General features: G+C 33.8%; 53 protein-coding genes and 1 tRNA gene (1 of these 54 running past the window's edge). 48 read left to right on the top strand and 6 right to left on the bottom strand.

From position 1 onward, the window contains the following. From ACWA1F_RS20230 to ACWA1F_RS20045, 38 genes are all read left to right on the top strand, one after another. Positions 1-785, top strand: the 3' end of a protein-coding gene (locus ACWA1F_RS20230; RefSeq protein ID WP_456896382.1) for an ABC transporter ATP-binding protein. Its footprint begins 970 nt before the window's first position; 785 of the gene's 1,755 nt are visible here — the last part of the coding sequence; its start codon lies beyond the left edge, outside the window; the stop codon is at positions 783-785. Between the two features lie 16 nt (positions 786-801). Continuing rightward, a complete protein-coding gene (locus ACWA1F_RS20225) occupies positions 802-2,373 on the top strand; it encodes a histidine kinase (protein WP_456896380.1) in 1,572 nt (523 codons plus the stop codon). Between the two features lie 86 nt (positions 2,374-2,459). After that, positions 2,460-5,057: a zinc-dependent metalloprotease gene (locus ACWA1F_RS20220; protein WP_456896378.1), complete on the top strand. Its 2,598-nt coding sequence runs from the start codon at positions 2,460-2,462 to the stop codon at positions 5,055-5,057. A 15-nt stretch (positions 5,058-5,072) separates the two neighbouring features. Beyond that, positions 5,073-8,414: a SusC/RagA family TonB-linked outer membrane protein gene (locus tag ACWA1F_RS20215; protein ID WP_456896376.1), complete on the top strand. Its 3,342-nt coding sequence runs from the start codon at positions 5,073-5,075 to the stop codon at positions 8,412-8,414. Positions 8,415-8,426: 12 nt separating this feature from the next. Further along, positions 8,427-9,746: a RagB/SusD family nutrient uptake outer membrane protein gene (locus ACWA1F_RS20210; protein WP_456896374.1), complete on the top strand. Its 1,320-nt coding sequence runs from the start codon at positions 8,427-8,429 to the stop codon at positions 9,744-9,746. Between the two features lie 143 nt (positions 9,747-9,889). Next, positions 9,890-10,654, top strand: coding sequence for a LytR/AlgR family response regulator transcription factor (locus ACWA1F_RS20205; RefSeq protein ID WP_456896372.1), 765 nt, complete (start codon positions 9,890-9,892; stop codon positions 10,652-10,654). 225 nt (positions 10,655-10,879) lie between these two features. After that, a complete protein-coding gene (locus ACWA1F_RS20200) occupies positions 10,880-11,464 on the top strand; it encodes an NUMOD4 domain-containing protein (RefSeq protein ID WP_306159970.1) in 585 nt (194 codons plus the stop codon). 644 nt (positions 11,465-12,108) lie between these two features. Continuing rightward, positions 12,109-13,497, top strand: coding sequence for a dihydrolipoyl dehydrogenase (gene lpdA, locus ACWA1F_RS20195; protein ID WP_194139878.1), 1,389 nt, complete (start codon positions 12,109-12,111; stop codon positions 13,495-13,497). A gap of 345 nt (positions 13,498-13,842) precedes the next feature. After that, positions 13,843-14,721, top strand: a complete 879-nt coding sequence (locus ACWA1F_RS20190) for an AraC family transcriptional regulator (RefSeq protein WP_456896369.1) — start codon at positions 13,843-13,845, stop codon at positions 14,719-14,721. A gap of 72 nt (positions 14,722-14,793) precedes the next feature. Beyond that, positions 14,794-15,636: an NmrA family NAD(P)-binding protein gene (locus tag ACWA1F_RS20185; protein ID WP_456896367.1), complete on the top strand. Its 843-nt coding sequence runs from the start codon at positions 14,794-14,796 to the stop codon at positions 15,634-15,636. Next, a complete protein-coding gene (locus tag ACWA1F_RS20180) occupies positions 15,633-16,016 on the top strand; it encodes a DUF5367 family protein (RefSeq protein ID WP_456896365.1) in 384 nt (127 codons plus the stop codon). The genes ACWA1F_RS20185 and ACWA1F_RS20180 overlap by 4 nt, the downstream gene beginning before the upstream one ends. An 85-nt stretch (positions 16,017-16,101) precedes the next feature. Beyond that, positions 16,102-16,851, top strand: a complete 750-nt coding sequence (locus ACWA1F_RS20175) for a YegJ family protein (RefSeq protein WP_456896363.1) — start codon at positions 16,102-16,104, stop codon at positions 16,849-16,851. A 140-nt stretch (positions 16,852-16,991) separates the two neighbouring features. Next, a complete protein-coding gene (locus ACWA1F_RS20170) occupies positions 16,992-17,483 on the top strand; it encodes a TPM domain-containing protein (RefSeq protein WP_456896361.1) in 492 nt (163 codons plus the stop codon). Positions 17,484-17,650: 167 nt separating this feature from the next. Further along, a complete protein-coding gene (locus ACWA1F_RS20165) occupies positions 17,651-18,334 on the top strand; it encodes a carbonic anhydrase (RefSeq protein WP_456896359.1) in 684 nt (227 codons plus the stop codon). Between the two features lie 128 nt (positions 18,335-18,462). After that, positions 18,463-19,116, top strand: coding sequence for a suppressor of fused domain protein (locus ACWA1F_RS20160; RefSeq protein ID WP_456896357.1), 654 nt, complete (start codon positions 18,463-18,465; stop codon positions 19,114-19,116). 12 nt (positions 19,117-19,128) lie between these two features. Further along, the gene (locus ACWA1F_RS20155; RefSeq protein WP_456896355.1) at positions 19,129-19,563 is read left to right on the top strand and encodes a GNAT family N-acetyltransferase; all 435 of its coding nucleotides are present in this window, start codon (positions 19,129-19,131) and stop codon (positions 19,561-19,563) included. Between the two features lie 19 nt (positions 19,564-19,582). Further along, positions 19,583-19,969: a DUF1801 domain-containing protein gene (locus ACWA1F_RS20150; protein WP_456896353.1), complete on the top strand. Its 387-nt coding sequence runs from the start codon at positions 19,583-19,585 to the stop codon at positions 19,967-19,969. A gap of 33 nt (positions 19,970-20,002) precedes the next feature. After that, positions 20,003-20,737 carry a DUF2625 domain-containing protein gene (locus ACWA1F_RS20145; RefSeq protein ID WP_456896351.1) on the top strand — a complete coding sequence of 245 codons (735 nt, stop codon included), beginning with the start codon at positions 20,003-20,005 and terminating at the stop codon, positions 20,735-20,737. A 104-nt stretch (positions 20,738-20,841) separates the two neighbouring features. Next, on the top strand, positions 20,842-21,228 hold the full coding sequence (locus ACWA1F_RS20140) for a YdeI/OmpD-associated family protein (RefSeq protein ID WP_456896349.1): 387 nt from the start codon (positions 20,842-20,844) through the stop codon (positions 21,226-21,228). A gap of 109 nt (positions 21,229-21,337) precedes the next feature. After that, positions 21,338-22,018 (top strand): DUF4919 domain-containing protein, encoded by a 681-nt coding sequence (locus ACWA1F_RS20135; protein ID WP_456896347.1) that lies wholly within the window; start codon positions 21,338-21,340, stop codon positions 22,016-22,018. A 138-nt stretch (positions 22,019-22,156) separates the two neighbouring features. Next, positions 22,157-22,699: a DUF2975 domain-containing protein gene (locus ACWA1F_RS20130; protein ID WP_456896345.1), complete on the top strand. Its 543-nt coding sequence runs from the start codon at positions 22,157-22,159 to the stop codon at positions 22,697-22,699. A gap of 10 nt (positions 22,700-22,709) precedes the next feature. Further along, on the top strand, positions 22,710-22,916 hold the full coding sequence (locus ACWA1F_RS20125) for a helix-turn-helix domain-containing protein (protein WP_057116634.1): 207 nt from the start codon (positions 22,710-22,712) through the stop codon (positions 22,914-22,916). A gap of 69 nt (positions 22,917-22,985) precedes the next feature. After that, positions 22,986-23,579, top strand: a complete 594-nt coding sequence (locus tag ACWA1F_RS20120) for an NAD(P)H-dependent oxidoreductase (protein ID WP_456896342.1) — start codon at positions 22,986-22,988, stop codon at positions 23,577-23,579. 168 nt (positions 23,580-23,747) lie between these two features. Then, the gene (locus tag ACWA1F_RS20115) at positions 23,748-24,233 is read left to right on the top strand and encodes an SRPBCC family protein (RefSeq protein ID WP_456896340.1); all 486 of its coding nucleotides are present in this window, start codon (positions 23,748-23,750) and stop codon (positions 24,231-24,233) included. A gap of 102 nt (positions 24,234-24,335) precedes the next feature. Further along, positions 24,336-25,232 (top strand): NmrA family NAD(P)-binding protein, encoded by an 897-nt coding sequence (locus ACWA1F_RS20110; RefSeq protein ID WP_456896338.1) that lies wholly within the window; start codon positions 24,336-24,338, stop codon positions 25,230-25,232. A 12-nt stretch (positions 25,233-25,244) separates the two neighbouring features. Continuing rightward, positions 25,245-26,159: a helix-turn-helix domain-containing protein gene (locus tag ACWA1F_RS20105; RefSeq protein ID WP_456896336.1), complete on the top strand. Its 915-nt coding sequence runs from the start codon at positions 25,245-25,247 to the stop codon at positions 26,157-26,159. A gap of 123 nt (positions 26,160-26,282) precedes the next feature. Then, on the top strand, positions 26,283-26,651 hold the full coding sequence (locus ACWA1F_RS20100) for a nuclear transport factor 2 family protein (protein WP_456896334.1): 369 nt from the start codon (positions 26,283-26,285) through the stop codon (positions 26,649-26,651). A 59-nt stretch (positions 26,652-26,710) separates the two neighbouring features. Continuing rightward, positions 26,711-27,760 (top strand): serine hydrolase domain-containing protein, encoded by a 1,050-nt coding sequence (locus tag ACWA1F_RS20095; RefSeq protein ID WP_456896332.1) that lies wholly within the window; start codon positions 26,711-26,713, stop codon positions 27,758-27,760. A gap of 2 nt (positions 27,761-27,762) precedes the next feature. After that, positions 27,763-28,185: a DUF1801 domain-containing protein gene (locus tag ACWA1F_RS20090; protein WP_456896330.1), complete on the top strand. Its 423-nt coding sequence runs from the start codon at positions 27,763-27,765 to the stop codon at positions 28,183-28,185. Between the two features lies 1 nt (position 28,186). Beyond that, positions 28,187-29,290, top strand: coding sequence for an MBL fold metallo-hydrolase (locus ACWA1F_RS20085; RefSeq protein WP_456896328.1), 1,104 nt, complete (start codon positions 28,187-28,189; stop codon positions 29,288-29,290). Positions 29,291-29,406: 116 nt separating this feature from the next. Then, a complete protein-coding gene (locus ACWA1F_RS20080; protein WP_456896326.1) occupies positions 29,407-30,531 on the top strand; it encodes a lactonase family protein in 1,125 nt (374 codons plus the stop codon). Between the two features lie 29 nt (positions 30,532-30,560). Beyond that, positions 30,561-31,088, top strand: coding sequence for a GNAT family N-acetyltransferase (locus ACWA1F_RS20075; protein WP_456896324.1), 528 nt, complete (start codon positions 30,561-30,563; stop codon positions 31,086-31,088). A gap of 102 nt (positions 31,089-31,190) precedes the next feature. Further along, entirely contained in the window at positions 31,191-31,772 is a 582-nt protein-coding gene (locus tag ACWA1F_RS20070) for an LOG family protein (RefSeq protein ID WP_456896322.1), read from the top strand. Between the two features lie 51 nt (positions 31,773-31,823). Then, complete coding sequence (locus ACWA1F_RS20065; RefSeq protein WP_456896320.1) at positions 31,824-32,507, top strand: porin family protein; 684 nt, start codon at positions 31,824-31,826, stop codon at positions 32,505-32,507. 104 nt (positions 32,508-32,611) lie between these two features. Then, positions 32,612-33,079, top strand: a complete 468-nt coding sequence (locus tag ACWA1F_RS20060; RefSeq protein WP_306160015.1) for an SRPBCC family protein — start codon at positions 32,612-32,614, stop codon at positions 33,077-33,079. Between the two features lie 622 nt (positions 33,080-33,701). Then, positions 33,702-34,070 carry an iron chaperone gene (locus ACWA1F_RS20055; RefSeq protein WP_456896317.1) on the top strand — a complete coding sequence of 123 codons (369 nt, stop codon included), beginning with the start codon at positions 33,702-33,704 and terminating at the stop codon, positions 34,068-34,070. 28 nt (positions 34,071-34,098) lie between these two features. After that, positions 34,099-34,992, top strand: a complete 894-nt coding sequence (locus tag ACWA1F_RS20050; protein ID WP_456896315.1) for a TlpA family protein disulfide reductase — start codon at positions 34,099-34,101, stop codon at positions 34,990-34,992. Positions 34,993-35,000: 8 nt separating this feature from the next. Continuing rightward, complete coding sequence (locus tag ACWA1F_RS20045; protein ID WP_456896313.1) at positions 35,001-35,684, top strand: 2'-5' RNA ligase family protein; 684 nt, start codon at positions 35,001-35,003, stop codon at positions 35,682-35,684. Positions 35,685-35,729: 45 nt separating this feature from the next. On the opposite strand, the gene ACWA1F_RS20040 is transcribed toward ACWA1F_RS20045, so the two are convergent. Both ACWA1F_RS20040 and ACWA1F_RS20035 read right to left on the bottom strand, forming a co-directional pair. Next, positions 35,730-36,089: a VOC family protein gene (locus tag ACWA1F_RS20040; protein ID WP_456896311.1), complete on the bottom strand. Its 360-nt coding sequence runs from the start codon at positions 36,087-36,089 to the stop codon at positions 35,730-35,732. A 175-nt stretch (positions 36,090-36,264) separates the two neighbouring features. Further along, entirely contained in the window at positions 36,265-38,412 is a 2,148-nt protein-coding gene (locus ACWA1F_RS20035; RefSeq protein ID WP_456896309.1) for a cation:proton antiporter, read from the bottom strand. Between the two features lie 296 nt (positions 38,413-38,708). Between ACWA1F_RS20035 and ACWA1F_RS20030 the strand changes: the two genes are divergently transcribed. The 8 genes from ACWA1F_RS20030 (at position 38,709) to ypfJ (ending at position 50,649) form a co-directional block, all read left to right on the top strand. Beyond that, on the top strand, positions 38,709-40,136 hold the full coding sequence (locus ACWA1F_RS20030) for an L-serine ammonia-lyase (protein WP_456896307.1): 1,428 nt from the start codon (positions 38,709-38,711) through the stop codon (positions 40,134-40,136). 110 nt (positions 40,137-40,246) lie between these two features. After that, positions 40,247-41,440, top strand: a complete 1,194-nt coding sequence (locus ACWA1F_RS20025) for an SH3 domain-containing protein (protein WP_456896305.1) — start codon at positions 40,247-40,249, stop codon at positions 41,438-41,440. A 51-nt stretch (positions 41,441-41,491) separates the two neighbouring features. Further along, positions 41,492-42,310 (top strand): 3-methyl-2-oxobutanoate hydroxymethyltransferase, encoded by an 819-nt coding sequence (panB, locus tag ACWA1F_RS20020; protein ID WP_306160031.1) that lies wholly within the window; start codon positions 41,492-41,494, stop codon positions 42,308-42,310. A 192-nt stretch (positions 42,311-42,502) separates the two neighbouring features. After that, a complete protein-coding gene (locus ACWA1F_RS20015; RefSeq protein ID WP_456896302.1) occupies positions 42,503-43,192 on the top strand; it encodes an RluA family pseudouridine synthase in 690 nt (229 codons plus the stop codon). Between the two features lie 75 nt (positions 43,193-43,267). After that, entirely contained in the window at positions 43,268-44,596 is a 1,329-nt protein-coding gene (locus ACWA1F_RS20010) for an aldehyde dehydrogenase (protein WP_306160035.1), read from the top strand. Positions 44,597-44,716: 120 nt separating this feature from the next. Continuing rightward, entirely contained in the window at positions 44,717-45,514 is a 798-nt protein-coding gene (locus ACWA1F_RS20005) for a DUF2189 domain-containing protein (protein ID WP_306160036.1), read from the top strand. 91 nt (positions 45,515-45,605) lie between these two features. Further along, on the top strand, positions 45,606-49,658 hold the full coding sequence (locus ACWA1F_RS20000) for a PAS domain S-box protein (protein ID WP_456896299.1): 4,053 nt from the start codon (positions 45,606-45,608) through the stop codon (positions 49,656-49,658). Between the two features lie 139 nt (positions 49,659-49,797). Beyond that, positions 49,798-50,649, top strand: coding sequence for a KPN_02809 family neutral zinc metallopeptidase (gene ypfJ, locus ACWA1F_RS19995; RefSeq protein WP_456896297.1), 852 nt, complete (start codon positions 49,798-49,800; stop codon positions 50,647-50,649). A gap of 285 nt (positions 50,650-50,934) precedes the next feature. On the opposite strand, the gene ACWA1F_RS19990 is transcribed toward ypfJ, so the two are convergent. The 4 genes from ACWA1F_RS19990 to ACWA1F_RS19975 all read right to left on the bottom strand — a co-directional run bounded on the left by ACWA1F_RS19990 (position 50,935) and on the right by ACWA1F_RS19975 (position 53,625). Next, positions 50,935-51,008, bottom strand: a tRNA-His gene (locus ACWA1F_RS19990). Positions 51,009-51,087: 79 nt separating this feature from the next. Beyond that, positions 51,088-51,804 carry a bacillithiol biosynthesis deacetylase BshB1 gene (gene bshB1, locus ACWA1F_RS19985; protein ID WP_306160042.1) on the bottom strand — a complete coding sequence of 239 codons (717 nt, stop codon included), beginning with the start codon at positions 51,802-51,804 and terminating at the stop codon, positions 51,088-51,090. Between the two features lie 321 nt (positions 51,805-52,125). Further along, positions 52,126-53,190 (bottom strand): chorismate-binding protein, encoded by a 1,065-nt coding sequence (locus ACWA1F_RS19980; protein WP_456896295.1) that lies wholly within the window; start codon positions 53,188-53,190, stop codon positions 52,126-52,128. Between the two features lie 3 nt (positions 53,191-53,193). Beyond that, entirely contained in the window at positions 53,194-53,625 is a 432-nt protein-coding gene (locus ACWA1F_RS19975) for a PaaI family thioesterase (RefSeq protein WP_456896293.1), read from the bottom strand. Between the two features lie 238 nt (positions 53,626-53,863). Between ACWA1F_RS19975 and ACWA1F_RS19970 the strand changes: the two genes are divergently transcribed. Further along, a complete protein-coding gene (locus tag ACWA1F_RS19970; protein WP_456896291.1) occupies positions 53,864-55,375 on the top strand; it encodes a hypothetical protein in 1,512 nt (503 codons plus the stop codon). A 252-nt stretch (positions 55,376-55,627) separates the two neighbouring features. Further along, entirely contained in the window at positions 55,628-57,469 is a 1,842-nt protein-coding gene (locus tag ACWA1F_RS19965; protein WP_456896289.1) for an endonuclease, read from the top strand. Positions 57,470-57,671: the final 202 nt, after the last annotated feature.

The following is a 57,671-nucleotide window of genomic DNA, read 5'->3' as shown; positions in this document are numbered from 1 at the left end:
CACAAGATCACATTCAGGATACAGGAACAATTGAGGCTCCAGTTTTTAACGGAAAAATTGATTTTAAAGACGTTCGTTTCAGTTACATTCCAGAAGAAGAAGTTATTAAGGGAATTGATTTGTCAGTTTCAGCTGGACAAACTGTTGCCATTGTTGGTTCTACTGGTGCTGGAAAATCTACGATTATTAATTTGCTGAATCGTTTTTACGAAATTAATAGCGGTACAATTTGCATTGACGGCGAAAATATCGAAAACTATACTTTGGCTTCTTTAAGAAAACAGATTGCTGTCGTTCTGCAAGATGTATTTTTGTTTGCCGACACGATTTATAACAATATTACTTTGCATAATCCTGAAATTACAAGAGATCAAGTAATTGATGCAGCGAAGAAAATTGGCGTTCATGATTTTATTATGAATCTGCCCGATAATTATGATTTTGATGTAAAAGAGCGTGGTGTAATGCTTTCTTCTGGACAAAGACAGCTGATTGCTTTTTTACGTTCGTATGTAAGTAATCCGAGTATTTTAATTTTGGACGAAGCGACTTCTTCCATCGATACGTATTCTGAAGAAATGATTCAGCGCGCAACAGAAACGATTACAAAAGGAAGAACTTCGATTATTATTGCGCACAGATTAGCAACAATTGTAAATGCAGATAAAATTGTGGTGATGGATAAGGGATTGATTGTTGAACAAGGAACGCATCAGGAGTTATTGCAAAAAACTGATGGGTACTATAAAAATTTATATGACTCGCAATTTGCCGTAGCAAATTAAGTCATGATGATACTTTTTGAAATTTAGAATAAAAAATATTACTTCTCGACGCGCGTTCTTAATATACGTTATTGTTTCGATTCTGATTACCGTTTTATCTGTTTATATTTTAAGTAATCTTATTACTGATCTTACAGAAAAAGCGAATGAAGATGCATCGTTGCGTACTTTAGTTAAAAAACAGGAATTCATGTCTCAGGAATTTTCAAAATTTCTGGAGCAGGAAAAAAAGATAGTGCATGTTCTAAAAATAAGCAACTCCAATAATCTTGATAATAATCTGCAGCTGATGTCTCAGCTGCAAGACAACAGCAGATTGGTCGAGAATACTTGGTTTCAGATTAATGAAAATCCTATTCAGTACGGAAACAGAACTATCTCAGATGAAACCAAAAATGATATAAAAACTTTTCTGCAGCAAAATAAAAAGGCGCAGCATGTAAGTATTGTTGTTCGTCAGGGAAAAGAATTGGTTTGGCGCATTTACTTCAAACTGATTTCAGATGATAATACTGTTGTCAAATATGGTTACGACATTAATTTAGGATTACTGCATACTTATTTTTCTAAAACAGACAAAACAGCTTCCAACTACGCTTTTGTTTTTGATAAAAAAGGAACATGCCTTTATCATCCAGAAGCCGCTTTTATTGGAAAAAACATTTTTAAGATTTCGTCATTTAATCCTTCTGACACTATTTTTAGAGAAAAAGATGATTTTGTAAAAAGAGTCACGATGTCTGAGTTTTTGAAACTCGATGTAATACGCTATACTCAAAAGCTGGATGTTAAAAATTCTAATTGGTTTATCTCCGTTAATTTTCCGAAAATCTTTGTAGACGAAAATGTCGCGATTATTAAAAGATATTCGACTTTAACCTATTCGATTACGACTATAATGTTGTTGTTGATTTTCTATCTTTTCTCTTATGCCAACAGGCGCGCCTACCGAGAAAAAGGAATTGTCATAAAAGAGAAAAACAAACTCTTGGTTGAAAACGAAAAAATTATCAAAGAGAAAGCGCTAATCCAGTTACAGCAATTAAAAGAACAGATTAATCCGCACTTTTTATTTAATTCGCTCAACTCGCTTTATATGCTGATCGGAAGCGATATTAAAGTGGCGCAGAAATTTACGTTAAACTTATCTCGCATTTATCGTTATTTAATTGATCCGCCAGAAAAGAACGTTGTTCCTCTGAAGGACGAACTTTTATTTATCGAAAAATATATCTTTTTACAGCAGACTCGTTTTAAAGACGAATTATTCTTTTCTATAGAAATCGAAAACGAAACTGCTTTAAACAAACACATCCCCTATCTATCTTTTCAGATTGCGGTAGAAAATGCTATTAAGCATAATACTGCCACTCAGGAAAGTCCCTTAACTACAAAAATCCTGATTCAAGAAAACCAGGTAATCATCAGCAACAATCTTCAGAAGAAATTGGCTGCAGAACCGAGTACTAAATTTGGGTTAAACTACCTAAAGAGTATTTACAACTATTATTCAAAAAACGATTTTAAGACATCAGAAAAAGATGGCTATTTTGTTTGTATTCTTCCATTACTATCCATTCACTCCTAAAAAAAAGCCACTCACTCCTTTTTGTTTTTTTCCTTAACTAAAATAAAATAGTTTCGGATCGAAAATTAACCTAAACTTAACATCTGATGAAGGAAAAGTCATTCCTGCATAATTTGGTAACAATTTGCATACTCCTATTATTATTATCACCGCTTACTGTTCAATCTCAAAAGAAAAAGAAAGACAAAAAAGAAGACACGACTGAAATTAAAAAAGATTCTACCGATTCTAAAAAAGGTAAAAAATATGGTGACCTTGTAAAAAAGGGCGTTGTTAAAAAAGGACTTTTCAATATTATTCAGGTTAAAACCGATGTTTATTTTGAAATTCAAGACAGTTTATTCCAAAGAGAGTTTTTAGTTGTAAACAAATTATCTCAAGTTCCTTTTCAAGTAAACGAAGCAGGTTTAAACAAAGGAATGAATTATGAAAACAAGATTATCAGTTTTTATAAAGATACCATTGCAAAGAAAGTTTGGGTAAAATCGTATGTGCCAAAAGTTTCTTCACCAAAAGAGGATGCCATTACTCAATCGGTTCAAAATAATTTTGCAGAATCTATTATTGAAGTTTTTGATATTGAAACAAAAAATAATGATTCGACAGCTGTTGTAATTAAAGTAAATAAGATTTTTGACGGAAAACAAAAAAGCTTCAATGATGTTTTGAGCAACATTGGTTTTGGCGGTTCGGTAAAATCTGAGCTTTCTTATATTGAAGGTTTAAAATCTTTTCCAAAAAACATTGTGGTAAAATCGCAGCTGACTACTTCTGTTAGCGAAGGCGGTCCTGCATTATCTGTAACTCTTGGGGTTACAAGCAATATTATATTATTGGACAAAACTCCAATGAAACCTCGTTTTTCTGATAATAGAATTGGTTTCTTTACAGAAAAACACTGGTATTTTGCCGACTCTCAGCAGGCAATGCTTGAAAAAGAATTAATAACACGCTGGCGTTTAGAACCTAAAAAGGAAGACGAAGAGCGTTATTTAAAAGGTGAATTAGTAGAGCCGAAAAAACCAATCGTTTATTACATCGATCCCTCTACTCCAAAACAATGGAGAAAGTATATTATTGATGGCGTACACGATTGGCAGGCAGCTTTTGAAAAGGCAGGATTTAAAAATGCCATTATAGCGAAAGAACCTACTGAACAAGATTTGGATTTTGATATTGACGACGTACGCTATTCTGTAATTACGTATGCAGCATCTCCAAAATCAAACGCTATGGGACCTTCTGTGGTTGACCCAAGAAGCGGTGAAATTATCGAATCTGATATTATCTGGTGGCATAATGTTATGACTTCGCTTCAAAGTTGGATGCGTATTCAGACTGGCCCAATCGATCCGAAAGCTAGAGGAAATAAATTTAGTGACGAACATATGGGAGAGGCAATTCGTTTTGTTTCTTCTCACGAAGTGGGCCATACTTTTGGTCTGAAACATAATATGGGTTCTTCTTTTGCTTATGATGTAGAATCTTTGCGTTCTAAAGAATTTACAGCAAAAATGGGCGGAACTGCTCCATCTATTATGGATTACGCACGCTACAATTATGTCGCTCAGCCAGAAGACAGTGTAACGGTTATTACTCCAAAAATTGGAGAATATGATAAATATGCTATCGAATGGGGTTACAGATGGTATTCGCCTAACGAAAACGAGACAGCAAAACTAAATGCCTTAATTACAAAACATCAAAATGACCCCATTTATTTCTATGGCCAACAGCAGGAAAACATCGTTGATCCACGTTCGCAATCAGAAGATTTAGGAAATGATGCCGTAAAAGCAAGCGAATACGGTTTGAAAAACCTTAAACGTGTTGTCGATAATATCTTAAACTGGACTTACGATAAAGATCGTTCTTATTATGAAACAGGAAAATTGTACATCGGCACGATCGGTCAATGGCAATTGTACAACCGTCATGTAATGAATAACATTGGTGGGGTTTATTTGAATGAAACGGTTCACGGAGATAACAAACAAAGCTATATTCCAGTTTCTGCTGAGATGCAGAAAAGGGCTGCCGATTATTTAGCTAAAAATGTACTTACGATTCCGCAATGGCTGTTTTTCAATGACATTTTAGACAAAACAAATCCGCTGAAAGATTCTCCTCTTGGACCTTACGAATATACTCCGTATACACTTTCGAGAGAATTACAATATAGTATTCTGTATGATTTATTTAGCGATGATCGTTTGCTGCGAATGACTGAAAATGAATTGTATCAGCGAAATAAATCCAAAGATCCCGTTTTTACCGTAAATGATTTGTTAAAAAAAATGTACCAAAGCGTTTTTGCTGGAACAATTGCCAATAAATCATTATCGATTCTGGAGCGTATGACGCAAAAGAATTACGTAGATGTTTTAATTGTCTCGACCAATAAATTATTTGAAAAAACAGATGCTAAGAAACTATTAGATATTCAGCAGACTTTAAATATGCCTCATTTGTGCACGTATTTAGATAATGCCCACATGGCAAAAAATATTAATCAATCTTCTTTAAAAAGAGTTACCGAAGTGACTTCAGATAAAAAAGGAGAATTAAATAAAGTGCTTCAATTATTAAAAACTAAAAAGAACACAGGAAACCAATCTACCCAAAACCATTATCGCGATTTGATACAACGAATCGAAAAAGCTCTAAATAATACAACCTTTTAATACACAACCAAAAACATGACAAAAATTTTACAAGCCTTACTGCTATTCCTGGCTATTGCAGGATACTCGCAGGAAACCCGAACCATCTCGGGTATTGTTTTAGACGAAACAGACAAATCTCCAGTTCCAGGAGCATCAATTTTCGTAGAAAACAATTCTATCTCTAATAAAACAGCTATGGCTGGAATTATTCAAAGTTCAAGCATCGGAACTACTTCAGATTTTGATGGTAAGTTTCAATTAAAAGTACCTAAAAATGTTACTGCTTTAAGAATAACATTTATGGGATACAAATCCTATACTTTAGATTTATCTTCTTCTCAAAAAGAATATACAATCAGTTTAAAATCTGAAGTTGGAAAACTTCAGGAAGTTGTAGTAACGGGTTACCAAAAAATAGAAAAAAGAAAGCTTACCTCTGCAATTGCAAAAGTAGACATGGCTTCTATTCAACAAGCAGGAGTTGCAAGTGTCGATCAAATGTTATTAGGACAGGTTGCGGGAGTTGTTGTAACTACGGAATCTGGAGCACCAGGAGCGCCAGCTAAAATTAGAATTAGAGGAACTGCTTCTCTTAACGGTTCACAAGATCCTCTTTGGGTTTTGGACGGTTTGCCATTAGAAAGCCAGGATGTACCTAAAAACTACGATAAAGACAATATCGATTTATTGGCAAATTATTCTATTGCAGGTTTAAATCCTGATGACATTAAAGATATTACCATTTTAAAAGATGCTGCAGCTACTTCTATTTATGGCGCACGTGCTGCTAACGGAGTTATTGTAATTACGACTAAAAAAGGAAAAAGTGGTAAAATGACAATTAATGTTAACACCAATACTTTTATCAACCTAAAACCAGATTTCGACAAATTGAATTTGATGAATGCTTCTCAAAAAGTTGATTTTGAACTGGGTCTGGCGAGTCGTTCCGATTTAACCTACAGAGATACCAATGGTGAGATCGCTCGTATTTTGAATGGAGCTAATGAATTAAACACTTTCAGAACTGGCGGATTCTCTTCTTTAAGTCCGGCTACACAAAATGCTATCAATACTTTAAGAAACAATAATTTTAACTGGGGGGACTTAATTTATCAAAATGCAATAAATACGCAGCACGGTTTAAGTATGTCTGGTGGAGGTGAAAAATCAGATTACTATTTCTCTGCAGGTTTTTATGATGAGCAGGGAACTACTATCGGAACTGGTTTCAAACGTTACAATTTAACTTTAAAAAACAACTACGAAGTATCAGACCGATTTAAAGTTGGCGTTGGACTTTTCGGTTCAGAGTCTATCAAAAACTCTTACGTGACAGATGTTAGCACAAATACGAATCCTGCAAATTACACCAGAAACGTAAATCCGTACCTAACACCTTATAATGCTGACGGAAGTTATAAATATGACCAAGATATCACTGGATATTCTGATCGTTACATTCCATTTAATATTTTAGAAGAAAGAGCCAATACTTCTTACGATCTAAAAACAAGAGCCATAAAAGCGATTTTAGATGCCGAGTATAAAATTACAGATCATTTAAAAGCAAGTAGCCAGCTCGGTCTTCAGTTGGACCATAATTCTTCTGAGAAATTTGCTGGTCAAAATAGTTACTACACTAGAAGATATAGAGAAACATCACGTTATTTTTCTAATGGCAGTTTCAATTACTTCCTTCCAAATGGTGGTGTAATTGAAAATAACAATAACGACTTTTTTCAATACAATTTAAAGACAACACTTAATTACTCGAATGTTTTTGCTGATAAACATGAGGTTGAAGTTATGGTTGGTAATGAATTAAGAAGAAATTATCAAACTTCTATTTTTACAAAAGGATTCGGTTTTGATGAAAATACATTGACAACACAGCAAATTGTTTTCCCAAATGCTGACATGGCAAACAACCCAGAATACAGAACATACCGAAAGGTACAAACCGAAAGCGCATTTGCTTCTTTCTTTGCAACGGCTTCTTATACTTACAACAGAAAATATACTGTTTTCGGAAGTGCGAGATATGATGGTTCAGATTTATTTGGTGTAGATCCAAAATACAAATATTTACCACTTTGGTCAGCTTCTGGTGCATGGTTGGTTTCTCAAGAAAACTTCTTAAGAGACAGCAATGTTGTTTCAAACCTTAGATTACGCGGTTCTTACGGTTTACAGGGAAATATTGACAAAAACACTTCTCCATTTGTTGTAGGAGAAAACAAAACTACGACTATTCTTCCGGGACAGACAGAACCTACGATTGTAGTAATTAGTCCTCCGAACGAAAAATTACGTTGGGAAAAAACTACAAGTACAAACTTTGGTGCAGACCTTGGATTGTTTCATAACCGTATTAGTATTATTGCTGATATTTATGGAAGAAAAAGTTCTGATTTATTAGGAAATAGAGCATTACCGGTAGAAAATGGTTTTGAGTTTACAAACATGAACTGGGCGCAGGTAACCAATAAAGGTTTTGAACTTTCCATTGCCACAAAAAATATCGATCGTCCAAATTTTAAATGGACTACCAATTTTAACCTTGCACAAAACAAAAGTAATGTTGATCGTATAGAAGTTCGTGATACTGATTATATGCCAAGCAGAGAAGGTCGTCCTGTAAATGCAATTTTCGGATTTAAAACAAACGGAATTGATGAAAATGGAAATCCATTATTCGTTAACAAAAAAGGAGAAACTGTAAACAGCCAGACTTTCTTCGGATTGTATGATGTTTTAGCAGACATATTCCCAGGAGAGTTTTCGCAATCTAACTTATCAGCGGCAGAATTTAGAGATTTATTTACTTATTTAGGAGATAGAGATCCTAAATTTACAGGAGGTATTACCAATACTTTCAAAGTAGGTAATTTTGATTTAGCAGTTGTGGCTTCGTTTACTTTAAACCAAACTATGGTAGAAACACCGCCTTATTACGGAGCAGAAGTAGACAGAGGATTTAATTATTCGACTAGAATTTTAAATGCGTGGTCACCAACTAACACCTCTTCAAACCTGCCAGGTATTACAAGCCAGACTTCTGGAACAGGAGATTCGTGGATGGCTTACCAATGGTATTCGGGAGGAAATCAAATTAAAACAATGAATTATCTGGACACATGGGTTCATGAAATGAGTTATATGAGATTAAACAGTATGCGTTTAGGTTATACATTCCCAAAGGCATTTACAGATCAAATTAATATTTCAAGTATCAGACTGAATGTTGAAGCTAGAAACTTATTTGTAATCAGTTCCGATTTCAAAGGGTATTTTGATCCAGAAACTTATGGAAATATTTATTCTCAGCCAGTTCCTAAGTCATTTACGCTAGGATGTAATGTTACTTTTTAATACTATCAAAAGATGAAAAAATACTCAAAATATATATTGTTTTTTATCGCAGCGCTAACCGTAAGCAGTTGCGATGATTATCTGGATGTAACGCCTATTGGTAAAGTAATCCCAGAAACATTACCACAGTTTCGCGCCGTTTTAACAACAGGATATTCAGTTTATCCACAACATAAATCATTGACTGAAGTTCGTGCAGATGGACTTATAATGAATGAATTTAGCGATGACTTTATCTATTACAAAGACATCTATACTTGGAAAGATTCTAATCCAGACAAGATTACAACTTCTTTTCAATATAAGAATTTATATAATGTCATTTTTTACACGAATGTTTTAATCAATGAAGCTTCTAAAAAAATCGAAACTTCTGCAGAAAGAGACCAATTAATTGGAGAAGCTTACGCTTTAAGAGCAATGGCGTATTTTGATTTGGTTAATCTTTTTGCAAAACCTTACAATGCCACAACTGCAGCAAGCGACAAAGCAGTACCATTGGCATTAGAGATCGATTTAGAACAGGCTTTTATTCCTGAAACTGTAGAAGTAATTTACAATCAAATTATTTCTGACACCAATGAAGCAGAAAAATTGCTTAATGTCGTATCGCAGCCAAAAGGATTAAATTACCGTTTTTCAAAATCTTCTTTATATAGTTTAGAAAGCCGTATTTATCTGTACCAAAAACAATGGCAAAAATCTCTCGATGCAGCAAACAAAGCATTGGCAATTAAGAATAATTTAGTTGATTTAAATGCAACAAAAGTTTTGGCTAACAGATATGATGGCGTAGAATCTATCTTAGCGCTTGAAAACACCTTTATCAACAGTTTGAAAGCGACATCATATGCTTCTCCAGATTTAATTGCTACCTACAACAAAACGACAGATTTACGTTATTCGCTTTACTTTTTAGCAAGCGGAAGCCGTTTTAGAATCCAAAAAGGTGGTGAAGATGCTCAAAAATGTTCTTTTAGAACTTCTGAATTGTATTTAACAAAAGCAGAAACGTTATTGGAGTTAAATAACGTAGCAGATGCCAAAACCACTGTATTAGATTTTATTGCAAAACGATACAATCCTTCTGGTCTTGTACAGCTTACCACTTCTGTTAATGGAATGAACGCAACTGATCTGGCAACATTTATTGGTGACGAAAGACGCCGTGAATTTGCTGCAGAAGGACATCGTTGGTTTGACTTGAGAAGAACTACTCAAAAACAAATCATTCATACTGTTGATGGAAGCGATTATACTTTGATACAAAATGATCCGCGTTATACTATTATTTATCCAGCAGACGCGAGATTGAACAATCCCAATCTATAATACACCTATTGTTTTTTTTAAAGGTTCAGTTTTTACAGCTGAACCTTTTTTTATAAATTCTATACAAGAAAATGCACAGTTTATTGCGAATAAGAATTACTGAAATTATCTTTGCAACATAACCGGTTCAAAATTTCCGTAAAATGAAAATTGCCATTGTAGAAGACGAACATCTTGCTTCTAGCTATCTAAAATCGATTTTAGAGCAGCAGGACGTTTTATCGATTGCAACAATCAGCGTTTTAAAATCGGTAAAAGAAGCAGTTGTTTTTTTTAGCGAAAACAAAGTCGATCTCGCTTTTATGGACATTCATTTAGGCGATGGAAAAAGTCTCGAAATTTTCGAAAAAACCACTATTACCTGTCCAGTAATTTTCATCACCGCTTATGATTCTTATGCTATTTCTGTTTTCAAACATTTTACAATTGACTATCTTTTAAAACCATTTGAAGAAGACGAACTTTTGGAAGCACTTCAAAAATTCAAAAAAATAAAAGATAGTTTTAACAGCAATTCTACCCTTGAATCTTTAGTTGCAATAGAAAATCCTGAAAGCAGTAAAATTCAGCGTCATTTCTTAGTAAATCACGGTTATAAAATGATTTCTATCAACGAAAGTGAAATCACTTATTTTTCGGCAACAGGAAAACACCTTTTCATTCATATAATATCAGGAAACAGCTATTTGTACAATAATACCTTAACAGATATTATAAATAGCCTAGATCCTTTTAATTTCTTTAAAATAAACCGAAAGTATATTGTTACCAGAAACAGCATTAAAGAAGTTGTAAAACATTCTAATCAAAAAATCGAATTGATTTTGACTGTTCCGCCAGCAGAATCTGACGCAATTTTCATCAGCAAAAAAGAAATCAACAATTTCAAAAACTGGCTAGATCAATAATTTAATCATTATTTAGCTATAAATTAATGTTCGTTTCCTAAATTAAAAAACTGCAGAATTCACAAATTGTGATTTAAAATCCGACTAAAAACTGCTAAAAACACTTTAAAACGTTAAATTAGCGTTATAGAAATCATAAAATTGACCTTTCACAATCAAGAAGATAGCAGGAATTTTTGGTTTATTATTTATCTTTGAGAATGTAGAAATCAAATGTAAAAGAAAATGCCACAAAATAGATTTTATCCTGATGAAAAATTCAAAGAAATAGAAATAAACGCCTCATTACAATTAAGATATGCCATTTCGAACAGAGGTCGATTAATAAGTTTTACAGACGAAATTGAAAACGGCCGCATCCTAAAAGGCGGACTAAGCGACGGATACCCAACTTTCCGTTTTAAAGTCAAAAAAGACGATAAAATCGTTAATAAATATCTCTTCTTATACAAATTAGTTGCTCAATATTTCATTCCCAAAGAATCTGAAGATCAGACATACGTTCTGCACTTAGATTATAATAGGGCTAACGATGACGTACGCAATTTACGCTGGGCAACCAAACAAGAAATGATGGCGCACAGCCGTAAAAGTCCGCGCGTTATCCAAGCCAAAAAGAACTTAATTGAACACAATCTCAAAGCAGACGGACGAAAATTAACCACCACAAAAGTGATGTTAATCAAAAAAATCCTCGCAAGACCAGAACAAAAAACACGTCTTAAAATGATTGCAAAACAATTTGGCGTAAGCGAAATGCAAATCAGAAGAATCGCTAGTGGAGAAAACTGGGGGCACGTTAAGATTTAAAAATTTTGTTTCAAGTTTATTTGTTTCAAGTTTCAAGTTGTCAGGCTGAACAAAGCCGAAGCCATTCGCATAGAAAATATAATAGCCACAGATTACACAGATTAACACAGATTTTAAAATCCTTTTAATCCTAATAATCTGTGGCTTTTTTGATTCACCACGAATCAAAACTATTTTTAATAATTTGTGAAAATTTGTGCAATTTGTGGTCGGATTTTTTTCAAAAGTTTAACCTAAACAACTATCAGATTGAACGTTACAACACTTCGGAAGGAACCATTCACATTAAAAATATAATAGCCACAGATTATTAACACAGATTTAAAAAAATCTTTTTAATCCTAATAATCTGTGGCTTATTTTTTTACAGAAAACATTTCACATTTCACATTTCACAATTCACAACTTTTTTCAGTTTTATGATCTAAATTTCGATTTACACTTCACAATTCATAATTTGCAATTCACAATTTCCTTGTTCTATGTGAAAATATCAAAATCTGCTGTTGCAAAATCAAATTTTCAAGTGTTCATATAAAATAAATCCTTAAATTCGCAATCACAAATAACAAAAGAATAAATCGAAAGATGAGTTTCGGAAATACAAACTTCATTTTCGATAGTTAATACTAAAAACAAAAAAAATGAAATACGACGTTATTGTTTTAGGAAGTGGTCCTGGAGGATATGTAACAGCGATTAGAGCTTCTCAATTAGGCTTTAAAGTAGCTGTAGTAGAAAAAGAAAATCTTGGTGGAGTTTGCCTTAACTGGGGTTGTATCCCAACAAAAGCGCTTTTAAAATCTGCTCAGGTTTTTGATTACCTTAAACACGCTTCTGACTACGGATTGAAAGTTTCTGAGTTCGATAAAGATTTCCCTGCAGTTATTCAGCGCAGCCGTGGTGTTGCAGAAGGAATGAGCAAAGGAGTTCAATTCTTAATGAAAAAAAACAAAATTGACGTTATCGAAGGTTTTGGAAAACTAAAACCAGGAAAAAAACTTGACGTTACTGATAAAGACAATAAAGTTACAGAATACAGCGCTGATCACATTATCATCGCAACTGGTGCTCGTTCTCGTGAGTTGCCAAACTTACCTCAAGATGGTGTAAAAGTAATTGGATACCGTCAAGCAATGACATTACCAACTCAGCCAAAATCTATGATTATTGTAGGTTCTGGAGCAATTGGAGTTGAGTTTGCTCACTTCTACAACTCAATGGGAACAGACGTTACCATCGTAGAATTTATGCCAAACATTGTTCCTGTAGAAGACGAAGACGTTTCTAAACAAATGGAGCGTTCTATGAAGAAAGCGGGTGTAAAAATCATGACTAACTCTTCTGTAGAAAAAATCGACACTTCTGGAAACGGAGTAAAAGCAACTGTAAAAACAGCAAAAGGAGAAGAAATCTTAGAAGCTGATATCGTACTTTCTGCAGTTGGAATCAAAACAAACATCGAAAACATCGGATTAGAAGAAGTTGGTATCGCTGTTGACAGAGACAAAATCTTAGTAAACGCTTACAACCAAACTAATATTCCAGGATACTACGCAATTGGAGACGTTACTCCAGGTCAAGCTTTAGCACACGTTGCTTCTGCTGAAGGAATTAACTGTGTAGAAAAAATTAAAGGTTTACACGTTGACCCAATCGATTACGGAAACATTCCTGGTTGTACTTATGCAACTCCAGAAATCGCTTCTGTTGGTTTAACAGAAAAACAAGCAAAAGAAAAAGGATACGAATTAAAAATTGGTAAATTTCCATTCTCAGCTTCTGGAAAAGCAAAAGCTGCTGGAGCTGCTGACGGATTCGTAAAAGTAATCTTCGATGCTAAATACGGAGAATGGTTAGGATGCCACATGATTGGTGCTGGTGTTACAGATATGATTGCTGAAGCAGTTGTAGCTCGTAAACTAGAAACTACTGGTCACGAAATCTTAAAATCGATCCACCCTCACCCAACAATGAGCGAGGCTGTTATGGAAGCTGTAGCTGATGCTTACGGCGAAGTAATTCACTTGTAAAAATATACAAAGTAAAGATTCGTCTTTACGGAGTTATATATAATTTTCAATTTATAAAATCCGATTTGCGAAAGTGAATCGGATTTTTTTATGTGGTCTTTGCTAATTCGTTCAAAGTTTGTCATCCTGACGAAGGAAGGATCTCCGTTAGTAATTCCGCATAGAGAATCAATCTTTGTCGAGCTACTTGCGGAGATTCTTCCTTCGTCAGGATGACATACATTGAGAATATATTTAAGTTCAAACAACAATTTTCTCCTTAAATTACTTTTGTATATTTGACTAAATTTTAAGCATTTCCAAATTATCTAATTGACTAATTTCCAAATTATCTAATTCAAAAAAATGACCACCGATATTATAGAAGTAAACAATTTCATTGTATTGATTGAGCAGTCCAATTCTGATAAAGAGTTTGTGCAAAAATGCGAGATTGATGGCGATGCAGTCGGTTTTGCTTTTTACGGTTCTGGAAATGTCGAATTAGAAATTAAGCACAACGACCAGACTAAATATTTAATGAATACAACTGGCTTAGCGATTTCATTTTTTGGAAATCAGAAAGTGGGTTTTGCACATAAAATAGCTCCAGAAAAACCGCTGCAGTCCATCAGTATTTTTGCCAAACTAAAAACCATTCAAAATTTGCCTCAGACCGAAAGAGAAATTTTCGAAAAGCAATTGCCAGACTTGGTCAATCCGAATGCGCATTTTGTTAAGGGCCCTACTCTATTTATGACGCTCGAAATGCAATTGGCTGTGCAAAAAATATTCAACACCACTTATTCTGGCAACACCAGACTTTTATTTTTAAAAAGTCAGGTTAATGAATTATTGGCGCATTATTTTGCACTTTTATCTGAAGAAAAGAAAACAGAACTTACCGAAAAAGACAAAGAAAAACTTTTTCAGGCAAAAGATATCGTAAGCACAAATTATTCTAAACCGCCAACCATAACAGAACTTTCTAAATTAATTGGTTTAAACAGCAGTAAATTAAAAAAGAACTTCAAAGAATTATTCGGTATTCCGGTTTACAAATTCATTCATGAAGAACGTTTAAACAAAGCTTATGAATTGCTTTGCAACAGCGAGAAAACAGTACAAGAAGCCGCTTGGGATGTAGGTTATGAAAGTTTAAGTTCTTTCTCCAACGCCTTTCAGAAAAAATTCGGATCACGACCAAACGAAGTCAAAAAACAATTCCTTTCAAACAAATCTTAATTCCTTTCCGACAAATGTTTTTGTGATGATCATTGCAACTTTGCTTTATCAATAATCAAAAAACAATTTATCATGAAAACAACAAAAATTCTGCTGATAGGCGGAAACGGAAAAACTGGAAAAAGAGTAGCACAATTATTAAACGAAAAAGAAAATGTTGAAATCACAATCGCATCGCGTTCTGGAAATCCATCATTTGATTGGGAAAAACCAGAAACATGGTCTGAGATTTTAAAAGGCATAAATGTAATCTATCTTACTTTTCAGCCTGATTTGGCAGTTCCTTCAGCACCAGAAATCATTAAGCGATTTAGTATTCAAGCAGTGAAAAGCGGAGTAGAAAAAATTGTACTTCTTTCTGGAAGAGGCGAAAAAGAAGCCCAAATTTGCGAAGAAATCGTAAAAGCAACTGCGCAAAAATGGACAATTGTGAGAGCAAGCTGGTTCAATCAAAACTTTAGCGAAAGCATATTTTTAGAACCCATTTTGGCTGGATACGTCGCATTGCCAAAAGCTGAAACCCTAGAACCTTTTACCGATGCAGACGATATTGCCGAAGTAGTTGCAGAAGCATTATTAGACGAAAAACACAACGGGAAAACTTACGAATTAACTGGCCCGCAATTGCTTACTTTTGAACAAGCTGTCGCAGAAATAGCAAGAGTGACAGAAAGAAATATTGTTTTTCAGCCACTTGAATTAGACGAATACGTAAATATGCTTCGCGAATATCAGGTTCCAGAAGATGAAATTTGGTTGGTAAATTATCTTTTTTCTGAAGTTTTAGACGGACGAAATTCAAGCATTACCAACGACATTGAAAAAATCCTTGAACGAAAAGCAACCACCTTCTCAGAATACGTTAAGAAAACTGCTCAAACTAGAATTTGGAATGAAGTAAATCAGCTGTCATGAAATATTTCAGAGCCGTTCTATCTGGATTAATACTCTGGATTTGTGTCGCAACATCTTTTTTCATCCTAGAGCATACACCAGTTGTAAAAGAATCATTAAACATGCAAACCATCATTATTTGTATATTAATTATCTTTTATTCTTTTATCGGAGCTTCCTTTTATTATAAAAAAGAAAATAATTTATCTGGGATTCAACTTGGCATCATTATGTCCTTTACAGCCGTTTTTATGGATGCTTTGCTATTTGTTCCGTTAGTAGAAATTCCGAAAGGCAATACCTATCAGGATTTCTTCAGCAATCCATTATTATGGATACTTGCTACAATAAATATAGCTGCTGTATATTTTTATTGGAAAAAGAACTTTAAAATTAAATAATTGTAAAAACAGATTTTAAATTTTGATCCGGCTTGCAGAAGTAAGTCGGATTATTTATCTTACAAGAAATATAAAATTTTAAATCATGTCTGATACAAAAATATTCTACGCCGACGGAGAAAACCCAAAAATGATTGAAGCTTACAAAAAAGCTCAGGAAACTTTTAAATATTTCTGGAGAGAATTATCTTGGGAATACAGAAGAATAGTTCCCGGATTGGATGTTGCGTGTGTAAAACTGGCTTTTACGCAAGAAATAGACGGTGAAATCGAAGTCGAACACATGTGGATTAATGATGTAAACTTTGACGGCGAAAATATATACGGCATTCTAGTAAATGATCCAGATGTATTGACGAATGTAAATAACGGCGACGAAATTGCAATTCCCGTTAATCAAATTAGCGATTGGCTATTTGCTTCTCAGGGAAAAACCTACGGAGCATTTACTATTCATGCTATGCGTTCTGAAATGAGCGACGACGAAAGAGCAGCGCACGATGAAGCTTGGGGATTAGAATTTGGTGATTTTAATGATATTCAAGTCGTTTTTGAACAGAACGAAAAACCTGAAAATCTAATCGAACACCCTATGAGCAAAAACATGAAAGAAAGTTTAATCGAATTCTTAAAAAATAATCCGGAAGAAGTAAACGGGCAAGACGATTTAGGTTTTACCTTTTTACACCGCGAAGCGATTGCAGGAAACCAGAGTTCAGTCGAGGTTATTCTAGAACATGGTGCAGATAAAAATGCCAAAACCAACAGCGGAAAAACAGCTTTAGATTTTGCTAAAGAGCTAAAATGGGATCATTTACTGCCTCTTCTTCAATAAAAATTCAAAAATCCGATTTAGTAAGTAAATCGGATTTTTTTATACTTTCTATGCAGAATAAATATTAATTTTTCTTCACAATTTGAAGACCGATTTTAAATAATAAAGCCCTAATTTTGCAGCGCCCAAATAAATCTGTCATGAAAAAATTAGTATTCTTTTTAACAATTGCTCTTTTTTTAACACATTGTTCTTCAGCGCAAACAAAACCTGTCGATCCCTCTATTTTTGCAAAATCGTATGATTATGTAAATGACTTCGAAAAAATTCTGACTCCCAGTCAAATTAAAGAATTAAACGACTTTTTAAAATCTAGCGAAGAAAAAACAAAAATCAAACTGCTTGTTGTTACTACATCTTCTATAAATCCGTATACCGATTTAACCGATTATTCTATGGATTTAGACAAATATCTGCTTTCAAAATTAAAAATTGACACTTCGATTTTAATTGTCATAAGCAAACAACTAAGACAAATTCAGGTTCAGGGAATTGATAAAATACGTGCCAAAATGAGCGATCAGGAAATGAAAGATATTATTTCAACTTATTCTATTCCAGAATTGAAAAAAGGAGATTATTACAAAGGTTTACAGCAAGCAGCAGTTCAGCTGATAAAAAAAGTGGGGTAAATCGTTTTATACCAACAATCTGATAATAAAAACATTAAAAAGTTTTTCATTTATTTAAAAAACTTTTATTTAATATAAAAAAAACTTCTGGAGGCTGATCAAAAAAGCGATTGAAAATAATTTTGCCAAGTTATTTAAACAAATTAAAATTTTTAAAAACTTGAAAAATGAAAAAAGTTATTATAGCTGCATTTCTAGCACTAATTTTTATTTTTTCCGCAATTAGCTGTCAAAATCACCAAGATCAAAATGCCTCAGCCGTTAAAGAAATTAAATCAGATCCTGTAAACGAATTAATCGAAGGAAACAACAGATTCTTAGACGGAAAATCAAAACATCCGCACCAAGACAAGAAAACTGTTCTTGCCAATCAAGACGGCCAAAAACCATTTGCTGTTGTTGTAACTTGCTCAGACAGTAGGGTTTCGCCAGAAATTGTTTTTGACCAAGGAATCGGAGATCTTTTTGTAATACGAAATGCTGGGAATCTACTCTCTGACCTTGATATGGGAAGTATCGAATATGCAGTAGAACATTTAGACACGAAGCTTGTTATCATTCTTGGGCATACGGAATGTGGGGCTGTAAAAGCCTACATAAACGATAAAGATGGAGCTTACAAAAAACACTTTAATCACATTGATAATATTGTTGAAACCATTGCCAACGAAAAAGAAGAGATAGACGCAGATAAAACTACTCCAAAGGCAACCAATTACTTAGGAGCAATTGATGCCAACATCAAACATTCGACTAAAATGATTCAGGATAACCCAATTGTAAAAGAACACAAAGTAAATATCATCTCTATGCGATATGATGTTCATACAGGAAAAGTTACACAATTGTAAATCAGCATCTAAAAAAGTAAAAATCCGATTTCTTCTGAAGTCGGATTTTTTTTTCGAAAAATTAAACCAAAACTTAATTTACTCTTTATCGTAAAATCTATATCTTGTCTCTGTTAAAAATTCACACGATGACATTAGAAGAGTATAAAAAAGAATTTTCAGAAGAAGATGCTGTTGGATGGCTAGAAATCGACAAGGAATTTGATCGTCTTTATCCTGGTCAGGAGCCAAAACATTTTGCTCCCGCTATAAGTTATATGCTGGGCGGCGATAATCCGCTTGACGGCGTGAGTTATTACGAAAGCAAAAAGCAAGAAGATCATTATCATTTTGTTACTTACGGTTTTTCTGAATTGTATTATGATGAAGAAAAAGTCAATGGCGAATTCAGCAAATGGGGATTTGAGCTTACTTTTAGGCTAAAACCATTTGAAGCTGATAACGAAAACCCGAGTTGGGCGGTGGCACTGCTTCAAAATATTGCCAAATATGTTTTCAGTTCTGGAAAATGGTTTGAAGAGTTTCATTACATGCCCGCAAATGGACCAATTCGATTAGGAACAGAAACTGAAATTATCGCACTCCTTTTTATAAATGATCCCGAAATCGAAAAGAAACAGACTCCGCATGGAGAAGTTTCCTTTTTACAGATTGTCGGGATAACTGGAGAAGAATACAATGCTATTCTTGAAAATCAAATTACGGTAGAAGAATTGGTCGATAAATTAAAAGAAAATAATCCTTTATTAATTACCGATTTGAACCGAAATAATAAGGCTTAATTCAATTCTAAAATGATACGCATAATAGAATTTAGAGAAATCGATTCACAGCCTCTAAGAGAACTTTTCTTAAGTGAAAGACAACGTACCTTTGCAGAGCAAGACACATCTGAATTCAAATTAGAAGATTTTGACAAGCAAACGCAGGGAGAATATATTCTAACGGCTTTTCTAGACGATGTTCTTGTTGGATTCATTTCGGTCTGGATGCCCAACAATTTTATTCATCATCTTTACGTTGATAATCGATATCAAGGAAACAATATTGGTACCGAATTATTAAAAGCTGCTATGCAGAAAGCTACGTTTCCTATTACTTTAAAATGCCTTGAAACCAATACCAAAGCAATTGAATTTTATATCAAAAAAGGATTTACAGAAAAATCCAGAGGTTATTCAGGCAACGGAACTTATATTTTATTTGAGTTAACAAAAGAGATTGTATAACTGAAAAAAGCTAAAAAAAATGAATCCGATTCAAGATTACAATGATTTGCAAACAGCAGAAAATAAAGCAATTTGCGATAAACTTTATGCGGTTATAAGCAAGAATCTTTCTGAAGCCGAAAATAAAATCTGGCACGCACATCCCGTTTGGTTTTTAGACGGAAATCCGATTGTTGGTTACAGCAAATTAAAAGATTCTGTCAGACTGCTTTTCTGGAGCGGACAATCTTTTGAAGAAGAAAAACTTCAGAATGAAGGTTCGTTTAAAGCAGCTGAAAAACGTTATACAAATGCCGACCAAATAGAAGAACAAGATCTGAAACGCTGGCTTGAAAAAGGCAGAGAAATTCAATGGGATTATAAAAACATTGTCAAACGAAAAGGAGTTTTAATCCGACTGAAATAATCAACCAAAAAACCAAAAACACATACAACCAAAATGAAATTTTTATCCTTAACCGCCTTTATTTTTTTAACTATTACCTCTTATTCTCAGACAAAAATGCGACCAGTAAACGAACTTATAGATCAGAAAGATTCTGGATGGAAACTTGTAAAAGAATGGACAGATTCTGCCAAAAATAAAATAGAAATTCTACCCGTAGATCCTCAAAAAGCTAAAGATGCTTTATATAATACACAAGTTACAACAAGTTCACCAATGGGCGCCATTGTTTATAAAACTGGCGGAATATTAATTGATAATGGCTGGATTAGAATTTTGGGTTCTGGAAGTACCAAACTTACCCGAAGCCTTCCGGAATGGAACAAAGGAAAAAGTTTTAAAGAATATGGCGAAGCCCCTTCATTTTTTCTAATTGCTGATGATGCTTTGGGCGGATTTTATATTTTGAACGGAGGCGCGCTTGGCGAAGATCTTGGAAAAGTATATTATTTTGCGCCAGACAATTTAGAATACGAAAAGCTTGACATTACTTATTCTGAGTTTTTAGAATTTTGTTTTAATAATGATTTAGACAAATATTATTCTGGCAGCCGCTGGGAAAACTGGAAAAAAGATCTTGCTACATTACAGGGTGATCAGGTTTTCAATTTTTATCCGTTTTTATGGACTGAAGAAGGAAGCGACATCAACAAAGTTCAAAGAAAAATGATTCCTGTTGAAGAACAATACAGCCTTAATTTAGATTTAAGAAAACAGCTTGGGCATTAATAAAAGTTCATAACATTTTAATTTCCAGTTTTTTAGTTTTAATTTTATTGCTGACACACTGTTGTCACAAACTCCTTTTACTTTTATAAAATAAAACTAAAGAGATGGAAACTAAAGACGGAAAATTAGCGGTTTACGCGCCAACCCGACAAGATTGGCGCAATTGGCTCGAGGCAAATAGCCAGACAGAAAAATCGGTTTGGTTAATCTTGTATCACAAAAAAAGTAAAACAGAAAGCGTCAATTTAGTCGAAGCAACAGAAGAAGCGCTTTGTTTTGGCTGGATTGACAGTCTCTGCAAAAAACGAGATGCCGAAAGCTACTATCTTACTTTCTCTCATCGAAATCCGAAAACCAGTAAATGGAGTAAACCCAATATTGAAAGAGCTAAGCGCATGATTCAGCAAAATTTAATGACGGAGCACGGTCAAAAGTTAATCGATATTGCCAAAGAAAAAGGAAAATGGATTGTGGATACTCCAGAAAATTAATATTGTCGTTTTATAAGAAGTGGCTTTACTAGCATTTATAGAAGGGTTTTGTGTCAGAATAATTTGTATTTTAGTAAGACCAAAACTCTAACCTAAAACCTTATAAATCATGCTAAAACAACTACTCCTTATTTTTGTTTTTTGTTTCGGAATCCAATTGAATGCGCAAGATGCTGGTTTTACAAAACCAGATTATAAAGCAATCGAAAAAGAAATCTCCGATAAAAATTCGAAGTTCTTTTATCCGAAATTAATGGAAAGGCTTGTAAAAAACGATACGCTTTTAAACCCTGAAGAATACCGACATTTGTATCTTGGTTATGTTTTCCAGCCCAAATACAATGCCTTTTGGACATCGCCAGATGATGAAAAACTGCGCACTTATTACAATAAAGAAACCCTTGAATCCTCTGATTACGATGAGATTATCAAACTGGCCAATAATTCTATAACCGACTTCCCGTTTGACTTGCGACAGCTTAATTATCTAGCCTATATTTATCATTTAAAAGGTGACGAGGCTGCAGCAAAAGCAACCTATTTTAAATTTCACAGTATTATGAATGTAATTCTTTCTTCTGGCGACGGCAAGAATTGCGAAACTGGTTTTCATGTCTTAATGGTCGATCACGAATATATTTTGCTCAATCTTTTTGAAATTGAATCTAAAGGACAATCACTTGTTGGCGATTGTGATTATCTAAGTTTTGAAAAAGGCGTTTATAAAGTAGACGGAATTTATTTTAATATCCAAAAAATGCTGGAAAACGAACGAAAAGTACTTCGCTAAAATCCTTATCTAAAATATAAAACTGAAGCTTCTGCAAATTTTAATGTAGAAGATTTTTTTTTGATAAAAACTATTTATTTATTGTTTATCAATAAATTTTTATTATTTTAGCAGCAATGAATTTTAATCTTAACTGCTATGGAAATTAAAATTGGAACACCACAGATTCTAAAAATCCTGAATGTTTTATCTTGGATTATTTTTGTCGGCTTATGTGTAGAAGCCGGAATGTATCTTTTTAACGGAATTTATACGATGACGATAAATTCGTATAACGCTCGTTTTCTTAATTTGCTTGATTTGTACAATTACAGTCCGAGTTTTTACATTCAGGAATTCTGTTTTATCAGCATTGTTGCCATTTTAAAAGCTATTATGTTTTATCTGATTGTCAAAATGCTGCACGAGAAAAAATTAAATATCGAAAAACCATTTACCGCAGAAACTGGGCGCTTTATCTCTTATCTCTCCTATTTAGCTTTTGGAATTGGATTATTTTCTTACTGGGCTTTCAAATTCAACAATTGGCTGATTCTAAATGGCGTAAAACTTCCTTCTTTAGAATCACTTAATCTTGAAGGCCACAGCATTTGGATTTTTATGGCTATTGTAATGTTTGTCATTGGCCAAATTTTCAAAAGAGGAATCGAAATTCAGTCTGAAATTGATTTAACCATTTAAACGAAAAATTATGCCTATTATAGTAAATTTAGACGTCATGATGGCTAAAAGAAAAATGTCATTAAACGAACTATCAGAAAAAGTGGACCTCACTTTATCCAATCTTTCGATCTTAAAAACAGGCAAAGCAAAAGCCATTCGTTTCAGTACACTGGAAGCTATCTGCAAAGTTTTAGATTGCCAGCCAGGAGATATTTTAGAATTTTCTGAAGAATAATTTTATTTTGATTTAATTCGTATTTTCGTACAAATCAGAAATACTTTTAAAATAACTAAAAATCTAGAAATGAATATTTTAATTGTTTACGCGCATCCGAGCAAAAAATCGTACACTTTTCAGGTTCTGGAAAGGTTAAAACTTGCCTTAGCCAAAGAAAAATGGAATGTTGCTATTTCTGATTTATACGCGTCGAATTTTGCTAGCGATATGTCTGAGGAAGAGTACGAACGTGAAGGTTTTGCCAAAACAGAACTTCCGATTCCGTCTGATGTTTTAGCCGAACAAGAAAAAATAGAAAAAGCAGATTGCATTATCTTTTTATATCCCGTTTGGTGGAGCGATTGTCCTGCAAAATTAAAAGGCTGGTTTGACCGCGTGTATTCAGTTGGGTACGCTTACGGACAAAATGAGACTTCGAGAAAAATGAAAACCATTCCGTACGGACTTGTAATTTGCACAGCCGGACACCCGAATGCTTTCTTGCATGAAATTGAAATGGCGCAAAGCATGGAAAAAATCATGCTCGAAGATCGTCTTGGAAAACGTTTTACGCATAAAGAAATGATTATTCTAGGCGGAACTTTAGAACTTGAAAATGTAATGGCAACACATTTTGATTTGATTAATAAAATACCAGAAAGAATCAGGAAGTTTTTTTGATTAAAATTCCAAAATTTTAAATTCCAAATTCCAAAAAAAATCTAAAATCTAAAATCAGAAATCTTAAATAACACTTGTCCGAAACACACCTTAAAATTGTCTTTTAAACACCGTAAATAATTGATCTTTAGATTGTAATTTTACTTTACAATTTAAAATCAATTCATTATGAGTGCGCAAGATTTTACCACAACTATAATTGTCAATCAATCACCAGAAGACGTTTTTAAAGCCATACAAAATGTTCGCGGCTGGTGGTCGGAAGAAATTGAAGGCCAAACCGCAAATGAAGGTGACGAATTTAAATACCATTACGAAGATGTACACCGCTGTAAAATAAAGTTGATTGAAGTAATTCCGAATCAGAAAATCGTTTGGTTGATTGAAGAAAATTATTTCAGCTTTACCAAAGACGATACCGAATGGACGAACACAACAGCCGTTTTCGACATTTCGCAACAGGAAAATAAAACCAAACTTGTTTTTACGCATATTGGTTTGGTTCCAGAATACGAATGTTTTGACGTTTGCAAAGCCGGCTGGACTAATTATATTGAGAATAGTTTAAAAAAACTGATCGAAACTGGACAAGGTGAGCCAAATGCAACGGGAAAACCTCAAATTGAAACCGAAAGAAAATTGTCCCAAAAATAGAATCACATTTCATACTATTATTTTAGACTACATCAATCATAGATTTGGCTAAATCTATTTCTCTGATGGTGTGCAACTTTGCATTATCAAAAAAATAGTATTATGAAAATTACGATTACAGGTTCTCTAGGGAACATTAGCAAGCCTTTAGCGAAAGCTTTAATAAAAGAAGGGCATCAAATTACAGTAATTGCAAGCAGCAATGAAAGAAAATCAGAAATTGAAAACCTTGGAGCTCAAGCGGCCATTGGATCTGTAAATGATGTCGCATTTTTAACCGAAACATTTACAGGAGCAGATGCCGTATATTGCATGATTCCACGAGCAAATTATTTTGACCCGAATCTGGATTTAGATGCTTTTACTCGTACAATTGGAAATAATTATGCAGAAGCCATCACGAAATCTAACGTAAAACGAGTAGTGTTTCTAAGCAGTATTGGTGCGCATTTAAAACAAGGTTCTGGAATTATTCAGCGTTATAATGAAATCGAAGCCGTTTTGAATAAACTTTCAGATGTTTCGATTACATTTATGCGTCCGACTTCTTTTTACTACAATTTGCTGGCTTATATTCCGATGATTAAAAATCAAGGAATTATCGCTGCAAATTATGGTGCCGATCACTTAATTCCGTGGGTTTCTCCAAACGATATTGCAGAAGCAATTGCAGAAGAACTTACAACTCCGCTTGACGGAAAAAAAATACGTTATGTCGCTAGCGAAGAACTTTCTGGAGATCAGACCGCAAAAATTCTAGGTCAAGCAATCGGAAATCCAGATTTAAAATGGAAATTCATAAGCGACGAAGAAACACTAAACGGTTTAATTGCTGTTGGAATGCAGCCGAAAATTGCACAAGGTTTGGTAGAAATGTATGGAGCTCTTTACAGCGGTTTGTTAGCCGAAGATTACTATCAAAATCGTCCTTCAGTTTTAGGAAAAACGAAGCTGGAAGATTATGCAAAAGAATTTACGGCAATTTTCAATCAAAATTAAGTACCTTGTCCTATGGCAAATCAACAACCTCTTCGATTTAAAACAATAAGCGAATTTCATGATTTTAGAAATTTGCCTAAACCCGAACATCCTTTGGTGAGCGTTTACAATTTTGAAGATTTAAAGTATCTTAACGAAGAAGAACCAAAAAACTTAATGTTGGATTTTTATTCTATTGCTTTAAAAAGAAATGCCAACGCAAAAATGCGCTATGGTCAGCAGGAATACGATTTTAAAGAAGGAGTTTTATTATTCATTTCGCCAGGACAAGTTTTTTCTATTGAAGGAAATGCCGAAATGCAGCACACAGGATGGTCATTATTGATTCATCCTGATTTTCTTTGGAATACTCCGCTTGCGCATAAAATTAAACAATATGATTACTTTGGTTATGCAGTCAATGAAGCGCTTCATCTTTCTGATAAAGAAGAAAATATGCTAATTGACATCATAAAAAATATCCAGCAGGAATACCAATCTAATATTGATAAGTTTAGCCAAGATGTAATTATAGCCCAAATCGATTTGTTTTTGACTTATGCTGAGAGATTCTATAACAGACAATTTATCACAAGAAAAATAAGCAGTCATCAGATTTTAGCGCGTTTGGAAAAATTGCTCGAAGATTATTTTACCAACGATTCTTTGAAACAGAAAGGACTTCCAACAGTACAATTTATAGCCGAAAATTTAAACGTTTCTCCCAATTATTTAAGTGCATTGTTAAAAACGCATACTGGCCAAAGTACTCAGCAACATATTCATAATAAACTGATTGAAAAGGCCAAAGAAATGCTTTCGATCACTGCACTATCCATCAGCGAAATTGCATTCGAACTCGGTTTTGAGCATCAGCAATCATTTAGTAAATTATTTAAAACAAAGACAAATACTTCGCCTTTAGAATTTAGACAAGCATTTAACTAAAAAGAAAATTTAAAAGGAATTTATCAAACCAGCTAGCCATTTAATTTTATAAATATTACATTCTTTTCTGCAAAATTTATAGCGGTTAATTTCATAACTTAGTTTGCTTTTAAATCCTGAATCATGACTAAGAAAGAAATCGCTAAAAACTTCCTGAAATTGGCAGCAAAAGGACATTCTCACGAAGGCTTTCGATTGTATATTGGGAAGAATTTCAAACATCATAATGCCTACTTCAAAGGCGATGCAGAAACTTTAATGCTCGCTATGGAGGAGTCTGCCAGAACAAATCCGAATAAGCTTTTTAAAATTCATCATATTTTAGAAGACGGCAATTTGGTTGCTGTACATTCGCATCTTAAACAAACACCTTCAGATATTGGTTTTGCAGTTGTACATATTCTCAAATTTGATGGCGACAAAATCATCGAACTCTGGGATTTAGGACAGCCTGTTCCAAAAGATTCTATTAATAAAAATGGAATGTTTTAAAAATTTAAACAGAAATATCAAAAACAACAAACTATAAACAACAAACCATAAACCTTTCAATGAATTCCATTTTTAGATTCTCTGCATTACTAATCGTATTTTTTCTATTTTCTAATTGTATTTCGTTTGCGCAAAAAAAGACAACGCTTTCTACTCAAATTGACAGCGTACTAAACATTTCTTCGCCAAAATTTAATGGAACAATTTTAATTTCTAAAAATGGGAAATCAATTTACAGTAAAGCTGTAGGTTTTGCAGATTTTGATAAAAAAACGCCTTTAAAAATGGACAGCCAATTTGAAATCATGTCGAATACGAGACAGATTACTGCGGTTTTGATTATGAAAGAAGCGGAACAAGGAAGAATAGATTTGCAAATTCCCATTAGAAAATATCTGCCAAATCTAAAACAGAGCTGGGCAGATTCTATTACCACTCATCAATTGTTAAATCATACACACGGAATTGTAGATCCTAATAAACCTTTGGCTTTTAAACCCGGAAGCCAATTTAAATATGGCAATGAAGGTTATCCATTTCTAGGTTTGATTATTGAATCTGTTTCTAAGAAAACGTATGCAGAAATGGCGAGCGCTCTTTTTAAGAAACTCAAAATGAACAATACTTTCTGTTATGCTAAAGGCAATACTCAAAATTTGGTTACAGGTTATATGAATGAAAATAATCATTTAGAAAAAGCTGAAAATACTCTAATTGCTCCAGAAAAAGTTCCGTCTGCCGGCATTGTTTCAACCGCAAATGATTTATTGATTTGGAACAACAATCTGCACAAAGGAAAAATCTTAAAACCAGAAACCTATCAATTAATGTTGCAATATAATATTCTGGCACAGCATAATGTTTTTGGAAAAGAAAAAGTCGGCTATGGCTACGGACTTAGAATTGTAGATAAAGAATCTCCTAAATATTATGGACATACTGGTCTTGGCAATGGATTTTCTTCTGTAAATTTGTATTTCCCTGAAAGCGATGTGAGTATGATTGTTTTAGAAAATGAAATGAATGCAAATTCTGATTTGTTTTATAAAACTGGAATTACAATCAAAAACCTGCTTTTAAAAAGTGATTTATTCAATCAAAAACAATAAAAATGGCGACTAACAAAACAACCGAAACTTCTAACAGTGTTACCGATTTTATAAATGCTATAGAAAATGAAGTAAAGAGAAACGATGCTTTTGAATTGGTAAAAATAATGAAGGAAGTCACAGGTTTTGAACCTAAAATGTGGGGACCAAGCATTGTGGGTTTTGGAAGTTACCATTACAAATACGACAGCGGACACGAAGGCGATGCTCCATTAGCAGGATTCTCACCAAGAAAAGCAGCTATGACGGTTTATTTTTATCTGCCAGAAGAAAACAGAGAAGAACTTTTGTCTCAACTTGGAAAACATACCTCTTCTAAAGCCTGCATTTACATTAAAAAATTAGCCGACATTGATATTGAAATCTTAAAAAAGATAATTTTATGTTCAATGGAATACACCCAAAATTTATATCCTTCCAAATAAAATGATCACATTCTTAATTCTGATATTTGCACTAATACTTGCCGTTTACCTTTTTCTTCAACATCCTAAATTTGGAAAAGCGCCGTCTGGCGAAAGATTAGTACAGATTCAAAACTCGCCACAATATAAAAACGGAAAATTCGAAAACCAGAATTTCACTCCAGATCTTGCGGAAGGCGCGAGTTATTCTAAAGTTTTTTATGATTTTTTCTTTAAAAAAGTAGAAAGAAAAATTCCGACCGATTTAATTCCTTCTGTAAAAACCAATTTACTTGAACTTGCTTTAGATCAGGATATTTTGGTTTGGTTTGGACATTCGTCGTATTTCATTCAGTTGGAAGGAAAACGCTTTTTGATCGATCCCGTTTTCAGCGGAAACGCCTCTCCTATTCCAGGAACCACAAAATCTTTTAAAGGTTCTGATATTTATACTGTTGATGATATTCCAGAAATTGATTATTTGCTGATTACGCACGATCATTATGACCATTTGGATTATGAAACGATTTTAAAACTAAAACCTAAAACCAAACAGATTATTACCGCTCTTGGCGTAGGTTCGCACTTTGAATTCTGGGGATTTCCTGTAGCAATGATTATAGAAAAAGACTGGTACAGCACTGTTCAATTAGATGAAAATCTTACCATTCACACCGCTCCATCCAGACATTTTTCGGGCAGAGGATTTAAAAGATGTAATACGCTTTGGACTTCATTTATTTTAGAAAGCAAAGATTTTAAGATGTACTTAGGCGGAGACAGTGGCTACGACAAACATTTTGCTGAAATTGGCGAAAAATACGGGCCTTTTGATATTGCTTTAATTGACAATGGACAATACAACCAGAGTTGGAAATATATTCATAATTTACCCGAAGATGTCATAAAAGCTATGAAAGACCTTAAAGCAAAAAGAGTATTTCCGGTACATTCTTCAAAATTTGCTTTATCGCTTCACTCGTGGGATGAGCCTTTGAAAAAAGTTACTGAATTGAATAGTTTGTCTGAAAATCCGATTCCATTAATTACTCCTATGATAGGTGAATTAGTAGAATTAAAAAATGAAAAACAGGAATTTCAACAATGGTGGAAAGGCATTAATTAGGCTTCTCCCGAAGTTTCGGGACGCTCAGCCAGACAACGTGTATCAAATCTGACTTAAAATTATTTAAACCAACTGTCTCCCTGAGCGAAGTCGAAGGGCAAAACCTGAAACCAAAAATGAAACCAAAAATATACTATTCTGCAATTGCACTTTTATTCACAATAACCCTATTTTCTCAAAACACCTACGTGTTTTTAGGATCTTACAACCGTGATAAAACAGCTGAAGCCATTCAGGTCTATCAAATGGACACTTTAAATGGGAAATTAACCAAATTTACTTCAGTTAAAAATATTGTAAATCCGTCGTATTTGACGATTTCGCCAAACGGAAAATATGTTTATGCCTGTACTGATACCAAAACTCCAAATGCGGGAAGTATAAGCAGTTTCGAATTTAATCCATCGACAAAAACTTTGACATTTTTAAACAGTCAGAGAAGCGGTGGCGAAAATCCGGTTTATGTCAGCGTTCATAAAAACGGAAAATGGCTTGCCAATGCCAATTATACAGAAGGAAGCGTATCGGTTTTTCCACTTTTAGAAAATGGTAAAATCGATTCAATTGCACAGAATTTTCAGTATACAGACGGAAGTGTCAATAAAGAAAGACAAACCAAATCTCATGTACATTCGGCCGTATTTTCTCCGCAAGGCGATTATTTGTTTTTACCCGATTTAGGAGCCGATAAAATACGCTGTTATGCTTTTGACGAAAATCAGAAAAAGCCTTTGTCAGAGATTGCAAATCCGTTTACGAAAACTGATTTAGAAGCTGGTCCAAGACATTTTACTTTTCACCCCAATCAAAAATTTGGTTATTGCATTGAAGAAATGGCTGGACAAATAAGCGTTTATAAATATGAAAATGGTGTTTTAAATAAAATTCAACGTATTGTCACACATTCAGATGAAATAAAAAACGGATTTGAAAGCTCTGATATTCACATTTCTCCCGATGGAAAGTTTCTATATGCAACCAACCGCGGTAAAGAAAATAATATTGCCATTTTCTCTATTGACGAAAACGGACTGCTGAAAAATATTGGTTATCAATCTACTTTAGGAAAACATCCGCGAGTTTTTGCTCTTGACGAAAGCGGGAAATTTTTAGTAGCATCCAATGTTCAAACTGGAAATGTGGTTGTTTTTAAAAGAGATTCTAAAACGGGACTATTGAAAAAAACAGGAAAACAGATTAAAATGGAAAATGTTTCTTGTGTACAGATTAAGAGAATTTAAAAAATTAGCCTTTAACTAAAAACCATAAAATGCAAAAATCAAACTTCAATTTACAGCCAGATTTCTTAGAAAACGAAATTTCAAAGTTAATTCCGTTAGAAGAAAAACATTTTGAAGCGTTATTTGAAGCTGCTTCTGATCCCTTAATTTGGGAACAAAATCCAGTTAAAGACCGATATACAAAAGAAGGTTTTAAAACTTTTTTCGATATTATAATTACAAAAAATCCATTTCTGATTCTCGATAAACAAACTAATGAAGTAATGGGAACAACGAGTTTCTACGATTACAATCCAGAAAAATCGAATGTTGGAATTGGCTATACTTTTATTACAAGAAAATATTGGGGCGGACCATACAATAAATCCAACAAAAAATTAATGATGGATTATGCTTTTCAGCATGTTGATTCGGTACTTTTTCATGTCGGTTCAGAAAATTTCCGTTCGCAAAAAGCCGTTTTAAAGCTCGGAGCAGAAAAAATAAATGATCTTACGTTTAACATAAATGGCGTAGACGTTCCGTATTTTGAATATGAATTGAAGAAAAACAGATAAAAATTATGAGTTATTAATTATGAATTATAAGTCGGAAAGCAAACTGATATTCACAATTCTAAAAATTCATAACTCATAATTCATAATTTACAACTTAAAATAATGAAAAGAATTACCGTTTTCTGTGCCTCTAGTTTTGGTACTGAAAAAATTTACGAAGAACAAGCTACTGCTTTGGGTAAAACCTTGGCCGAGCAAAATATAGAATTGGTTTACGGAGGCGCAAATGTAGGTTTAATGGGCGCCGTTGCCGACGGAGCTTTGAACGCGGGCGGAAAAGTAATTGGCGTATTGCCTAATTTTTTAAGGTCGAAAGAAATAGCTCATTTAGGCTTAACCGAATTAATTTTGGTAGAAAGCATGCACGAAAGAAAAACCAAAATGAACGATTTATGCGATGGCGTAATTGCACTTCCTGGTGGTTTTGGAACACTCGAAGAACTTTTTGAAATGCTGACTTGGGCACAATTAGGATTACATAAAAAACCAATTGCAGTTTTAAACGTAAACGGTTTTTACGATTCGCTAATCGAATTGCTGCAAACCATGACAGAAAAAGGCCTGTTGAAAGAAGTCAATCAAAAAATGCTTTTGGTAAGTGATACTATTGAAGATTTATTAGAACAAATGAAAAATTACACTGCTCCAACAGTTGGTAAATGGATTGATAAAAAAGAAGTGTAATATTTAAATAGACTTCTCATTATATTTACCTAAAAATCAACATAACCGTTCATGAAAAAAATTACCTTTTTATTTTTAACGATCTTCTCTTTAATCACTTTTAAAACATTAGCTCAAGATTCAAAAATCACATTTGGAGTGCAAGCGGGACTTAATTATTCTAGCTACAGAGGTTTTGATTCTTATACAAATGACAACCCTGGAATTGCTTATTTGGTGGGTGTTTCAGTGCAATATAGAATCAAAAATAATTTATCTATAAAAGCGGATATCAACTACGAAAGAAAAACACAAATCTCAAAAACAACTGTAGAGATATTCCCAGAAAACCCCTCAATGCCAGCAGTTGGTGGAATTTATGATTTAAAAATTAGAAATTACTCTAATTATATTGTACTTCCAGTTATGTTAAAGTATAATTTTTCTAGTAATAAAAGTTTTTACGTAAATGGAGGTCCGTTTCTAGGCTACTTGCTTAAATCTGGCGAAAGTGCAGAGCTTGATGCCGAAGGTGTAAATGATGAAGATGTAGAGACGACAAAATATAGAAAGTCTTTAGATTACGGTTTATCTGCTGGAATTGGAAAAGAATTTAAATTGAAAAATGATCATAAACTTTATGTAGAAATTAGAGATAATTTGGGTTTATCCAATACATCAAAAACTGAAATGATGAGTGGCGGTTCTTTAAAAACAAACTCATTTAATTTAATAGCGGGTTATACATTTAATTAAATTTTAATCTTTAATAGATAGTATTTTCATAAATTAGAGCTTCCAAAAAAAATTGACGTAAAAACCAATTTTACTATTCTTTCTAACTCTTATTTATAAAAACTATGAAAACAGAAAACAACAAATTTGCAAAAGCCGAAATGCTGATTCGAAAACCTGTTTCAGAAGTTTTTCAGGCTTTTATTGATCCTCAGATTACGAGTAAATTTTGGTTTACAAAAGGATCTGGAAAATTAGAAGAAAATCAGAAAACGGAATGGACTTGGGAAATGTATGGTTTTTCGCTTTCGGTTACGACGCTTGTCGTTCAAGAAAATAAAAAGATTGTCATTGAATGGGGAAATCCTGATGAAATTACTTTGGTAGAATGGGTTTTCAGTCCGTTGAACGAAAATGAAACTTTTGTGAGTATTACCAATTCTGGTTTTCATGGTGACGCAGATAAAATAATCGATCAGGTTCGTAATTCGACTGAAGGTTTTACTTTGGTTTTGGCGGGAGCAAAAGCTTATTTAGAACATCATTTGCAGTTAAATCTGGTTTTGGATCGTTTCCCTAAAGGACTTGCTTAATAGTGTTTTTTAATACTTTGCGATTTTTTTACCGCAGAGCACGCAAAGGTTTTACGCAGAGAACGCGAAGTTTTTTTTGAGAAGTCATTAAAATGAAAAAAGATCGCAAAGCTTTGTCAATATAAATAGTGTCACTTTATGTTAAAAATTTAACCGCAGAGAACGCAAAGGTTTTACGCAAAGGGCGCAAAGTTTTTTTGAGGGGATCATTAAAATGAAAAAGATCGCAAAGCTATGTGTAAAAAAGTTTTAACTAAACAGAGATTTGTCAACATAACGCTTTGCGAACTTAATATGTAGATTCTGCTTAGTCTAACAATTAAAATAATCTTAGCGAACTTTGCGTAAAAATTTAACCGCAAAGAACGCAAAGGTTTTTACGCAAAGAACGCGAAGTTTTGAGTATTATTAATAATGAAAAGATCACAAAGCTTTCTCTAGATAACGCTTTGCGATCTTAAAATATAGATTCCAATTAGCCTAGCAATTAAAATACCTTTGCGCACTTTGCGGTAAAAAAATTAAACGCAAAGTTTTTACGCACAGACAACTTGAAACATTAAACTTGAAACATTAAACTTGAAACATTAAACTTGAAACATTAAACTTGAAACAAAAAATCATGGACATTAAAAAACCTGAAAATATAGACGAGTACATTGGTGGATTTCCAAATGATGTTCAGGAAATTTTGGAGAAAGTTAGAATGACGATTCAAAAAGCAGCTCCAGATGCTAAAGAGAAAATCAGTTATTCGATGCCGGCTTTTGAGCAAAATGGAATTGTAGTTTATTTTGCTGCTTTTAAAAACCACATTGGACTTTATGCTCTCCCAAGCGGGCACGAAGCTTTTGCGGAAAAACTTTCTAAATATAAATCTGGAAAAGGCTCTGTTCAGTTTCCTTTAAAAGATCCAATACCTTATGATTTGATTACTGAAATTGTTAAGTTTAGGGTCAAAGAAAATCTGGAAAAAGCAAAAAAGAAATAAATTTATTAATTCGAAAAAACTCTTTTTCATGATTCGATTTTCTTTTACTATACTGCTATTTTTCATTAGTTACTTGATTACTGCTCAGGTTGAAACTGCATTAGAAAAAGAAATTTTAGAAATGCACCAACCTACCAAAATCGTTCAGGATTCTATCGTTAAACTGCAAAAAGAAGTTTTATCAAGGATTGAATTTGAAAAAGATTCTGTTGCTAAAAAACAATTAACACTTCGTTTAGATACACTCGAAAATGCAAAAGATCAAAATGATATAAATGAATTAAAACTTGATTTTATTTTCGCCAAAAAACATCCGAATTCATTTACTGCATTACGCTTAATGCGTTTAAACGTTAGTCGTTTTATTGGTATGAATTTTTACGACAATTTTGTAGAAGTCTTTGAAAATTTTACTCCCGAAATAAAAAATTCTGAAAAAGGAAAAGAGATGGCCGAAAAGCTTAAATACTTCAAACAAAGCAAAATTGGGAGTCTTGCTCCCGAATTTACTTTAAAAGATATTGATGATAAAACAATTTCACTTTCAGATTTCAAAAACAAAAAATATGTTTTAATTGATTTTTGGGCAAGCTGGTGCGGACCTTGCAGAGAGGAATTACCCTATACAAAAGAATTATATAAAAAATATAAAGACCAGGGTTTTGAAATTATTAGTATTGCAAAAGATGACAAATCTGACTTGTGGAAAAACGCAATTGCAAAAGAAAAAATTGAATATTGGAAACATATTTTTATTACAGAAAACGATAAAAAAATCATTACTGATTATTTTGTATACGGAATTCCCCATAAAGTCTTAATCGATAAAAATGGTATAATTATTGGGAAATGGAAAGGCAGTGGCGAAATTAACAAAGCAGATTTACAACAGCTTTTAAAATCAATTTTTGAAAGTGAATAATTTTTAAAATGAATTTAACCGAACACTACAACGACCTTTATAAATCATCTTCTGAAATCATTTCGGCAGGAAAATATTCCATTGATTCTGAACTTAAAAACGAATCTGATTCCCGTTTTGGAATTACGTTGCTTATTCGCCCAAATGGTGAAACTAAAGCCAATATTCAAGCTTTTATTAGCGAATTGAAAAAAGCAGAACCTGACCAATATTTTTATCCAGATTCAGATATTCATATTACGGTCATGTCTATTATTTCTTGTTCGGAAGGTTTTACTTTAAATCAGATTTCGCCAAATGAATATATTGAAGTGATTTGCAGAAGTCTAGTTGATGTAGAGAAAATCTCGATTAATTTTAAAGGAATAACTGCTTCTCCATCTGCTCTTATGATTCAGGGATTTCCGAGTGATGAAACTTTAAATAATTTGCGAAACAGGCTTCGCGAAAATTTTAAAAATTCAGGATTACAGCAAAGTATTGACAGTCGTTATTCTATATCTACAGCGCATGCTACTGTAATGCGTTTTCAGGAAAAACTTCATAATCCGAAAAAACTAATAGAAATAGCTGAAAGATTCCGTGATTATGATTTCGGAACATTCGAAGTCAAAAATTTAGAATTGGTTTATAATGACTGGTATCAGCGTAAAAGTACAACGCGAGTTTTAGGGGATTTTGGATTGAGATAGTTTTTTTGCCACGAATTACACCAATTTCACCAATTCATTTTTTCTTTATTTAAATTTTCCAAAATGCCATAAAACACCAGAAGGATCATGTAGAAAACATTCGCTTCCCCAATTTTCATAACGAATTGGCGTTAGTTTTACGCTATATTTTTCTGTGAGTTTTAAATCCAGAAGTTCAGTATAATATCTTTCCACATCATCAACTTCAAGAAAAATCATGGTATTTTCAATCCAGTTTTTATCGTAGTAATCCTGAAGATAAAAAGCGATTTCTCCTGTTTTAAAAACCGACATTTTTGAATCTAAAACCGTTTCTTCAAATCCTAAATCGCGGTAAAAACTTCTTGAAATCTCAAAGTTTTTAGAACCTATAAATGGTCGAATTGAATTTGCGTTGTGATTCATCAAAAAATATATTAAAGATTAGGTTTATTCTTTTTTCGCATTTTTAATGTTTCCAAATATTTCTTCGGATCGAAATTTTCCGCTCGACCACTTCTTATTCCTTGTATCATTTTTTTTAGAAGTAACAATTTATCGTTTTCATTATTATTTTTCACCATGCATTTTGTTTAAAAAATTACCCCTTCTTCAAAATACTTCCCAAACCACGACCAATTTGCTCAATGGCTTCAATTCCTTTGGTTAAAGGCGAAGCTGTAAAATCTTCGTAGGCATCCATCGCGCTTTCTTTTCGATCGTCGTGCGGATAAACCAAAATGACATTGTTTTCACTAAATGATTTTTCGAATTTTGAAGGCAATTTATCAAAGATAGACTGATACGAAACCGAACCTTTTCTTGATAAGTTGAAAACCACTAAATCTGTTGGTTTTATTTCATCTGTAATAGCTTCAAAATCTTCCCAGTCCATTATGCTTTTGAATCCTAATTTTGCATTAAGCTTCAAATTAGTTGCAATTTGCTGAATCATCTGATGGGTATTGTATTCTGCATAAATTACAATCGGAATACTTAATTCCTGAGACAAACGGCACATTTTCTGTAACAATAACTGAAATCCGATTCCTCTTTCTGAAAATGGCGGACAGATAAAAACCAGTCTTTTTTCTTCAATAAAATTTCTTTGAAACCTGCAGATAAACAAATTCTTATCGACATTGTTGATAATTGAATCTACATTTTCTCCAAAGATTTTATCAATAAATCCCGTTTTTCTTGGCCAGCCTACGATGACGATATCCGACATAATTTCCTTAGAAGTTCTCGCAATTCCGCTCGCTGGATTATGGTCAATTCTGGCAATGGTATTGATTTTTACTTCTGAAGCCGATCCTTGAATTACAAATTTATCAGCTGCTTTTCTGTATTTTAAAATGTTTTTTTCTGCCTGATTATTGTTCGGAACAATCGTCAATAAAGTAATCGGATTTGAGGATTTTTTATCTTTTATTAAAAGTGCGAAATCCAATAAACTTGCCGCCGCAGAAGTTTTTGCCAGCGGAATCAAAATATGTTCGTCTAAAATCTGATCTTTTCCTGCATCTTGCGGTGAAATTTCTTCTTCGCAGATTGCAATTTTCTTAGCTGCTTTTTCTGTAGCAAAAGAAGCGACGATACACGTAATCAGAATCAGAATAATAGTTCCGTTTAAGATATTTTCATCTAAAATTTTTGCTTTATATCCGACCAAAATTACTGCTAAAGTTGCTGCTGCGTGCGCACTGCTCAATCCGAAAATAAGCTGTCTTTCGGTTCTCGTATATTTAAAAACAATTTGAGTAAAAAATGCCGCAATCCATTTTCCGAATATCGCCACAACGCTTAAAGTTCCTGCAACAATCAAAGCTGTCGGTCCGCTCAAAATAACGCTTACATCAACTAACATTCCTACAGAAATCAGGAAGAATGGAATAAATAACGAATTCCCGATAAATTCAATTCTATTCATCAAAGCAGAAGAATGCGGAATAAGCGGATTTAACGCCAAACCTGCAACGAAAGCTCCAATAATCGGCTCCACTCCTGCTACTTCGGCCAAAAAGGCAGCAAAGAAAACCACCGAAAGCACAAAAATATAATGGGCGTGTTTCTCACTCTCTAATTTTTTGAAAAACCATTTGGCAACACGCGGAATAATTACAAACATTATAGCTGAAAAAATGGCTAAGGAAACTATCAGCTTAACCCAAAATGCCTGAGTTAGATTGCCTTGACTGCTTCCCATAATTACAGCCAGAATAATCAAAACCGCTGTATCAGTCAAAATAGTTCCGCCGACTGTAATGGCAACCGCTTGATTTTTAGCAATTCCCAATTTGCTCACAATAGGATATGCAACTAAAGTGTGTGTTGCAAACATGCTCGCCGTTAAGAAACTTGCATTAAAATCGTATTGAAGCAAATAAAAACAAACTGGAAAACCGATTGAAAGCGGCAGAATAAAAGTAAAAAAACCAAAAAGCAAACTCTTGTTCCTGTTGGCTTTAAACTCATTCATATCCAGTTCAAGTCCTGCAATAAACATGATATACAAAAGACCGATTGTCGAAAACAAATCAACAGCGGAGTTTTTGGCTAGAATATTTAATCCGTGCGGTCCAATTATAACACCCGAAATAATAAGTCCGATAATTCCTGGAATATTAATCTTTTTAAGTAAAATTGGCGAAAGCAGAATTATAAAAAGTATTAACGAAAAGATCAATACAGGGTTGCTTAAAGGTAATTCGAATTCTTGTAATAGATGTCTGAAAAATTCTATCATATGGTAACTTTATCTTCTTTTGGCACTAATATTTGTAAAAAGACATTTTCAGAATTAAAACAAAATCCATGAAGTATTAATATTAAAGAATCAAGTATGCAATATAACTCGTTCTTTTACAAAAATACCTAAAAATGGTGAACTTTTTACGTAAACTGCATATTAAGGCTTTAAATTTATTTCGTTGCCGAATTATTAAATTTTAATATTTATTTTAACAAATACGCAAGATTAACATTAAAAAAGAAATCATCATTGCATTATTCGATTATCTTTGTCTTAACAAAAATTGAACAATGGAAGAATGTATCTCTGTTTTTGATATGCTTAAAATTGGCGTTGGCCCTTCAAGCTCACATACTTTAGGTCCGTGGCGCGCTGCAGAACGTTTTCTGGAAGAGCTGAAAGACGAAGCAATTTTAGCCGATATCACAAGAGTAAAAGTCGATTTATATGGCTCGCTTTCTTTAACTGGAAAAGGCCACGCAACAGATCTTGCCGTAATGCTCGGATTGAGCGGACAAGATCCTGAATATATTCCTGTAGAAGACATTGCAGGAATTATTAAAAAAATCGAAACCACAAACGAAATCAATTTGGGTAACCAGAAAGTGATTCCGTTCTTTTTTCTTCAAGACATTGTTTTCAACAAAGATTTTCTTCCTTTTCACGCCAACGGATTGAAATTCACAGCTTACAAATCTGATGATTCGGAATACGAATCGACTTTCTATTCTATCGGAGGCGGATTTGTAGTGAAAGAAGAACGTACCAATGCCAAAGCAAAAGAAGTAATAAAATGCGCCTTTCCATATCCAGTTCAAAACGCAGCTGAATTATTGAATTATACGGTTACAGAAAACAAATCGATTTCTGAGATTGTATATGAAAATGAAATTTCGATGCGTCCAGAAGCCGAAGTGCATTCTGAATTAATGCGTATCTGGAATACGATGCTCGAATGTATGTATATTGGCTGCCACTCTGAAGGAATTCTTCCGGGTGGACTTCACGTACGTAGAAGAGCTTTTGACATGCACCAAAACTTAATTGGTTTATCAAATTATACCGATCCGCAAAGCTGGCTGGAAGAGATTAGAAAAACAGAAGTTAAATTTCGCCAAATCCTAAAATGGGTAAGCTGTTTTGCACTTGCAGTGAATGAAGTAAATGCTTCTCTAGGCCGTGTGGTTACTGCTCCTACTAATGGAAGTTCTGGCGTAATTCCAGCCGTTTTGATGTATTATATGGTGATTGAAAACCACAATGCTGGTGAAAAAGAAATCAAACAATTTTTGATGGTTGCGGGCGAAATAGGTAGTATATTCAAAAAAGGATCTACTATTTCTGCCGCAATGGGCGGATGTCAGGCTGAAATTGGCGTTTCGTCTTCTATGGCGGCGGCGGCTCTTTGCGAATTAATGGGCGGAACTCCTGCTCAGGTTCTAATGGCTGCAGAAATTGCCATGGAACATCATTTAGGTTTAACCTGCGATCCTATTGGCGGATTGGTTCAAATTCCGTGTATTGAGAGAAACACAATGGGAGCGATTAAAGCGATAAATGCTGCTGAGTTGGCTCTCGAAACTGATTCTAAAAATGCTAAAGTTCCGCTAGACAAAGTGATCAACACGATGTGGGAAACAGCAAAAGATATGAATTCAAAATACAAAGAAACTTCTGAAGGAGGTCTTGCAATTGCCGTAAATATGGCTGACTGCTAAAATTTAAGTTTGCCACGAATTTCACAAATTACACTAATTTATTTTTTTTAAAAGTTTGAAAAATTGGTGTAATTCGTGAAATTCGTGGCTAAAAACACAAAATCAAATTCATGAAAAAACTTTACTTTTTACTCTTTTTCTGTTCTATTTTACTGCATTCTCAAGAACGTTATTTTCTGAATTCTGACACAAGACTTTTTATTTCTCCAAATACAAATGCCGATTTTTTAGGCTTTTTTAAATATGGAGCTCAAATTCGCTTGCTATCTGAAAATGAAAATGGCTGGTACAAAATACAAGCCGATAATTTGAACGAAGGATTTGTGCAGGAGAAATATATTGCGAAAAGCCTGAATGCAAAAGATGTAAAAATTAAAGACCCTAAAAATCCAATTCTTGAAGGTGGCGACGCGTATTACGGCGGAAATCATCTTTTTATTCTTGCTGCCGGATTAAAAGCCAGAGCTTTACCAGATAAAAACTCAAAAATTAGAGAAATTCTGTTTACTGGAGATCCTGTTGCTGTAAATTATCTCCCATTAAATCCAGACGAATGGGTCAATATTAGCGGAAGCCTGAATGAAGAATCTGCAAAATATACACTGAGAAAATTTCTTGGTACGAGACCTGATTTTAATACTTTATTAAATGATTTCGACACCTTAGATAAAAACGCTCTTTCTGAACGAAAAACAGTAAGCGAAAGAATTGTAGAACTGGCTTGGAATAGCGATTATTCTAAATTAATTCCTGCATACCAAAGATATTATGAAGTTATCAAACAGCTCAATGATCCAAAATTACTTGCTGAAACCGAACTCAATATGGCTTTAGCGAAAGCATTATCTAATCACAAATTATCGGAACAGATTATTGCATTCATACAAAAATCACATTACTCGCTCAAAGGTTTTAAAACAAAATCGGTTACTATTTCGCAAACTGATTTAATTAAAACAATGGGAAATCCTTCTAAAAAAGCTAAGATTTCTGATGAATGCGGTATTTATCTAAGCGATTTATTTTATTATTATCCAGATTTGGAAGTCTCTGTTGATGAAAAACAAAAGCAAGGAGAAATCATCAAAGTTTTTATAAACGAAAACAATAAATTCATTATAAATTCTAATGCGGTTTTAGATCATACGCTGTCTGAAAAAGCTTTCATTGAAAAATATGGAACTTATATTGAAGCTTCTCTAAAATCACCGCACAATTATTCTATTGTAATGGAAGACAGCCAATTTCGTTTAGAATTTAAAGACGGAAAACTATTTTCTGTCGAAATATTCTATTATTGCTGATTCTCATCTTACAATTATTCAATACTTTTACAATATCAAAAAAACAAGAAAATGTCAGTAGCAAAAAAAGATTATAAAAGAATCACAACAAAGTCATTAATTGAGATGAAAAGCAACGGAGAAAAAATCTCTATGCTTACTGCGTATGATTATACAATGGCGAAAATTGTTGATACCGCTGGTATTGACGTTATTTTAGTTGGAGATTCGGCATCAAACGTAATGGCTGGTCACGAAACGACTTTGCCAATTACTTTGGACCAAATGATTTACCATGCTTCTTCTGTAGTTCGTGCTGTAGAAAGAGGTTTGGTTGTCGTTGATTTGCCTTTTGGAAGTTACCAGTCTGACCCAAAAGAAGCGTTGCGTTCTTCGATCAGAATTATGAAAGAAAGCGGTGCTCACGCGGTAAAATTAGAAGGCGGAAAAGAAATTAAAGAATCGATCAAAAAAATATTGCATGCTGGAATTCCAGTAATGGGACATTTAGGTTTAACTCCTCAGTCTATTTACAAATTCGGAACTTACAGCGTTCGTGCAAAAGAAGAGGAAGAGGCTGAAAAACTAATTGAAGACGCTCAAATGCTTGAAAAAATAGGATGTTTTGCTGTTGTTCTTGAAAAAATCCCAGCTGACTTGGCTAAAAAAGTAGCAGAAAGCATTTCTATCCCTGTAATCGGAATTGGAGCTGGTGGCGGTGTTGACGGTCAGGTTTTGGTAATTCACGATATGTTGGGAATGAATAATGAATTCAGTCCACGTTTCTTGCGTCGCTACTTAAATCTTTACGAAGAAATGACTAAAGCAATTGGCCAATATGCTGCAGATGTTAAGGCTAGTGATTTTCCTAATGCTAGTGAACAGTACTAGAAAAGCCGCTAAGGTACTAAGGTGCTGAGTTTCTTAGGGACAAAGTTGCAAAGTGACAAAGTTGCAAAGTTTAAACTTAATGTTTAAGAATATAAATTGCCTCCAGCTTTAGCTGGAGGTTTTGTTTAAGCTTCGAAAAGGCTTTAGCCAAAATTCTCAAAATTTTAAAATTCAACAATCTAAAAATCGGTTTTGAAAATAGTTTCCAATAAAAATAATTTACAAATTTTACACGAAGACAATCATATTATTGTGGTTAACAAGCGTGTTGGCGATATTGTGCAGGGAGATAAAACGGGCGACAAACCTCTTTCTGATATTGTAAAAGAATATATTAAAGAAAAATACAATAAACCTGGAGATGTTTTTTTAGGAGTTATTCATCGTTTGGATCGGCCGACAACTGGAATTGTTGTTTTTGCTCGTACGAGTAAAGCGCTTTCGCGAATGAATGAATTGTTTAGCAATCGGGAAACTAAAAAAACATATTGGGCGGTTGTCAAAAATAAACCAAAAGAAGCAAAAGCAAAATTGGTTCATTATTTAAAAAGAAACGAAAAAAACAATACTTCTAAAGCGCATTTAAAAGAAATTCCTGACAGTAAATTAGCGAGTTTAGATTATGCGATAATCAAAGAATTGCAGAATTACACTGCTCTGGAAATCAATTTGCATACGGGAAGACATCATCAGATTCGTGCTCAGTTAAGCGCTATTGGATCGCCAATTAAAGGTGATTTAAAATACGGTGCAGATAGAAGCAATCCTGATGGCGGAATTCATCTTCACGCTAGAAAACTCACTTTTGTGCATCCTGTTTCAAAAGAAGATATCACAATTATTGCCCCAACGCCAGACGATCCAATTTGGAATGCGGTATGATTTTATGATTTAATTGTTAATTTTTTAATTTTTATCGATTAACTTGCATAGAGTAAAAAACAAGCTAATCGGAAAATGGATTATAAAAGCAACATCAAATATCGAAAGGAAACTCTAAAGAAGTTATTATATAATATTCAGAAAAGTGAAGATTTAATAGTAAAAGCTTTATATGATGACTTTAAAAAACCAGAGTTCGAAGCTGTTTTAACTGAAACCAATTACGTTATTTCAGAACTGAAAGACGTTATAAAAAACATTAGCAAATGGGCCAAACCCGATCGCGTTTTTCCTTCACTGCTTAATTTTCCTTCTAGCGATTATCTTTACAAAGAACCTTACGGAGATGTATTAATTATAGCTCCTTGGAACTATCCTTTTCAGCTTGCCTTATGTCCGCTCGTTGCCGCAGTCGCAGCAGGAAACCGCGTTGTTTTAAAACCCTCTGAATTAACACCTCATACATCTGCTATAATTGCAAAAATTATAGAAAAAACATTTCATGTAAATCACGTCGAAGTTTTTGAAGGCGGAGTCGAAGTTTCTAATAAATTACTGGCCCAGCGCTGGGATTACATCTTTTTTACAGGAAGCGTTGCTGTCGGCAAAATTGTCGCAAAAGCAGCAGCAGAGAATCTAACTCCGGTAACTCTAGAATTGGGCGGAAAAAATCCTTGTATTGTTGATGAAACGGCCAACTTAAAACTTGCTGCCAAACGAATTGTCTGGGGAAAATTTATTAATGCTGGACAGACTTGCATCGCACCCGATTATATTCTGATTCAGAAAAACATGAAGGTCAATTTCATTTCTTATTTAATTGAAGAAATCATTAAGGCTTACGGAAAAAAAATAGACAAATCGCCCGATTTTGCTCGAATTATAAATACCAAAAACTGGTTTCGATTGACCAATATGATTCAAAACGAACACGTTTTGTTTGGCGGAGAAAGTGATGCCAATTCACTTTACATTGCTCCTACCCTTCTTGAAGAACCCGATTTGGACAGTGCCGTTATGAAAGAAGAAATCTTTGGACCAATTTTGCCAATACTGGTTTATGAGAATGAAAATGACATTGAAAAGGTCGTGAGCCGTTATGAGAAACCTCTTTCATTTTATATTTTTAGTGAAAATAATTCATTTTCGCAGCAATTAATTTCAAAATACTCTTTTGGAGGCGGGTGCATCAACGATACTGTTGTTCATTTTTCTAATAAAAGACTGCCTTTTGGCGGTGTCGGACACAGCGGAATCGGTGCTTATCATGGTAAATTAAGCTTCGACACTTTTTCTCATCATAAAGCAATTGTAAAAAAAGGAAACTGGCTCGATTTGCCTATGCGTTATGCGCCTTACAAGGATAAATTGGCTTCCATAAAACGAGTTTTAGACTGGCTATAAATCAGTTAAAAACATTTCGGAATGTTTTGTAGATTTTGATACGGAATTGATTAAAAATACTATATTTACGTCAAGATACCTTTCAAATAGTACAAGTCTATAAAACAATTTTACATTAAAATGAAATCTACACTTAACCAAATTGAGGACATTAAAAAAAATGGCTATTCCCTTGATTTTGCTACAGTTTTTAATCACGCTTTCGAAAATTATAAAAAAATAGCTCTTTACTCTGGGCTTATCATCTTAGTATTTTCAATTATTGCCGCCATAGCTTTTATGGGCATCATGATTGCCTATTTTGGAGCCGAGGCCTTGACTAAAGATTTTATTCAGAATTTTGAAAACCAAGAATTTACTGCCATTCAGCTTGTTATCCAAACCGTCGCTGTTTCTGTAGTGGCAGGAATTACAGCTCCTTTTGGCGCAGGTTTTCTAAAAATGGCAGATTCAGCAGATAAAGATGTAGAATTTAATGTTTCAACTATTTTCAGCTATTACAAATCTCCTTATTTTGGGCAAATTTTTGTTGCAGCATTTATTCCTGCACTGCTAGGAACGGCTCTTGCCAATTTAATTGATAGTCTGGGCGTGTTATTTGTCGGGAATATAATTTCGTTTACTGTTTCCTTTTTTATGTATCTATCGATTCCGTTAATTGTTTTCGGAAATCTTAAAGCATTCGATGCTATAAAATCCAGCATTATTATCGTTACAAAAAATCCGATTAACATATTTGCTTTTTTCATCATAGGTTTTCTTGGTTCAATGGTCGGCTTTATCGGCTGCTGTGTCGGAATCATTTTTACCGTTGTTTTTAATAGCTCTATGATTTACGCAACTTATTTTGCCATTTTTGGAACAGATTCGGAAGAAGAAGATTCAATTGATTCTATTGGAAGATACGATGTAGATTAAAATAGAAAATTCTTATTTCGCAGAGAATCTAACCACTTCTCTTTAAGAATTTTCAAAACCCTATTTACTAAACCAACATACCCCAAATTCTATGGCCGCAAACTGTAGTTTTTTCAATTCGGTTATTTCAGGAATTTCCACTGCTGGAAGTGCCTTTGAATCAATTATGACCGGATGGTATGTATTCAATTCCGACATCATTTATTACAATAATCATAAACTTTTTGTTTTAGGATTATCGCTTTTTGCTTTTCTTTCACTGCTGATTTACCAATTTTTTAGAATTAAATCTAAAATTGGAAATTTCATCGAAAAAAAGAAAGAACACGAAACTGTTAGCAGAGAATACCAGCTTTATATTTTGTTTTTTGGTATTGCGGTAATTGTTATTGAAATTATAAACGAAATCTTCAAAATTAGACCAAAAAGCCTATTGGTTGTAAATGTTCTAATAGGTGTTTTTGTTCTAATTACTTATGCGATAACAGACAAAATCAAGTGGCTTCGCGATCAAATTCAGCAGATTTTTATCTTCTGTTTTTTTATTTATATCAGTTACGTTGCCTACAATATTGTTAATTTAAGAAACGATGTTGTTCCTATCATCGTTTTCTTGATTTCTTTTTTCTTTTCGTACAACATTCTCAAACCCATAAAAATTTACTGGCTTTTTGTTGCTTTAACGTTTACTTTTTTAATTGTCACGTTAGCCTTTCATCTCATCCCTATAAAATCTTCTATTTTACTGCTCAACTTCTGCATACTGATTTTCATTATAAATCAGGTAAAATATGCGGTTTTATTAAACAATCGTGACAATTTTAGGTTTGCAAGCGAAATTGTCCATAAAGGAAACTCGCTTACAATTGCATCCAACCAAAAAGGAGAAATACTATTTTGTAGCGAAACCATAACCCCAATTTTAGGATATCAGCCTGATGCAGTAATGGGGTTAAAATTCTGGGAGTTGACCCAAGATCCTGAATCAAAAGGAAATATAAATGTAGCTGGAAATCAAGAAAATAAGCTTTACATTAGAAAATTAAAAACCGAAAACGGCGAATACAAATACATTCAGTGGAAAGATAAAAAGTTCTCAGACGATTTAATTATCAGTATTGGACAAGATGTTACAGAACAGGTAATTGTTCAAGATCAGTACAAAAATTTAATTCAGACAGCGACGGATATTATTTTTGAAATTGATGCTGAAGGCCATTTTACTTTTATAAACGAATTCGGAATTTCAGCACTTGGCTATCCCGAAAACGAAATCATTACAAAACATTATTCCAATTTTATCCACGAAAATTATATCAGCAGCGCCGTAGATTTTTATGAAAATCTGGTCCTTAATGAAAGTAATTACCCAATTATTGAAATTCCGATTCTAAAAAAAAATGGTGAAGAAATCTGGATTTCACAAAAAATCATTGTCCGTAAAAATGACTTGGGATTAACGATCGGATTTTCTGGAATTGCAAGGGATATTACAGAGAAAAAAAATATCGAAAACGAGAAAAAAAGACGTCTTAAAAAAATTGAGGCCTATAATAGTTCGACCAAAAAATTATCTACAACCGATTTTAGCAAGTATGACCAATTAAACACGGTTATTGATTTAATATTAAAAGAAGCCGCTACAATAAGTCAAGTCAATCGTATAAGTTTCTGGAAATATGATAATGATTTAATCACTTGCAAAAATCTATTCAGTCTTGACAATCAAAGCTTAAACGATAAGAATATTCTAAAAAAAGAATCGTATCCTATTTATTTTGAAACATTAAACAACAAAGCGATTATTAATGCGCCAGATGTATTCAATAAACTGGAAACCTCTGAATTTGAAAAACTTTACTTTACCAAAAACAACATTAAGTCAATGCTTGATGTGCCAATTTTCCTTACGGGTCAATTGGCTGGCGTAGCTTGTTTTGAAAGCACCGAACAAAAACGAGAATGGGACAATGAAGACATCAATTATGCCAGAACTATTTCAGATGTAATTTCACTTGCCATTTCTTCTCAAATGCGTTTAGAGGCAGAAAGAAAATTAGAACTCAAAAGTCAGCTTTTGTCTGCGCTTTCTTTATGCACCGAAAAATTCCTGCTTAGCAAAACCACTCACCAAATGTTTCAGGAAACGTACAACATTATTGGAAAAGCAGCGAAGGTTGACCACATGTATTACTACGAAAAAGATGCCATTTATAATGTAGTGAGCCAAAAATACAAATGGTCTCGTGAGGGCGTTACGCATCAGATTACTCCGCTTCGTCTTATGTCTGAAGAAAATCTGAAAGAAATTTACGAGGCCGCATCGCAAAGAAAAATCGTTAATACATTAACTAGAAATCTTTCTGACGGTTTCTTCAAAAATCTACTGATTGCTAACGAAATACAATCTATTTTAATTTTACCGCTTTATATTAACGATATTTTCAGTGGTTTTATTGGTTTTGATGACTGTACAGTGGAAAGAAAATGGTCTGAAGACGAAATTAATATCTTTCAAGTCTTAGCAAATAATATTTCATCTGCTTTAGAACGAAACCGAAATGAAACTAAAATCATTGAAAGTGAAGAAAAATTCAAACTGATTGCCAACAACATTCCAGGAACAGTTTATCTATCTAAATTTGATGCTTTTTCGACCAAAATATTCTTAAACGACGAAGTTTTAAACCTGACGGGATATTCAAAATCCGAGTTTATCGAAAATAATTTGTCTTTTCTCTCGTTAATTCATCCTGATGATAAAGAAGAAGTAATTAACAACCAAATTGATAATTTACAAAACGGAATGCCTTTGCATAATGTGTATCGCATTAAGCGCAAAAGCGGTGAGTTTATTTGGATAGAAGAATTTGGAGACGTAATTAAACGAGATGATGAGATTGAATTTGTCGGCGGAATTTATTTTGACATTACAAGCAAAAAAGAAATCGAAGATGCCATAAAAGCCAAACAGCTGGCAGAAGCGGCAAACAAATCAAAATCTGACTTTTTGGCTAATATGTCTCACGAAATCAGAACTCCACTAAACGGAATTATTGGTTTTACACACCTATTAATGAAAACGGATTTGGAAGAAATTCAAGAAAAATACATGACCACAATTAACCAGTCGGCTCATTCTCTTCTTGAAATTATAAATGATATTTTAGATTTTTCGAAAATTGAAGCTGGAAAACTCGAACTTTTTATTGATTTATACGATATTAAAAAAATCTTAGGACAAGTTTTTGATTTAATTGTTTACGAGTCTAACAGAAAAAATCTGGAACTTGAACTGAATATTGATCCCGATGTTCCAAACTATATTTGGACAGATATGGTTCGAATCAAACAGATTTTGATAAACCTGCTTTCAAATGCGGTGAAATTTACAACCGAGGGTTCTATAAAATTAAATGTCACTCTTTTAGAAAAAAAACAAAATAACAATTGTCTTATTCGTTTTGCCGTAGTCGACACTGGAATTGGTATTCTTGAAAAAAATCAGAAGAAAATATTCAAAGCTTTTCTGCAGGAAGACAGCTCTACAACAAGAAAATTTGGAGGAACTGGCTTAGGCTTAACCATATCCAATCAGTTGCTTGCTTTGATGGAAAGCCGTTTACAGCTAGAAAGCAAAATTGACGAAGGAAGTACTTTTTTCTTTGATTTAAACTTAAAAACAAGCAACCAAAGCATTAATGATAAATACAATGCCGAACTCAAAAGTTTAAATATCAATGTCGATTCTAATGAAATTGAAACGAGCGACAGTAACATCACTTTTTTAATTGTTGAAGATAATAAGGTGAACATGCTCCTTCTTAAAACCATTATAAAAAATCTCTACAATAATGCTTTTATTTTCGAATGCGAAAACGGATACGAAGCCATTCAGCAATTTGAAAAAATCAATCCGACAATTATTTTTATGGATATCCAAATGCCGATTATGAATGGGTATGAAACTGCAAAAGCCATTAGAAACACCAAAAAAGGGCGAGACATTCCGATAATCGCAGTTACCGCAGGTGCTGAAAAAGAAGAGCGAAACAAATGTATTTCTGCCGGAATGGATGATTATATTTCTAAACCTATTATGAAAGGAACTGTTGAAGAAGCTTTAGTAAAATGGCTAGGATAATTGGTTTCTGCCGTACAAATAGCCTCAAACTCAAAACTCTAAGAACGGCTGAAAACTAAATGTCCTGTTTGTGAAATTTATCATAAAAAATCTCTAAATTCGTACAAGGTTTTAATAACAAGTTAAAAAACAATTCAATATGAAATGGCAAGGCAGAAGACAAAGTGACAATGTAGAAGACAGAAGATCAATTTCTGGCGGTGGCAAAGCACTAGTCGGCGGTGGCGTTATTGGGATTATTATTTTACTGCTGAATGTTTTTGGTGGTGAAACGGGTCAGCAAATAGCCCCAATTTTAGAACAAATGCAAGGCGGACAGCAACAAACCGAAGCTGCAGCTCCTTTAAGCAAGGAAGATGAAGAAATGGGTAATTTTGTTAGAGTTGTTCTAGCGGACAACGAAGACATTTGGAGCAAAATTTTTGCTGAACATGGTATGACCTACGAAAAACCAAAATTAGTTCTTTTCAAAGGTTCTGTACAAACAGCCTGTGGCGGCGCATCATCTGCTTCTGGGCCTTTTTATTGCCCTGGCGATCGTAAAGTGTATATGGACTTAGCTTTTTTTGAAGAATTAAAAAGTAGATTTGGTGCAAAAGGGGGCGATTTTGCCATTGCTTACGTTATTGCACATGAAATTGGACATCACATTCAGACTTTAATGGGGACGTCTTCTAAAATGCGTCAAATGCAGCAAGGAAAAAGTGAGGCAGAAGCCAATAAATTATCTGTAGCATTAGAATTACAAGCCGATTTTTATGCTGGAGTTTGGACACACTATAATCAAGCAAATCTAGACACTGGAGATATCGAAGAAGCTTTAAGCGCAGCAAATGCCGTTGGTGATGATGCTATTCAAAGCAAAATGCAAGGACATGTCGTTCCTGATTCTTTTACCCACGGAACATCAGAACAAAGAATGTATTGGTTTAATAAAGGTTTTAAAAGCGGAGATATCACGCAAGGCACTACATTTGAAGAAATTCGATAATACATAAACCAAATATAATAACCACCAGAAAAGCATGACTTAATCGTCGTGCTTTTTTTTATAAACCATATAAGTTATATAAGTTTTTTTTCGAAGCCATATTGTTGTTTTCCTAAACGGGAGAAAGAACATATTAGAAGCTGAACATATGAATTGTTACAAACATTTCTCTTAAAGATTCTTCTTTAAAAAAAACAAAACTCAAATCACTTAAATGAACTTATATGGTTCCCAAAACATAAAAGCACAAAAAAAGCCTTGAATTTCTTCAAGGCTTTAAATCTGGGTGGCTGACCGGGTTCGAACCGGCGACCCGCGGCACCACAAACCGCTACTCTAACCAGCTGAGCTACAACCACCATTTTTCTGCTTAGCGAGTGCAAATATAGAACAAAGGTTCAGTTCTACAAAGAAAAAAATGAAAAATTTTTATAAAAATTAAATCAAATTTTCTAAGCTATTGACTGCCAAACACCTTTCAACTGTAAAACCTTCTGCAAAATCTTTTCCAACCAGTCTTCCTAAGTCCTGCGCACGATAATTTAGGCTTTCAAAAAAGTTTTTACTTGTAATTGGCGTTGCAGGTTCTTTTGAATTCGGGTCGTAAAATTGGGTTTTATAGGCAGAAATTGCTTCTACTTTCTTTTTTTCAAATCCGGTAATGTCTACCACAAAATCTGGAGTAAGATTTTTCCATTGAATATAATGGTAAACTACTTTTGGACGCCAAGCTTCCTGTTTTTCTCCATCAAGAGTAGTTTCTATTTTCATTAAACCAGATAAAAAACAAGAATCAGAAACCAATTTGCTTCCTTTTCCGTGGTCGATATGACGGTCATCAATTGCATTACACAATACAATTTCTGGTTTATATTTACGAATCATTTTTATGACTTCCAATTGATGCTTTTCATCGTTAACAAAAAATCCGTCACGCATGCGCAAATTTTCGCGTACAACAACGCCTAAAATTTCCGCAGCATCTTTTGCTTCCTGATCTCTAGTTTCTGCTGTTCCGCGTGTTCCTAATTCACCGCGCGTCAAATCAACAATACCTACTTTTTTCCCTAGAGAAACTTCTTTTAAAATAGTTCCAGCACAACCTAATTCTACATCGTCTGGGTGTGCCCCAAAGGCTAATATATCTAATTTCATGTTTTTTTGTTTGTTTTTGTTTCAGGTTTCATGTTTCAAGTTGCCAATTGGAAACTAAATCCTGAAATGATATAAACTAACGCAAAGTGCGCTAAGTTTTTTTTATTTATTATTATGTTTAAAAAAGTTCGCAAAGCTTTATCAATGCAGAGCTTTACGAACTTTGCTTTTTTATATTTACATCAAACGAACATTGCGTTCTTGCGGTTAATTTTGTTTCAACTTCTATGCATTGTCAGGCTGAGCGGAGTCGAAGACCTTTGTGCCCTTCTCCCGAAGCCTCGGGATCGCTCAGGGAGACAATCATTCATAATTCATAACTTATAACTTCAAAACTCTCTTCATCGTCATCGATTTATTGACACTTTCTTCCCACTCTTTTTCTGGAATACTTTCTTTTGTAATACCGCAGCCCATATACAAAATCGCTTTTTCTTCCTGAATCTGCATGCAGCGTAAATTTACAAATAAATCAGAACTTGAATTATTTCCTGCGAAAGTGCTATTTAGTTCCCCTAAAAAACCGGTGTAAAAAGTTCTATCATAGTTTTCATTTTCTAAAATAAATGCTTTTGATTTCTTTTTCGGAAGTCCGCAAACCGCTGGTGTTGGATGCAAAGTATCAATCACTTCTTCCAAAGTTGAATTGTCTTTTAAAACCCCAGAAATATCGGTTTTTATGTGCCAGATCGATCCCGCTTTTAAGCTGTAAGGTTCAGAAACCACAACTGAAGCTGTAAATTCGCGAAGGCGTTTTACAATAAAATCAGTCACAAATTGCTGTTCGTCTTTTTCTTTTTGCTGCCAAACGATTTCTGTTTCCTGATTGTCTTTCTGCGTTCCCGCCAAAGCCATAGTTTCAAAAACATTTCCGTTTGCTTTTAGCAGTTTTTCTGGAGTTGCCCCCATCCAAAGTCCAATTTTAGGATGAAAGAAACAATAACAAAAAGTAGCAGGATAGAGCTGAACCAAGTGCTGAAAAATTTCAATAAAATCAAATTCAGCTAAAGGCACTTCTTCACTTCGCGATAAAACTACTTTTTTAAATTCTTCGTTTTTAATCGCCTGAATTCCTTGCGCCACTAAATATTCATATTGAAATTTCGCTTCAGGATCAAAATTCAAATCGTCAATTTCGATTGGTTCAAAAGAAGTCGTTTCTTTTTCTGCAGTAATAATTTCCGATTCGTTCTCAGGAATTAAAATCAGCTGTTTTTCGTCAAAAGAAGCAAAAACAAAACCTTTTTCACTATAATCCGAAACGGTATTTAAAATGGCATTCTGCTGTAAAATCCCAATGTAGTTTGCTGTATTGAGTTTTGAATAAAGAACAAAAGGTAAATTTTGTTCTTTATGATTTTTAATTTTTAAGAAAAATGAATTCATGATTTATTCGCTTTTCTTTCTATCCAAAACCATATTCGTCAGTTTACAAAGCGAAACCAAGTTTCCTTCTTCATCGGTAATTCTAATTTCCCAAAGATGAAGACTTCTTCCTTTGTGAATAATTCTGGCTGTACCAAAAACATAACCTTCACGAATACTTTTCAGGTGATTTGCCGAAATTTCGATACCTCTTACCTCCTGCTCTTTCGGATTGATAAAAAAGAAAGAAGCTGCACTTCCAACGCTTTCTGCCAAAGCTACAGAAGCGCCTCCGTGCAATAATCCCATTGGCTGGTGAACACTTGGATTTACAGGCATTTTTGCAGTTAAAAAATCTTCTCCAGCGTCGATATATTCAATTTTTAGCGTCTCCATCAATGTGTTTTTTGAAAACTCATTGCAGCGCGCCAAAATCTGTTCTTTTGTATAATTCATTAAAATAAACTTTAAAATCGTAAAATTAAAGAAAGATAAGACATAAATCTAAAATCGGATTCTAAAATTTAAAATTCAACTTCAAACTTGTCAGTTTTTTGCTATTTTTACAAAAACAATTAAAATCAATCTTTGGCTTTTTGCCACAGATTACACAGATTTTCACAGATTATTTTTTTTATGCACCAAGCAAAAAATCATTTTAATCCTTTTAATCTGTGGCAAAAAAACTATCTAAATGCGTCAATACTTTTTACTTTTTATTTTCGGAATAATTCTGGCTTTCAGCTCTTGCCGAACTGATTTTGATACTGTTGCCAGCACAGGAGATTTAAAGTTTTCGAAAGACACCGTTTATTTAGATACTGTTTTCAAAAATATTGGTTCTAGCACTTACCAGCTAAAAGTTTACAATCAGAGTAAAAATGATATCTCGATTCCGGTTGTGCAATTCAAAAAAGGTTTAAGTTCTAAATATAGAATGACCGTTGACGGAATGACAGGAAACAACGGAAAGATTTTTAATAATGTCACGCTTTTGGCGAAAGACAGTTTGTACATTTTTATAGAAACCACAGCAGATATTACAGACGCCAATCCAGACGATTTTTTATATACCGATGAAATCCAATTTGACAGCGGCACCAATCTTCAAGAAGTCGCTTTGGTAACTTTAATTCAGGACGCTGTCTTTTTATATCCAAACCAAAATCCTGACGGTTCTAAAGAAAAAATTAAAATCGACGGCAAAGATGTTGACGGATTTTATTTGAGTGAAAATGATCCAACAAACGGAAATGAACTTCTTTTTACAAATGAAAAACCGTATGTTATTTATGGATACGCAGGAGTTCCAGAGAATAAAACCATAATTTTTGAAGCTGGTTCAAGGGTACATTTTCATGCTAGTTCTGGTTTGTATGTTGGCAAAAATGCTTCGCTGCAAATTAACGGAAAGGCTTCTGCAACTGACAAACTTGAAAATGAAATTATTTTTGAAGGCTATCGTTTAGAATCTATGTATTCTGATATTCCTGGACAGTGGAAATCGGTTATTTTTGAAAAAGGTAGCGCCAATCATTTTATAAATCATCTAACTTTAAAAAATGCCGTTATAGGTTTAGATTTTAGAAGTGCGCTGAATCCGATTCAAATTAAAAACACTCAAATTTACAATTGTGCCGAATACGGAATTTTAGCTCAAAATGAACGGATTACGGGAGAAAACATTGTTATAAATCATGCTGGACTAGCGAGTTTATCTTGTGTTTACGGCGGAAATTACAGCTTTACGCATTGCACATTTAACAACAATTGGTCTGGCGGCGTTCAATTTGCAGTGAATTTAAGCAATGCTTTGGCAGGCGCAACTCCAGAAACCAATCCACTGACAAATGCTACTTTTAATAACTGCATTATTTATGGCTCTGCGACAAACGAACTCAATTTAGATAAAAATACAGCTGCAGCCTTTGTTTATCAACTGAATAATTGTTTATTGAAATTCAGCAGTTCTACAACAAATCCGTTGTATCAATTCAAAACGGATACAGAGCATTATAACAATATTATTTTGAATGAAAATCCGAAGTTTTATAATGCTGCTGAAAATAAATTCAATATTGATAAAACTTCTGCCGCTTTCGCGAAAGGGAATCAGGCATACATCATTCCAACTGATATTTTAGGAGTTACGAGAACTTCTCCACCAGATTTGGGCGCTTACCAAAGCGCTGAATTCCCAAAATAAGTTTTTTCTAACCATATAAGTGATATAAGAAAATTAAGTTTTTTTTTAAACTCCAATTTTTTAAATAAACTTACATGACTTATATGGTTTAAATAATTACCGTAAGAAAACATCTCTAAAATTAAACATCACTTAACATTTCGAATTCATTAAAATAGTAAATTTGATTGAACGATATTTTAACTTTTTAAAATTCAACCATTTAAAAAGATTAAAATTTCAATTCTCAACCAAATCTTTAAAACTATTATTATGAAAAAAAACTACTATTTATTGTTATTGCTGTTTACTGCAATTGGTTTTGCTCAGATTCCATCTGGATATTACAATACCGCAACAGGAACGGGTTATACTTTGAAAACACAATTGTATAACATTATTAAAGACCATACTAACAATGGTTACGCCGGACTTTACACCACTTACCTAACTTCTGATGTCGATAGTTTTTACGAAAACGACGGAACAATTTTAGACATGTATTCTGAAAATCCTTCGGGATCAGATCCATATACCTATACTACGGGAACGACTCAGCGATGTGGCAGTTATTCGGTTGAAGGAGATTGCTACAATAGGGAGCATATTATTCCGCAATCTGTTTTTAATGAGCAATCGCCAATGGTTGCCGACGCCCATTTTATTACACCAACTGATGGAAAAGTAAACGGAATACGTTCCAATTATCCACACGGAAATGTAAGTTCAGCAACCTACACTTCTCAAAATGGAAGCAAATTAGGCTCAAGTGCCGTTTCTGGATATTCAGGAACCGTTTTCGAACCTATCAATGCTTTTAAAGGCGATATTGCCAGAATGTATTTTTATTTTGCAACGCGTTATGAAAATACCGTTACTGGTTATTCTTATCCGATGTTTAATGGTTCTAGCAATCAGGTTTTCACAACAGCTTTTCTAAATCTGCTATTGGCTTGGCACGCGCAAGATCCTGTAAGCGCAAGAGAAATTGCTAGAAACAATGCTATTTATGCACGTCAAAACAATCGAAATCCGTTTATTGATCATCCTGAATATGTAAATCAAATTTGGGGCGGAACACCTTCTGGAGATACTCAAGCACCGACTGCACCTGCAAGTTTAGCTTCAACAACCAAAACAGCCACCTCGATTTCTTTAAGCTGGACGGCATCTACAGACAATGTAGCCGTTACGGGTTATGATGTTTATGCAAATAGTGCTTTAAAAACCACTGTTTCAGGAACTACAGCAACTATAACAGGATTAACAGCTTCGACAAGTTATTCTATTTATGTAAAAGCGAAAGATGCAGCAGGAAATACTTCGGCCTCAAGCAACACTATTTCCGTTACAACAAACAGTAGCGGAACAGGAACGGCAACCGATCTTCTTTTCTCTGAATACATTGAAGGTTCTGGAAACAATAAAGCATTAGAAATTGCCAACAATACTGGAAGTTCTGTAAACTTATCGGCTTATACGATCAAAAAACAAACTAATGGCGCAGGTTCTTGGAGTACAGGTTTGGCATTGAGCGGTACTTTGACAACAGGAAGTAAATTTGTAATTGTAAACAGTTCTATGTCGTCGAGCTGTTTTTCTACCAGCGCCGCCAATATTTCTACCACTGCAACCGAATTAACTTTTAACGGAAATGATGCTGTCGGTTTATTTAAAAATGGTGTTTTAATTGATATAATCGGAACATTCAATGGCGGAACTTCCAATTTTGCCATCGATCTGACTCTAAGACGAAAATCGACTGTAACGTCTCCGAGCACTACATTCAATTTAAGTGCGCAATGGGATTCTTTCTCACAAGATACCTGCAACAACCTAGCAAGCAAAATGGTTGAAATTGCCGAAATTGAAGAAAAAGTTAGTACAGACGAAATCGCCATTTATCCAAATCCTTCTGATGGGAATTTCAATATTGGTTATGGAAGTTCAACATCATATTCTATAGAAATTATTTCGTTTACAGGACAAAAAGTATTCGAAAAACTAAACACTTCAGATTCGGAAATTTCAGTAAGAAATCTACCAAAAGGCATCTACGTAGTTCAAATTACTACAGCAGAAAAAACTGTGACTAAAAAAATAATCATCGAATAATTATAATTATAGGTTAACGAAAAAAGCGGCAATTTTTGTCGCTTTTTTTATTTTTTGAAATGCGCATATTTTTTTCTCGCAGATTTAGCAGATAAAGTAGATTATTAAACCGCACAAAGATTTACGCAGATTTTAAAATAAAAATCTATAAAATCTGCTCAAATCTTTATAAATCTGCGTGAAACTTTTTTAATCATTTCGT

This window comes from Flavobacterium erigeronis, from assembly GCF_054075165.1.
Note: the sequence above shows the minus strand (reverse complement) of the source record. Positions and strands in the feature narration are given on the sequence as shown.

Coding starts and splice junctions, on each gene's coding strand:
- ACWA1F_RS20220 (WP_456896378.1), top strand. CDS start 2,460: ATGAAGGAAAAGTCATTCCTGCATAATTTGGTAACAATTTGCATACTC.
- ACWA1F_RS20215 (WP_456896376.1), top strand. CDS start 5,073: ATGACAAAAATTTTACAAGCCTTACTGCTATTCCTGGCTATTGCAGGA.
- ACWA1F_RS20210 (WP_456896374.1), top strand. CDS start 8,427: ATGAAAAAATACTCAAAATATATATTGTTTTTTATCGCAGCGCTAACC.
- ACWA1F_RS20205 (WP_456896372.1), top strand. CDS start 9,890: ATGAAAATTGCCATTGTAGAAGACGAACATCTTGCTTCTAGCTATCTA.
- ACWA1F_RS20200 (WP_306159970.1), top strand. CDS start 10,880: ATGCCACAAAATAGATTTTATCCTGATGAAAAATTCAAAGAAATAGAA.
- lpdA (WP_194139878.1), top strand. CDS start 12,109: ATGAAATACGACGTTATTGTTTTAGGAAGTGGTCCTGGAGGATATGTA.
- ACWA1F_RS20190 (WP_456896369.1), top strand. CDS start 13,843: ATGACCACCGATATTATAGAAGTAAACAATTTCATTGTATTGATTGAG.
- ACWA1F_RS20185 (WP_456896367.1), top strand. CDS start 14,794: ATGAAAACAACAAAAATTCTGCTGATAGGCGGAAACGGAAAAACTGGA.
- ACWA1F_RS20180 (WP_456896365.1), top strand. CDS start 15,633: ATGAAATATTTCAGAGCCGTTCTATCTGGATTAATACTCTGGATTTGT.
- ACWA1F_RS20175 (WP_456896363.1), top strand. CDS start 16,102: ATGTCTGATACAAAAATATTCTACGCCGACGGAGAAAACCCAAAAATG.
- ACWA1F_RS20170 (WP_456896361.1), top strand. CDS start 16,992: ATGAAAAAATTAGTATTCTTTTTAACAATTGCTCTTTTTTTAACACAT.
- ACWA1F_RS20165 (WP_456896359.1), top strand. CDS start 17,651: ATGAAAAAAGTTATTATAGCTGCATTTCTAGCACTAATTTTTATTTTT.
- ACWA1F_RS20160 (WP_456896357.1), top strand. CDS start 18,463: ATGACATTAGAAGAGTATAAAAAAGAATTTTCAGAAGAAGATGCTGTT.
- ACWA1F_RS20155 (WP_456896355.1), top strand. CDS start 19,129: ATGATACGCATAATAGAATTTAGAGAAATCGATTCACAGCCTCTAAGA.
- ACWA1F_RS20150 (WP_456896353.1), top strand. CDS start 19,583: ATGAATCCGATTCAAGATTACAATGATTTGCAAACAGCAGAAAATAAA.
- ACWA1F_RS20145 (WP_456896351.1), top strand. CDS start 20,003: ATGAAATTTTTATCCTTAACCGCCTTTATTTTTTTAACTATTACCTCT.
- ACWA1F_RS20140 (WP_456896349.1), top strand. CDS start 20,842: ATGGAAACTAAAGACGGAAAATTAGCGGTTTACGCGCCAACCCGACAA.
- ACWA1F_RS20135 (WP_456896347.1), top strand. CDS start 21,338: ATGCTAAAACAACTACTCCTTATTTTTGTTTTTTGTTTCGGAATCCAA.
- ACWA1F_RS20130 (WP_456896345.1), top strand. CDS start 22,157: ATGGAAATTAAAATTGGAACACCACAGATTCTAAAAATCCTGAATGTT.
- ACWA1F_RS20125 (WP_057116634.1), top strand. CDS start 22,710: ATGCCTATTATAGTAAATTTAGACGTCATGATGGCTAAAAGAAAAATG.
- ACWA1F_RS20120 (WP_456896342.1), top strand. CDS start 22,986: ATGAATATTTTAATTGTTTACGCGCATCCGAGCAAAAAATCGTACACT.
- ACWA1F_RS20115 (WP_456896340.1), top strand. CDS start 23,748: ATGAGTGCGCAAGATTTTACCACAACTATAATTGTCAATCAATCACCA.
- ACWA1F_RS20110 (WP_456896338.1), top strand. CDS start 24,336: ATGAAAATTACGATTACAGGTTCTCTAGGGAACATTAGCAAGCCTTTA.
- ACWA1F_RS20105 (WP_456896336.1), top strand. CDS start 25,245: ATGGCAAATCAACAACCTCTTCGATTTAAAACAATAAGCGAATTTCAT.
- ACWA1F_RS20100 (WP_456896334.1), top strand. CDS start 26,283: ATGACTAAGAAAGAAATCGCTAAAAACTTCCTGAAATTGGCAGCAAAA.
- ACWA1F_RS20095 (WP_456896332.1), top strand. CDS start 26,711: ATGAATTCCATTTTTAGATTCTCTGCATTACTAATCGTATTTTTTCTA.
- ACWA1F_RS20090 (WP_456896330.1), top strand. CDS start 27,763: ATGGCGACTAACAAAACAACCGAAACTTCTAACAGTGTTACCGATTTT.
- ACWA1F_RS20085 (WP_456896328.1), top strand. CDS start 28,187: ATGATCACATTCTTAATTCTGATATTTGCACTAATACTTGCCGTTTAC.
- ACWA1F_RS20080 (WP_456896326.1), top strand. CDS start 29,407: ATGAAACCAAAAATATACTATTCTGCAATTGCACTTTTATTCACAATA.
- ACWA1F_RS20075 (WP_456896324.1), top strand. CDS start 30,561: ATGCAAAAATCAAACTTCAATTTACAGCCAGATTTCTTAGAAAACGAA.
- ACWA1F_RS20070 (WP_456896322.1), top strand. CDS start 31,191: ATGAAAAGAATTACCGTTTTCTGTGCCTCTAGTTTTGGTACTGAAAAA.
- ACWA1F_RS20065 (WP_456896320.1), top strand. CDS start 31,824: ATGAAAAAAATTACCTTTTTATTTTTAACGATCTTCTCTTTAATCACT.
- ACWA1F_RS20060 (WP_306160015.1), top strand. CDS start 32,612: ATGAAAACAGAAAACAACAAATTTGCAAAAGCCGAAATGCTGATTCGA.
- ACWA1F_RS20055 (WP_456896317.1), top strand. CDS start 33,702: ATGGACATTAAAAAACCTGAAAATATAGACGAGTACATTGGTGGATTT.
- ACWA1F_RS20050 (WP_456896315.1), top strand. CDS start 34,099: ATGATTCGATTTTCTTTTACTATACTGCTATTTTTCATTAGTTACTTG.
- ACWA1F_RS20045 (WP_456896313.1), top strand. CDS start 35,001: ATGAATTTAACCGAACACTACAACGACCTTTATAAATCATCTTCTGAA.
- ACWA1F_RS20040 (WP_456896311.1), bottom strand. CDS start 36,089: ATGAATCACAACGCAAATTCAATTCGACCATTTATAGGTTCTAAAAAC.
- ACWA1F_RS20035 (WP_456896309.1), bottom strand. CDS start 38,412: ATGATAGAATTTTTCAGACATCTATTACAAGAATTCGAATTACCTTTA.
- ACWA1F_RS20030 (WP_456896307.1), top strand. CDS start 38,709: ATGGAAGAATGTATCTCTGTTTTTGATATGCTTAAAATTGGCGTTGGC.
- ACWA1F_RS20025 (WP_456896305.1), top strand. CDS start 40,247: ATGAAAAAACTTTACTTTTTACTCTTTTTCTGTTCTATTTTACTGCAT.
- panB (WP_306160031.1), top strand. CDS start 41,492: ATGTCAGTAGCAAAAAAAGATTATAAAAGAATCACAACAAAGTCATTA.
- ACWA1F_RS20010 (WP_306160035.1), top strand. CDS start 43,268: ATGGATTATAAAAGCAACATCAAATATCGAAAGGAAACTCTAAAGAAG.
- ACWA1F_RS20005 (WP_306160036.1), top strand. CDS start 44,717: ATGAAATCTACACTTAACCAAATTGAGGACATTAAAAAAAATGGCTAT.
- ACWA1F_RS20000 (WP_456896299.1), top strand. CDS start 45,606: ATGGCCGCAAACTGTAGTTTTTTCAATTCGGTTATTTCAGGAATTTCC.
- ypfJ (WP_456896297.1), top strand. CDS start 49,798: ATGAAATGGCAAGGCAGAAGACAAAGTGACAATGTAGAAGACAGAAGA.
- bshB1 (WP_306160042.1), bottom strand. CDS start 51,804: ATGAAATTAGATATATTAGCCTTTGGGGCACACCCAGACGATGTAGAA.
- ACWA1F_RS19980 (WP_456896295.1), bottom strand. CDS start 53,190: ATGAATTCATTTTTCTTAAAAATTAAAAATCATAAAGAACAAAATTTA.
- ACWA1F_RS19975 (WP_456896293.1), bottom strand. CDS start 53,625: ATGAATTATACAAAAGAACAGATTTTGGCGCGCTGCAATGAGTTTTCA.
- ACWA1F_RS19970 (WP_456896291.1), top strand. CDS start 53,864: ATGCGTCAATACTTTTTACTTTTTATTTTCGGAATAATTCTGGCTTTC.
- ACWA1F_RS19965 (WP_456896289.1), top strand. CDS start 55,628: ATGAAAAAAAACTACTATTTATTGTTATTGCTGTTTACTGCAATTGGT.